Annotated in this window: 45 protein-coding genes; 24 read left to right on the top strand and 21 right to left on the bottom strand. The window is 70.5% G+C overall.

Annotation, left to right across the window (positions count from 1 at the left end):
* The 9 genes from pdxS to G567_RS0121675 all read left to right on the top strand — a co-directional run.
* Window positions 1-861, top strand: an 861-nt coding sequence (gene pdxS / locus G567_RS0121715) for a pyridoxal 5'-phosphate synthase lyase subunit PdxS (protein WP_028931480.1), incomplete at its 5' end; no start/stop codon positions are given.
* A 166-nt stretch (window positions 862-1,027) separates the two neighbouring features.
* Window positions 1,028-2,410: an O-acetylhomoserine aminocarboxypropyltransferase/cysteine synthase family protein gene (locus G567_RS30475; protein WP_084796342.1), complete on the top strand. Its 1,383-nt coding sequence runs from the start codon at window positions 1,028-1,030 to the stop codon at window positions 2,408-2,410.
* Between the two features lie 37 nt (window positions 2,411-2,447).
* The gene (locus tag G567_RS0121705; protein WP_211224012.1) at window positions 2,448-2,969 is read left to right on the top strand and encodes a CoA-binding protein; all 522 of its coding nucleotides are present in this window, start codon (window positions 2,448-2,450) and stop codon (window positions 2,967-2,969) included.
* Window positions 2,970-3,087: 118 nt separating this feature from the next.
* Window positions 3,088-6,345, top strand: coding sequence for an ATP-binding protein (locus G567_RS30470; RefSeq protein WP_037057841.1), 3,258 nt, complete (start codon window positions 3,088-3,090; stop codon window positions 6,343-6,345).
* Between the two features lie 406 nt (window positions 6,346-6,751).
* Window positions 6,752-7,903, top strand: coding sequence for a homoserine O-acetyltransferase MetX (metX, locus tag G567_RS0121695; protein ID WP_028931629.1), 1,152 nt, complete (start codon window positions 6,752-6,754; stop codon window positions 7,901-7,903).
* Window positions 7,904-7,983: 80 nt separating this feature from the next.
* Window positions 7,984-9,846 (top strand): homocysteine S-methyltransferase family protein, encoded by a 1,863-nt coding sequence (locus G567_RS30465; RefSeq protein WP_161631740.1) that lies wholly within the window; start codon window positions 7,984-7,986, stop codon window positions 9,844-9,846.
* Window positions 9,843-11,273: a PucR family transcriptional regulator gene (locus G567_RS0121685; protein ID WP_161631739.1), complete on the top strand. Its 1,431-nt coding sequence runs from the start codon at window positions 9,843-9,845 to the stop codon at window positions 11,271-11,273. The genes G567_RS30465 and G567_RS0121685 overlap by 4 nt, the downstream gene beginning before the upstream one ends.
* Window positions 11,274-11,435: 162 nt before the next feature.
* The gene (locus G567_RS0121680) at window positions 11,436-12,299 is read left to right on the top strand and encodes a 3-hydroxybutyryl-CoA dehydrogenase (RefSeq protein WP_028931627.1); all 864 of its coding nucleotides are present in this window, start codon (window positions 11,436-11,438) and stop codon (window positions 12,297-12,299) included.
* Window positions 12,300-12,336: 37 nt separating this feature from the next.
* Window positions 12,337-13,350, top strand: a complete 1,014-nt coding sequence (locus G567_RS0121675) for an alcohol dehydrogenase catalytic domain-containing protein (RefSeq protein WP_028931626.1) — start codon at window positions 12,337-12,339, stop codon at window positions 13,348-13,350.
* 112 nt (window positions 13,351-13,462) lie between these two features.
* Here the strand turns inward: G567_RS0121675 and G567_RS0121670 are convergent, their stop codons facing one another.
* The 3 genes from G567_RS0121670 to G567_RS0121660 form a co-directional block, all read right to left on the bottom strand.
* A complete protein-coding gene (locus G567_RS0121670; RefSeq protein ID WP_028931625.1) occupies window positions 13,463-13,852 on the bottom strand; it encodes a hypothetical protein in 390 nt (129 codons plus the stop codon).
* A 123-nt stretch (window positions 13,853-13,975) separates the two neighbouring features.
* A complete protein-coding gene (locus G567_RS0121665) occupies window positions 13,976-15,133 on the bottom strand; it encodes a thiolase family protein (RefSeq protein WP_028931624.1) in 1,158 nt (385 codons plus the stop codon).
* Between the two features lie 134 nt (window positions 15,134-15,267).
* Window positions 15,268-16,287, bottom strand: coding sequence for a methyltransferase (locus G567_RS0121660; protein ID WP_028931623.1), 1,020 nt, complete (start codon window positions 16,285-16,287; stop codon window positions 15,268-15,270).
* 522 nt (window positions 16,288-16,809) lie between these two features.
* Here G567_RS0121660 and G567_RS34490 point away from each other — a divergent pair.
* The 6 genes from G567_RS34490 (at window position 16,810) to G567_RS0121630 (ending at window position 22,945) form a co-directional block, all read left to right on the top strand.
* Entirely contained in the window at window positions 16,810-16,971 is a 162-nt protein-coding gene (locus G567_RS34490; protein ID WP_154667171.1) for a hypothetical protein, read from the top strand.
* Window positions 16,972-17,261: 290 nt separating this feature from the next.
* Window positions 17,262-18,482: a methionine adenosyltransferase gene (metK, locus tag G567_RS0121650; RefSeq protein ID WP_028931622.1), complete on the top strand. Its 1,221-nt coding sequence runs from the start codon at window positions 17,262-17,264 to the stop codon at window positions 18,480-18,482.
* Between the two features lie 31 nt (window positions 18,483-18,513).
* Window positions 18,514-19,548, top strand: coding sequence for a carbohydrate kinase family protein (locus G567_RS30460; protein WP_051233389.1), 1,035 nt, complete (start codon window positions 18,514-18,516; stop codon window positions 19,546-19,548).
* Between the two features lie 4 nt (window positions 19,549-19,552).
* A complete protein-coding gene (gene ahcY, locus G567_RS0121640) occupies window positions 19,553-21,010 on the top strand; it encodes an adenosylhomocysteinase (RefSeq protein WP_037057837.1) in 1,458 nt (485 codons plus the stop codon).
* Window positions 21,011-21,250: 240 nt separating this feature from the next.
* Window positions 21,251-22,453, top strand: coding sequence for an NAD(P)/FAD-dependent oxidoreductase (locus G567_RS0121635; RefSeq protein ID WP_028931620.1), 1,203 nt, complete (start codon window positions 21,251-21,253; stop codon window positions 22,451-22,453).
* 90 nt (window positions 22,454-22,543) lie between these two features.
* A complete protein-coding gene (locus G567_RS0121630; RefSeq protein WP_028931619.1) occupies window positions 22,544-22,945 on the top strand; it encodes an ectoine synthase in 402 nt (133 codons plus the stop codon).
* On the opposite strand, the gene G567_RS0121625 is transcribed toward G567_RS0121630, so the two are convergent.
* From G567_RS0121625 to G567_RS0121600, 6 genes are read right to left on the bottom strand one after another with little or no spacing between them, the layout of a single operon-like run.
* Window positions 22,920-23,393 (bottom strand): hypothetical protein, encoded by a 474-nt coding sequence (locus tag G567_RS0121625; protein ID WP_028931618.1) that lies wholly within the window; start codon window positions 23,391-23,393, stop codon window positions 22,920-22,922. The two genes, G567_RS0121630 and G567_RS0121625, sit on opposite strands and share 26 nt — an antisense overlap.
* Window positions 23,393-24,256 (bottom strand): cytochrome c biogenesis CcdA family protein, encoded by an 864-nt coding sequence (locus G567_RS30455; RefSeq protein WP_051233388.1) that lies wholly within the window; start codon window positions 24,254-24,256, stop codon window positions 23,393-23,395. Before G567_RS30455 ends, G567_RS0121625 begins: the two co-directional genes overlap by 1 nt.
* Entirely contained in the window at window positions 24,253-24,975 is a 723-nt protein-coding gene (locus G567_RS0121615; protein ID WP_307724174.1) for a DsbA family protein, read from the bottom strand. The genes G567_RS30455 and G567_RS0121615 overlap by 4 nt, the downstream gene beginning before the upstream one ends.
* A gap of 53 nt (window positions 24,976-25,028) precedes the next feature.
* On the bottom strand, window positions 25,029-25,964 hold the full coding sequence (locus G567_RS34485; protein WP_028931616.1) for a M56 family metallopeptidase: 936 nt from the start codon (window positions 25,962-25,964) through the stop codon (window positions 25,029-25,031).
* The gene (locus tag G567_RS0121605; RefSeq protein WP_028931615.1) at window positions 25,961-26,326 is read right to left on the bottom strand and encodes a BlaI/MecI/CopY family transcriptional regulator; all 366 of its coding nucleotides are present in this window, start codon (window positions 26,324-26,326) and stop codon (window positions 25,961-25,963) included. The genes G567_RS34485 and G567_RS0121605 overlap by 4 nt, the downstream gene beginning before the upstream one ends.
* A 39-nt stretch (window positions 26,327-26,365) precedes the next feature.
* Complete coding sequence (locus tag G567_RS0121600) at window positions 26,366-27,223, bottom strand: sulfite exporter TauE/SafE family protein (protein WP_028931614.1); 858 nt, start codon at window positions 27,221-27,223, stop codon at window positions 26,366-26,368.
* Window positions 27,224-27,618: 395 nt separating this feature from the next.
* Here G567_RS0121600 and G567_RS30450 point away from each other — a divergent pair, with 395 nt between their 5' ends.
* Both G567_RS30450 and G567_RS30445 read left to right on the top strand, forming a co-directional pair.
* Window positions 27,619-28,755, top strand: coding sequence for a molybdopterin molybdotransferase MoeA (locus G567_RS30450; RefSeq protein ID WP_051233393.1), 1,137 nt, complete (start codon window positions 27,619-27,621; stop codon window positions 28,753-28,755).
* Window positions 28,756-28,782: 27 nt separating this feature from the next.
* Entirely contained in the window at window positions 28,783-30,366 is a 1,584-nt protein-coding gene (locus G567_RS30445; protein ID WP_051233387.1) for a SulP family inorganic anion transporter, read from the top strand.
* A gap of 192 nt (window positions 30,367-30,558) precedes the next feature.
* Here the strand turns inward: G567_RS30445 and G567_RS36375 are convergent, their stop codons facing one another.
* Window positions 30,559-30,780, bottom strand: a complete 222-nt coding sequence (locus G567_RS36375; protein WP_028931613.1) for a hypothetical protein — start codon at window positions 30,778-30,780, stop codon at window positions 30,559-30,561.
* A 109-nt stretch (window positions 30,781-30,889) separates the two neighbouring features.
* Here G567_RS36375 and G567_RS36370 point away from each other — a divergent pair, with 109 nt between their 5' ends.
* Window positions 30,890-31,270: a hypothetical protein gene (locus G567_RS36370; RefSeq protein ID WP_028931612.1), complete on the top strand. Its 381-nt coding sequence runs from the start codon at window positions 30,890-30,892 to the stop codon at window positions 31,268-31,270.
* Here the strand turns inward: G567_RS36370 and G567_RS35245 are convergent.
* From G567_RS35245 to G567_RS0121565, 3 genes are all read right to left on the bottom strand, one after another.
* On the bottom strand, window positions 31,233-31,484 hold the full coding sequence (locus tag G567_RS35245) for a hypothetical protein (protein ID WP_028931611.1): 252 nt from the start codon (window positions 31,482-31,484) through the stop codon (window positions 31,233-31,235). The genes G567_RS36370 and G567_RS35245 overlap by 38 nt on opposite strands.
* A gap of 216 nt (window positions 31,485-31,700) precedes the next feature.
* Window positions 31,701-32,186 (bottom strand): SRPBCC family protein, encoded by a 486-nt coding sequence (locus tag G567_RS0121570; protein WP_028931610.1) that lies wholly within the window; start codon window positions 32,184-32,186, stop codon window positions 31,701-31,703.
* Entirely contained in the window at window positions 32,177-32,530 is a 354-nt protein-coding gene (locus G567_RS0121565; RefSeq protein WP_028931609.1) for an ArsR/SmtB family transcription factor, read from the bottom strand. The genes G567_RS0121570 and G567_RS0121565 overlap by 10 nt, the downstream gene beginning before the upstream one ends.
* 1,019 nt (window positions 32,531-33,549) lie before the next feature.
* Here G567_RS0121565 and G567_RS36365 point away from each other — a divergent pair.
* Window positions 33,550-33,900, top strand: coding sequence for a zinc ribbon domain-containing protein (locus tag G567_RS36365; protein ID WP_373865925.1), 351 nt, complete (start codon window positions 33,550-33,552; stop codon window positions 33,898-33,900).
* Window positions 33,827-34,246: a zinc ribbon domain-containing protein gene (locus G567_RS0121560; protein WP_084796338.1), complete on the top strand. Its 420-nt coding sequence runs from the start codon at window positions 33,827-33,829 to the stop codon at window positions 34,244-34,246. Before G567_RS36365 ends, G567_RS0121560 begins: the two co-directional genes overlap by 74 nt.
* Before the next feature lie 43 nt (window positions 34,247-34,289).
* Here the strand turns inward: G567_RS0121560 and G567_RS0121555 are convergent, their stop codons facing one another.
* The 7 genes from G567_RS0121555 to G567_RS35690 all read right to left on the bottom strand — a co-directional run bounded on the left by G567_RS0121555 (window position 34,290) and on the right by G567_RS35690 (window position 42,080).
* Window positions 34,290-35,399 (bottom strand): Mrp/NBP35 family ATP-binding protein, encoded by a 1,110-nt coding sequence (locus G567_RS0121555; RefSeq protein ID WP_051233386.1) that lies wholly within the window; start codon window positions 35,397-35,399, stop codon window positions 34,290-34,292.
* Between the two features lie 29 nt (window positions 35,400-35,428).
* A complete protein-coding gene (locus G567_RS0121550) occupies window positions 35,429-38,257 on the bottom strand; it encodes a molybdopterin-dependent oxidoreductase (protein ID WP_028931606.1) in 2,829 nt (942 codons plus the stop codon).
* An 11-nt stretch (window positions 38,258-38,268) separates the two neighbouring features.
* The gene (locus G567_RS0121545) at window positions 38,269-39,816 is read right to left on the bottom strand and encodes a 4Fe-4S dicluster domain-containing protein (RefSeq protein ID WP_245585746.1); all 1,548 of its coding nucleotides are present in this window, start codon (window positions 39,814-39,816) and stop codon (window positions 38,269-38,271) included.
* Window positions 39,817-39,870: 54 nt separating this feature from the next.
* Window positions 39,871-40,191 (bottom strand): DUF202 domain-containing protein, encoded by a 321-nt coding sequence (locus tag G567_RS30440; protein ID WP_161631736.1) that lies wholly within the window; start codon window positions 40,189-40,191, stop codon window positions 39,871-39,873.
* Window positions 40,192-40,216: 25 nt separating this feature from the next.
* Window positions 40,217-40,651, bottom strand: a complete 435-nt coding sequence (locus tag G567_RS30435) for a YidH family protein (protein ID WP_211224006.1) — start codon at window positions 40,649-40,651, stop codon at window positions 40,217-40,219.
* A 356-nt stretch (window positions 40,652-41,007) separates the two neighbouring features.
* Window positions 41,008-41,745, bottom strand: coding sequence for a GntR family transcriptional regulator (locus G567_RS0121530; RefSeq protein ID WP_425414265.1), 738 nt, complete (start codon window positions 41,743-41,745; stop codon window positions 41,008-41,010).
* Window positions 41,746-41,834: 89 nt separating this feature from the next.
* Window positions 41,835-42,080: a hypothetical protein gene (locus G567_RS35690; RefSeq protein WP_028931603.1), complete on the bottom strand. Its 246-nt coding sequence runs from the start codon at window positions 42,078-42,080 to the stop codon at window positions 41,835-41,837.
* 140 nt (window positions 42,081-42,220) lie between these two features.
* Here G567_RS35690 and G567_RS0121520 point away from each other — a divergent pair, with 140 nt between their 5' ends.
* The 3 genes from G567_RS0121520 to G567_RS0121510 all read left to right on the top strand — a co-directional run bounded on the left by G567_RS0121520 (window position 42,221) and on the right by G567_RS0121510 (window position 44,783).
* Window positions 42,221-43,036, top strand: a complete 816-nt coding sequence (locus G567_RS0121520) for a PIG-L family deacetylase (protein WP_028931602.1) — start codon at window positions 42,221-42,223, stop codon at window positions 43,034-43,036.
* A gap of 226 nt (window positions 43,037-43,262) precedes the next feature.
* Window positions 43,263-43,733, top strand: a complete 471-nt coding sequence (locus tag G567_RS37275; protein WP_037057835.1) for a hypothetical protein — start codon at window positions 43,263-43,265, stop codon at window positions 43,731-43,733.
* Window positions 43,734-43,832: 99 nt separating this feature from the next.
* Window positions 43,833-44,783 carry a LysR family transcriptional regulator gene (locus G567_RS0121510; RefSeq protein WP_037057834.1) on the top strand — a complete coding sequence of 317 codons (951 nt, stop codon included), beginning with the start codon at window positions 43,833-43,835 and terminating at the stop codon, window positions 44,781-44,783.
* Here the strand turns inward: G567_RS0121510 and G567_RS32390 are convergent.
* The gene (locus G567_RS32390) at window positions 44,770-45,330 is read right to left on the bottom strand and encodes an SAM-dependent methyltransferase (RefSeq protein WP_051233385.1); all 561 of its coding nucleotides are present in this window, start codon (window positions 45,328-45,330) and stop codon (window positions 44,770-44,772) included. The genes G567_RS0121510 and G567_RS32390 overlap by 14 nt on opposite strands.
* Before the next feature lie 392 nt (window positions 45,331-45,722).
* Here G567_RS32390 and G567_RS0121500 point away from each other — a divergent pair.
* Window positions 45,723-47,174, top strand: a 1,452-nt coding sequence (locus G567_RS0121500; RefSeq protein WP_028931600.1) for a cbb3-type cytochrome c oxidase subunit I, incomplete at its 3' end; no start/stop codon positions are given.

Below are 47,174 nucleotides of genomic sequence, written 5' to 3'. Positions count from 1 at the left end.
GTCAAGCGCGGTATGGCCGAGATGCTCAAGGGTGGGGTGATCATGGATGTGGTCACTCCGGAGCAGGCGAAGATCGCCGAGGATGCCGGGGCGGTCGCGGTGATGGCCTTGGAGCGGGTGCCGGCGGATATCCGGGCGCAGGGTGGGGTGGCCCGGATGAGTGATCCGGACATGATCGCCGGGATCGTGGAGGCGGTGTCGATCCCGGTGATGGCCAAGGCGCGGATCGGGCATTTCGTCGAGGCGCAGGTGCTGCAGGCGCTCGGGGTGGATTACGTGGATGAGTCGGAGGTGTTGACCCCGGCGGACGAGGCGCATCACATCGACAAGTGGGCGTTCACGGTGCCGTTCGTGTGTGGGGCGACGAATCTGGGGGAGGCGTTGCGGCGGATCGCCGAGGGGGCGGCGATGGTCCGGTCGAAGGGGGAGGCCGGGACCGGGAACATCGTGGAGGCGACCCGGCACATGCGGGCGATCCGGGGGGAGATTCGCCGGTTGGGCGGGTTGGACGGGGCGGAGTTGTTCGGGGCGGCCAAGGCGTGGGCCGCGCCGGTGGAGTTGGTGGCCGAGGTGGCCCGGGCGGGGCGGTTGCCGGTGGTGTTGTTCACCGCGGGGGGGATCGCGACGCCGGCGGATGCGGCGATGATGATGCAGTTGGGTGCGGAGGGGGTGTTCGTGGGGTCGGGCATCTTCAAGTCGGGGGATCCGGCGCAGCGGGCGGCGGCGATCGTGAAGGCCACCACGTTCTACGACGATCCGGATGTGTTGGCGAAGGTGTCGCGGGGGTTGGGGGAGGCGATGGTGGGGATCAACATCCCGGATCTGCCGACCGAGCAGCGCTACGCCGATCGCGGCTGGTAGAACGCTCTGCGTGCGGCCACGACGGAGGTTTCAAGAAGGTTCCACCCGTAGTCTCCGGTCCAGGTAGATGATCCCTGCGACGTAGGGCGGCGGCGACCCGATTGCCGCTCCGCCGGGCGGTTCACAGCCCGCCGGCAGCCGGATCGGCGCCCCTGGGAGGTATCCGATGGAAGACAGGCAGTACGGTATGGACACGCTGGCGGTGCACGCCGGCCAGCGTCCCGATCCGGTGACCGGCAGTAGGACGGTGCCGCTCTACCAGACCGGCGCCTACGTGTTCGAGGACACCAACCACGCCGCGAACCTTTTCTCCCTGCAGCGGTTCGGCAACGTCTACAGCCGGATCATGAACCCGACGACGGCGGTGTTCGAGGAGCGGGTCGCGGCGCTGGAGAAGGGCATCGGGGCCGTCGCCACCGCCTCCGGCCAGGCGGGCCAGCACCTCGCATTGTTCACGCTCATGGAAGCGGGTGACGAGTTCGTCTCCTCCCGCACCCTATACGGCGGGAGCTTCCAGCAGTTCGACGTGACCTTCCGCAAGGTCGGGATCAACGCCCGGTTCGTCGACGCTTCGGACCTGCAGCAGTGGAAGGCCGCGGTCACCCCGAACACGAAGGCCTTCTACGCAGAGGTGATGGGCAACCCGACGATCGACCTCGTCGACATCGAGCCGCTCGCCGATCTGGCCCACGAGGTCGGGGTGCCGCTCATCATCGACAACACCTTTGCCTCGCCCTACCTGTGCAACCCGCTGGAGTGGGGTGCGGACATCGTCCTGCACTCGGCCACCAAGTTCATCTGCGGCCACGGCACCGCGCTCGGTGGCGTGATCGTCGACGCCGGTCGCTTCCCCTGGGACAACGGGAAGTTCCCGGGGATGACCGAGCCGGCCAAGGGCTACAACAACCTGAAGTTCTTCGAGTACTTCGGTGACTTCAGCTGGCTGTTGAAGTGCCGCGCGGAGATGCTGCGCGACTACGGCCCGATGATGGCGCCCCAGGTGGCGTGGCTGATGCTTCAGGGCCTGGAGACGTTGCACGTGCGCATGGATCGGCACGTGCAGAACGCGCAGACCGTGGCGGAGTTCCTCGAGCAGCACCCGGACGTGGAGTACGTCAACTTCCCGGGGCTGAAGAACAACCCGTACCACGATCTGTCGAAGAAGTACCTGCCCAAGGGCGCGGGCTCGATCTTCACCTTCGGGATCAAGGGCGGCCGCGAGGCCGGCCGGAAGTTCATCGAGTCCGTCCAGCTGTTCAGCCACCTGGCCAACGTCGGTGACGCCAAGTCGCTGGTCATCCACCCTGCGTCCACGACTCACCAGCAGCTGTCCGACGACGACCTGCGGGCGGCCGGGATCGGGCCGGAGATGATCCGGGTCTCCATCGGCATCGAGGACGTGGACGACATCATCTGGGATCTGGACCAGGCGCTGGCCGCGGCGCAGCGGCCGGGCGAGCTGGCCGCGATGCCCAGAGACGGCAACGCGCAGAACGGCCTGGGGCACTCGATCATGTCGAAGGCCTACGGCGCGCCGTTCCACGGATGACCGTCCCGAACCCCTCGAACCGATTGGAGACCCGGACGTGACCGCAGTCGGAGAACGTAACAACCTGGGCATGTCGCCGTCGGACCGGTATCAGATCCTGATGTCGAACCGGACGATCGCCATGATCGGGCTGAGTTCCAACTACTTCAACGCCAGCTCGTTCGCGGCCATCTACCTGGCCGCGAACGGCTACGACATCGTCCCGATCAACCCGAGCCAGGCCGGCAAGGAGATCCTGGGGCGGCCGGTGTATGCCGACCTGATCGACGCGGCGGCCAAGCACCCGAGGCCGATCGAGATCGTCGACATCTTCCGCCCCTCGCACGAGGTGCTCGAGATCGCCAAGCAGGCGCTCGAGGTCGACGCGAAGGTGCTGTGGTGCCAGCTGGGCGTCATCAACGAGGAGGCCGCGGAGCTGTTCCGCGCCGCCGGGAAGCCGGTGGTCATGGACCGGTGCTGCAAGATCGAACACGCGCGCTTCTTCGGCGGCCTGCGGACGATCGGGCTGAACACCGGCATCGTGACCAGCCGGCTCGCGATGCCGCTGCCCAGGGACTGAGCAAGCGGGCAGGAGTCGCCGGCGTCCGGGCCGACCGGACGCCGGCGACATCGACATTCGGCGGGGAACAGGATTCGATCGCGCTGAGGCAAACTTCCAACGGCGGAGGTCGGAGATCATGGACAGGGAAGTCCGGACGCCGGAGGTGCACGTCGGCCTGCTCGGTGATTTCCGTGTGACGGTCGACGGCTGCTGGGCCGGCGAGCTCACCGAGAACCGCAGGGCGGCCGAGCTGGTCAAGCTGCTCGCCCTCGCGCCGCAGCACCGCAGGCATCGCGAAGAGGTCGTCGAGGTGCTGTGGGACCACCTGGAGCCCGACGCCGCGCTCGCCAACCTGCACAAGGCGGCGTCGTATGCGCGCAAGGCACTGGGCTCCAAGGAGGCCGTGGTGCTGCGCGGCGGCTGGGTGCATCTGTGGCCCGCGGCGAGCCTGTCCACCGACGTGGAGGTCTTCGACCTGCAGGCGCGTCGCGCGATCACCTCCGGCGACCCGCAGCGGTGCGCGCAGGCCGCGGAGCACTACGGCGCCGGGCTGCTGCCGGAGGACCCCTACGCGGAATGGGCCGCCGAGACCCGGGAGCGGCTGCGGCATCGCTACCTGGACCTGCTGCGCCGAGCGAACCGCTGGGAGGACGTGGTCCGCCACGAGCCGGGGGACGAGCAGGCGCACCGGGAGATCATCCGCGACCTCCTGCGCCAGGACCGCCGCCATGCCGCCCTCCGGCAGTGGCAGCAGCTGCGCGCGTCGCTGTCGGAGCTGGGACTGCGTCCCGACCGCGAGTCGCTCGCGCTGTGGCGCGAGCTGGTCGACGCCACCCCTGTCCTCGCGCCGGTGCGGTATGCGCCGCCGCCGATGGTCGGTCGAGATCTCGAGCTGGCGCGGGCGCGGCGGGTACTCGAACAGGCCGGCGCCGGTCGAGGCGGCACCCTGCTCGTGACCGGCGACATCGGGATCGGCAAGACGCGGTTCTGCGAGTCGCTGCTCGGTAAGGCGGGCCGGCTCGGCTGGACGACACTGCGCGGCAGCCCCAGCCAGATCGACGGAGCGGCCCCGTGGGCGCCGATCGTCGAGGCGTTCGACCGGGTGCTGCGTGAGCGGCCGGACCTGGTCGAGGCGCTGTCCGAGCCGGCAAGGGACGGGCTGGCCCGGTTGTTCGGCCGCGGCGCGCCGTCACCGTCGGGGGCCGAGGTGCGTGGTCGGCAGCCGATCCTGCTCGCGGCGAGCCAGTTGCTGGCCGCCGCCGCCACCGAGCGCGGCGTCGTGTTCTGGATCGACGACCTCCACCTGGTGGACGAGGCGACCATCCAGCTCGTGCACTACGTCGCCAGGGCGGCGCGGTACGGGCGGATGCTGATCGTGCTCGCCTACCAGCGCGACATGCTCTCGGCGACGGGGTCGAAGCTGTGCGCGAACCTGCTGGCGGGCGAGGGGGCGACGGAGATCGAGCTGGCGCCGCTCACCCCGGCCGACTCCGCGTCGATCGTCCGGACCGTGTCCGGCACCGAGCTCCCGGCCGCGACGATGTCCGCTGTGTACCAGATGGCCGAGGGCAATCCGTTCTTCACCGAGGAACTCGCCTCGGCGATCGGTCCCGACGGTTCGCTGTCGCTTCCGCGCCGGCTGCGGGAGATCGTCGAGACCCGGCTGGGCGAGCTGGAGCCCGCGCTGCGCTCGGCGCTGCAGCGCGTCGCCGTCGCCGGGGTCCGGTTCTCCGCCGACGAGCTGGCCGCCTTCGCCGGGCTGAACCAGACGGAGCTGTTCGACCTGCTCGACGCCGCCCTGCAGATCGGCGTCGTGATCGAGACCCCCGGCGGGTACCGGTTCCGCAACGCCATCCTGCGCGAGACGCTGCTCGCCTCGCTGCCCGCCCACCGGCGCAGGGCCACCCACCGATGCGCCGCCGAGGCGCTGGCCAGAGCCGGCGCGGCGCCCGGGCGGATCGCGCATCATCTGCTCGGTGCCGAGGCGGGTGCCGAGGCGGTGCCGTGGCTGGAGCGGGCGGCGCTGGACGCGGCCGCGGCCGGAGCGGTGGCCGAGGCCAGGGCCTTCGTCGAGCGGGCGCTCGAACATGCTCCGCGCCGCCCGTCCCTGCTGGAGCTGCGGGCCAACTGCCTGTTCGCGGCGGGCGAACGAACCTCGCTGGCCGCGTTCACCGACGCGATCGAGGCGGCCAGGGGAAAGCGGCGAAGGCGGCTGCGCATCCGGCAGGCCAGGGCCGCGGTCGTGCTCGGTGATGTGACCACCGCGAACCGCGCGCTGGACGGGCTGGTCGCGGCCACCCCGGCCGAGCGGGTCGACCTGCTCGTCGCCCGCGGCTTCGCCGCGTCCGCCCGCGGCGATCTGCGGGTGGCCGAACGGTGCGCCGAGGAGGCCCGGCGGATCGCCATCGACGAGGGTCTGGCGGCGGAGCTGACGAGCGCGGCGACGTTGCGCGCACTGGTCGCGCACAGCAGGGGGGAGTGGCAGCACCAGATCGAGCTCGATTTGCTGGACACCAGCAAGCTTCCGCAGCTCGCGGCGAGCGTGCACGACGGTCACCTCTGCGTCGTCGAGCATTATCTCTACGGCGATCGGCCCTACGACGAGCTCATCGACTTCGCCGTCCGGTTGCGGGAGACCGCCAAGCGCAGCGGCGCCGGGCGCGGCGAGGCGTTCGCGACCGTGATCCTCGGCGAGGCCAAGCTGTTGACCGGCGATCTCGACGCCGCCGAGGAGCATCTTCGGGAGGGGGCCGAGCTGCACCGGCGGGTCGGCTCCTCGGCCGGTCAGTCGCTGGCACTGCAGCGCCGCGCCGAGGCGGTCCTGCTCGGTGGACGGGTGGCCGAGGCCCGCGAGCTGCTGGCCCAGGCGCTGGAGCTGGCCCGCCATTCAACGCTGCTCGGACGGCATCTGCTGCCCCGCATCTACGGCACGATGATCAATGCTGCCACCGAGCCGAAGACCGCGATACACATCGTCGACGAGGCGGAGTCCGCGATCACCGGCCCGGCCGAGATCTGCCGGATGTGTACGGTGACCTTCGCGGTCCCGGCGGCGGTGGCCTGCGTCCGCTCCGAGCGGCTCGACCGCGCCGAGCACTACCTGGAGCTGGCCAAGGACATCGCGCAGCCGATCTGGCTCGGGGGGGCCTGGCACGCGGCGATCGCGGAGGCGGAGGCGTCGCTCGCCGCCGCGATCGGGAAACCGGACCGGGCCGAGCGGCTGCTGCAGACAGCGGGCGAACTGTTCGCGGCAGCCGGACAGCCGCACGATGCGCGACGATGCCGGGCGGGGGCCGGCGGGCAGCGCCGCGACAGCCCCGGCGCGGCCGGACCCCGGCTTGCCGCCTCATGGAGCTGTGTCGGGCCCGCGGCGGTTGTCCCGCAACTGTCGTGAAGGAGCGCGAGGACTGACGGACATTCAGTCATTTGACGGCAGCTGATTCCCAGGTAGACCCCCGTAAAGAGGCGTCTCGCGCAGTCACTCGATAGGTCGAAACGTTCGCTTGTGACACAGGTCATGTTACGATTGTCCGTACAGACATTCGAGCGGTCGCGCACCGATGGGTGGCCGCTCGCAAGGAGGTGTCCATGCCGCACCAGCTATGCCGGGTTCCCGCCCGCGGCGCGGGAACCCCGACGGTGATCTCGACGACCGATGGTGCCTCTGCTGCTGTGCAGGCTGCCGAGTCACAGGGACCAGAGCGATGAGCATTGACGTGAGCTCCGTCGACGACTCGGAGAACATGGACGCCTGGCTGTTCGCAGCCAGCTCGAACACGGAGTTGTTCTTCGCGGGCCCGATGGGCGGGACGCGGCACCGGCTGCTCGCTCCCCCGGCGAGCGGCGCGTGGCGGATCGGGGACCCGGTCGGCCGCAGGCAGTGGATCTCGATTCCCGGGCCCTTCCCGCTCGAGGCTGGCGGTGTGCTGCCCAGCGTCCAGCTCGCCTACGAGACGTGGGGGCAGCTGGCGCCCGACCGCAGCAACGCGGTGCTGGTGCTGCACGCGCTGACCGGCGACAGCCATGTCGCGGGCGGCGTCGCGCCGGGACACCCCACGCCCGGCTGGTGGGACGGGCTGATCGGCCCGGGGCGCGCGCTGGACCCCGAGCGTTGGTTCGTGGTGGCCCCGAACGTGCTCGGGGGATGTCAGGGAAGCACCGGCCCCAGTTCCCCCGCCGGCGACGGCCGGGCCTGGGGGAGCAGGTTCCCGGTCCTCACGGTGCGGGACTCGGTGGCCGCCGAGGCCGTGCTCGCCGACCGGCTCGGCATCGACCGCTGGGCCGGGGTCATCGGCGGGTCGATGGGCGGAATGCGGGCGCTGGAGTGGGCGGTCAGCGAGCCCGACCGGGTCGACGGGCTGTTCCTGCTGGCGAGCCCGGCGGCGTCGAGCGCGGACCAGATCGCCTGGTGCGCACCGCAGCTCGCCGCGATCGAGGGCGACCCCTACTGGCGGGACGGGGACTACCACCACGCCCCGCCCGGTCGCGGGCCGCATACGGGTCTGGGAACGGCGCGGCGGATCGCACATCTGAGCTACCGCAGCGCGGCGGAGCTGGGTACCCGGTTCGGCCGCCAGCACCAGGTCGGCGAGCATCCGTGGCGGGGCGGCCGCTATGCGGTGGAGTCCTACCTGGACCACCAGGCGCAGAAGCTGATCTGGCGGTTCGACGCGGGCTCCTACGTCACTCTCACCCGGATGATGAACGCGCACGATGTCGGGCGGGATCGCGGTGGGGTGGCGGCGGCGCTGCGCGGGGTGCGAGCCAGGACGATCGTCGCGGGCGTCGATTCCGATCGGCTCTATCCGCTGGCTCAGCAGGCCGAGCTGGCCGCGGGGATCCCGGGCAGCGACGAGGTGCGCGTCATCAACTCCCCGTACGGGCACGACGGTTTCCTCATCGAGACCGCCCAGGTGAACGCGCTGCTGAAGGAGTTGCTCGAAGGAGACTGAACCTGCAGGGCAAGATGGAGGTGGTGCGATTTGCCCATCGCCGGGATGGGATTCGTTGGGCACAGGGTGGTGTACGGCTGATGAGCGATCGACAGGGAGCGTCCGGGCGCTCGGGTCTGACGGTGTTCCCCGCCGGTGAGGTGGTCGTCGCCGACGGGGCCGTCGGGACGATGCTGCACGCCGCGGGCATCCCGCTCGACCAGTCGCTGTCCGAGCTCAACGTCGGACGCCCGAAGCTGGTCCGCGACCTGCATGCCGCCTATGTCGGCGCGGGCGCCCGCATCCTGCAGACCAATACGTTCGACGCCAACCGGCTGCGGCTGGCCTCGGCCGGGCTGGCGGACCGCGTCACCGAGATCAATATCGCCGGTGCGCGGCTGGCGCGGGAGGCGGCCGAGGACGCCCCCTGGGTGAAGATCGCCGGAAGCGTCGGGCCCGCGATGAGCGCCGCGCTGGTGACCCGCATTCCCGACGCCGAACGCGCGTCGATCCTGCGGGAGCAGATCGCGGCGCTCGCCGACTGGGTGGATCTGATCATCCTGGAGACGTTCGGCGAGATCGAGTCGCTGGTCCAGGGCGTGCAGGTGGCGCTCGACGAATGCGACGTCCCGGTCATCGCGCAGCTGACCTTCGGCGACGACGGGCGCACCCTGCGCGGGGAGGAACCGGCCGAGGTCGCTGCCGTGCTCTCCGAGTATGATCTCGCCGCCATCGGCGCGAACTGCACGGTCGGGCCCGCGGTGCTGCAGGAGGTCGTCGCCGAGCTCGCCGCGGCCACGTCCCTGCCGGTGTCGGTGCAACCCAACGCCGGCACCCCCCGCCGGCTGGGGCGGGCACTGCGCTACGCGCACAACGTCGACTACTTCGCCGAGGCGGCGGCGCAGCTCGTCGCGAAGGGGGCGACCGTCGTCGGCGGCTGCTGCGGGACGACACCCGCGCACACCCGGGCGATGGTGAAGTCCGTCGCTGGGCTGGCGCCGCTGCGCCAGGCCCGGGAGCAGGTCACCGACCGGGCATCGCTGCGCGTCGCCGCGCCGGTCGCGGATCCCGAGCCACCCCGGGTGGCCTGGCGGTTCCCCGGCGAGTTCGTGGTGCTCAGCGGCACCAGCGCGCCCCACGGCGAGCAGGTCGCGCAGTTCGTGACGCAGGGCAAGGAGCTGATCCGGGCCGGTGCCCGGCTGCTGGCGGTCATCGACCCCGACCCGCCGGCCACCCGGGTCAACCCGCTGGCGGCGGCGGTGCTGCTGCGCGAGCGGGTGGAGGCCGACGTCATCCTGCAGATCGAGACCGCGGGCCGGAGCCTCTCGGCGCTGCAGGCGGATCTGCTCGGTGCGCATGCGCTCGGGCTGCGGATGCTGCTCTGCCGGACCGGTGCACCGCGGGTCGTCGGAGACTACCCGGACCCGGGCTCGCTGTGGGACGTCGACTCGGTTCGGCTGATCGGCGCGTTGTCGGCGCTCAACGACGGCGTCGACTGGCGCGGTGTCTCGACCTCCGTCCGTACCCGGTTCGTCATCGGTGCGTCGCTGCGGACCGCGGCGGTGGACAAGCGGTGGGAGCTGGACCGCGCGGTCGAGAAGGTGCGCGCCGGCGCGCACTTCTTCGTCACCGAGGTGATCTACGACGTCGACGAGGCGCTGAACGCCATCAGCGAGCTGCGCGAACGAGGGGTGGACGTGCCGGTGATCGCTGCCATCGCCCCGTTCGGCGACGTCGCCACGATCGCGCGCCGGACCCACGAGAACGCCAACGCCGCGGTTCCCTCGGCGCTGCTGCCGCGGCTGCGGGAGCGCGACCCGGTCGAGAGTATCGACCTGGCCTTCGAGGCGGCGGAGAAGCTGGCCGGGCACGCGGCCGGGATCCTGGTGCACGGGCCGAGCCATGCCGACTCGCGCGTCGTCGGGCTGGTCAGCCAGCTGAGCCGGATGGGAGCGGCGCGATGAGGGCATCGAACGTGCGGCATGGCAGAACCCGGTACCGGGTGGAGGCTGAGGAGGAGACGCCCCTGATCGACGACGTGCAGATGTACCCCGATGTGATCAGCGGGCTGTCCCGGCAGAACTCGGTCTACCGGCGCGTCATAGCGCTGTGCGACGAGATCGCCGATGCCGCGCTGCAGGGGGCGAATGCGCACGAGCTGGCCCAGGTGTGCGCGGGCCTGCTGGCGAAGACGGTGGTGCTGCTCGACGCCTCGTTCGAGCTGCGCGCCTACTGCAGCGGTGGCGGCGGCGACATCGCCGCGGCGACCTGGAACCCGGACGATCCGAGCATCCGGCGGCTGCTCGGCGCGCTGGCCGCCGAGAATCGGCCGCTGCGGGTCCCCGCGGTGCCGGACTCGGTGCTGCCGCACGGCTGCCTGGCCACGCCGATCGCGATCGGCCAGCAGAAGCTCGGCTACCTGCTCCTTCTCGAGGACGCCGCCGGCGGCGAGACCGACGACACCGATCTGCTGGTCGTGAGCCAGGCCGCGACGCTGTTCGCGCTCACGCTGGCCAAGGAACAGACCACCATCGATCTGGGCAGACGTTACCAGGGCGCCATCGTCGACGCGCTGATCTCCGGGCACTTCCTCGACCGGGAGGACGCGAGTCGCAAGCTCACCTCGCTGGGTCTTGCCGAGGGACAGCCGTTCCGGGTCGGGGTGATCCGGACGGATACCGACGGCACCGAGGGAGTCGGTGTCTTCGTCGCCTCGCCGGAGATACAGCGGCTGCTCGGCGAGCTCGCCGCGGCGATCCCCGAGGCGGTCCCCGGCGCCGCCATGACCGTTCGGGGTGCCGAGGCGGTCATGGTTCTCCCGGAGGAGGCCGAGGCCGGTGGGCAGGGCCGCGGCCGCGAGACCGAGGCCCTGCGCAAGCTCGCCGCCACGCTGTCCGAGCGCGCCCCGGGAGCGAAGGTGACCTGCGGGATCAGCGAGCCGACCCGGCGGCCCGAGCTCGCGCCTCGGCGAATGCGCCAAGCCGAGTACGCCGCCGACATCGGGATCCGAATCGGGCGAGCCGGCCAGGTGGTCAGGTACGACGAGCTGGGTATCTATCGGCTCCTGCTCCAGATCGGGGACCTGCGCCAGCTGGGTCAGTTCGCCGACGAGGTGCTCGGCGTTGTGCTGCGGTACGACGCCACGCACAAGACCGATCTGGTGCGTACCCTGTCGGTCTTCCTCAACCAGCACGCCAGCCTCAAACAGGCGGCCCGCCAGTTGGGGGTGCATGCCAACACCATCTCTTACCGACTCCAGCGGATCGAGCAGCTGACCCCGCTCAACCTGGCCAACCCGGACGACCGGCTCGCCGCGCATGTGGCGGTCAAGATCATCGACTCGCAGCGGGCCGACGGCCAGCCGCTCGGGACCCCGCTCCGGCGCGGCTGATCCGAAGGCGATCGCCGCTTCGGCTACTCCGCGCTGCCCGGATTCGGTTCTTGTGGTGAGAACACAAAGGGGTGTGCCGGCAATTTGTCGACGGTAGTGACTATCGGCTCGGCACCGACTCGGCGACGATGATGTCGCGGGATCGGAAAGGAGGAGGGCCAGTTGAGCGAGATCAGCAGGGTTGGCGTCGTCGGGGCCGGGCTCATGGGATCCGGAATTGCCGAGGTGTGCGCCCGGGCAGGTTTGGACGTCCAGGTCAGCGAGGTCACCAAGCAGGCGGCCGACGCAGGCCGCGCGCGGATCGAAAAGTCGATCGCTCGGGCACAGAAGTCCGGGAAGCTGTCGGCCGACGAGGGCGCGGAAACGCTCGCTCGGATCAGGTTCACCACCGATCTGGACGACATGTCCGACCGGGACTTCGTCGTCGAGGCGATCGCCGAGAACGAGGCCCTCAAGGTCGATGTGTTCAGCACCCTCGACAAGGTGTTGGAGAACCCCGATGCGGTGCTCGCCTCCAACACCTCGTCGATTCCGATCATGAAGCTCGCAATGGCGACGCAACGGCCGCATCGAGTGCTCGGCGTGCACTTCTTCAACCCGGCGCCGGTGCTGCGGCTCGTCGAGGTGATTCCTTCTCTTCTGACCGATGAGCAGACCCGCAGCTTCATCGAGGAATTCGTTTCCAAGCGCCTCGGAAAGACGGTCGTGCGGTCGACCGACCGCGCCGGGTTCGTGGTGAACGCGCTGCTCATCCCCTACATTCTCTCCGCCATTCGCATGCTCGAGTCCGGGTTTGCCTCCGCCGAGGACATCGATAACGGGATGGTGCTCGGTTGCGCTCACCCGATGGGTCCGCTGGCGCTCGCCGACCTCATCGGCCTGGACACCACCATGGCGGTTGCGGAGTCGATGTATGCGGAGTTCAAGGAGCCGCTGTACTCGCCGCCGCCCATGCTGCTGCGAATGGTCGACGCCGGGCTGCTGGGCAAGAAGGCCGGACGCGGGTTCCACGAATACCCGCGCTGACGGCGCCGGGTAGGCCGGCGTGAAGGGGCGCGAATAGATGGCACAGCTGGTCCGCGGGGTTGTCGGGTCGGCTGCCGGCGGGCCTTGCTGGGTCGAGGAGATCCTCGTTCCGGACCCAGGACCCGGCGAGGTCGTGGTGCGGGTGCTGGCCTGCGGGATCTGCCGGATGGACCTGCAGCCCCCGGACCTCGGCTCCGGGCATCCGATCCTGCTCGGGCACGAGGCCGCCGGCGTCGTCGAGTCGGTCGGCCCGGATGTCGATGCCACCGAACCCGGCGACGTCGTCGTCCTCGGCCGCAGCGGCGAGGTCCCGCCCCGAACCCGGTCGATGCTGCTGGACGGGCGCACGCTCACCCCCGCGCTGGGGGTTGGGGCCTTCGCGGAGAAGGTGCTCGTGCACGTCGGGCAGTGCCGCGTTCTCGAGCCCGCGGCCGGCCCCCGGATCGCCGCGCTGCTGGACGACGGTGTGCCTGGGGCGACCGGGCGATCGCTGGGCACCGCGGGCCAGGTCGGCGGTCCCGGACTGGTGGCCGAGCGGTATCGGGCCGCGGGCGCGACCCGGACGGTCCCCGCCGCTGCCGTCGTCGCGGTGGACGTCGACCCGCTGAAGCTGGGATGGGCCAGGCAGCTCGGGGCGACCCATGTGATCAACGCGCGGGAGCGCGACCCGGACCGCGCCATCATGGAGATCACCGACGGGTTCGGCGCGGATCTGATCGTCAACGCGGTGGGCTGTCCGGAGATCTGGGAGCAGCCGTTCCTCGTTGCCGATCCGAGCCACACGCTGGTGCTGGTCGGAGCGCCGGAGGCGGGGCTGATCGAGTGCGGCGACGGCGCGTCCCTGCCGTCCCTGTCGTCTCCGTCGTCCCTGCCGGTCCTAGACCTCGGCCTGCTCCTGGACATGTTGCTGGCGGGGGAGCTGCCGACACAGCGGTTCGTCGCGGGCGCGGCCGGACCGGACGCGGTGGCGGAGGCGTTCACCCGGATGCAGAAGGGCGAGCTGCCTCGCCCGGTCGTGGCGATGTCCTCGACGCTTGAGCCGCTCACGTAGTGCCCAGCGGCGCTCGAGCCGCTCGAGTGGCGGGGCGCCCCCGCTCACGTGGCGCTCCGGCGGTGGGCGCCCCGCACATCTCGCGGCTTCACTACGGTTCGGGCGGTGGGGCTCAGTCGGTGGGGTGCCGCAGGCCGGTGGCGTGCAGCAGCGTCTGCGGACCGTCCAGCAGGGTGAAGAACGCCCGGACGCCGAGATCGTCCGCGGTGTGCAGCGGGGCGAGCTCCAACGGGGGTCCCGCGACGAGGCTCAGCTGGACGACGGCGACCTCAAGTCCGCCGAGGGCGAAGAACAGCCTGCGGCCCAACGTCGACCCGCAGGTCGTGCTCGTGAGCTGATCGCCGGTCGGGATGGGTCCGGCGATCTCGGCGAACCCGCCCTGCAGGTGGCGGAGGTGGAACTGGGCGTGACACTCGGCTCGGGTGCCCCCAATGCGCAACGTCCAGGAGGCACCGTTCGCGAGCGCGCCGCTTGCGACGACCGGGGCGGGAATGTCGAGCATCGGCTACATCCTTGGGGCGCGGCCGCCGGCGGCGGCGGATGGGTGGATGACCATTCAGGTGCGAAGGCGACCCGGCGCGCTGCGCCGGGTCGCCTTGACGGATCGGTGCACCACCGGTGGTGCTCAGCTCCGTTCGAACAGGTGGATGACGCTCGCCACGTTGTCGTTCCCGTGCCAGCCGCCGGCGTTCTGGGCCATTGCGATCCGCGCGTTCTCCACCTGGCGGCCGTCGGCCGTCCCGCGCAGCTGGAGCACGGCCTCGGCGATCTGAGCCAGCCCGGTGGCGCCGATCGGGTGCCCGCGGGACAGCAGACCGCCGCTGGTGTTCACCGGGATCCGCCCGCCCAGGTCTGTCTGCCCGGTACGGATCATCTCCTTGGCCCCGCCCAGCTCGGTGAGCCCGAGCTGCTCGTAGGCCATGAGCTCGGCCGAGGCCGCGGCGTCGTGGACCTCGATGCAGTCGATGTCGTCCGGGCCGAGACCGGCGACCTCGTAGGCGGCCTGGCTGGCCAGTTTGATGACCTTGGTGGCGCCGTCCACGGGGGCGGAGCGCACGACGGAGGCCAGCACCCGGATCTGTGGCGACGCCGCGTACTCCGGGCTGACCAGCAGCGCCGCCGCGGCGCCATCGGTGATCGGCGAGCACATCTGCAGCGTGAACGGTTCGACGATCAGGCGGGCGTTGAGGACCTCCTCGATCGTCAGCTCCCCGCCGTACTGGGCCACCGGGTTCAGGGCCCCGTTGTGCTGGTTCTTGATCACGACGCGGGCCAGGTCCTCGGCTGTGGTGCCACTCTCGGCCATGTAGTCCAGCGCGGCGGCACCGTAGAGGTCCATCAGGAAGGACCGGCCCGCGGGCAGGTCCGGTGGGACGGTCTCGACGTCCACCGAGCCCCCGATCGCGGCGAACGAGCGGGCCTTGTCCGGGTGGGTCAGCTTCTCGGCTGCGACCGCGAGCACGATGTCGTGCGCGCCGGTGGCCACGGCCTGCCAGGCCAGGTGGAACGCCGTCGAGGCCGAGGCGCAGGCGTTCTCGGTGTTGATGACGGGAATCCCGCCGATACCCAGCGGCCGCAACCCCACCTGACCGAGCACCATCTCCTGGCCGGTGATGGTGCCCGCGGCCGCGTTGCCGACGTAGGCCGCCTGCACGTCTGCGGTGCCGCGTCCGGCGTCCTTCAGCGTGCTGGTGACCGCCTCCGCGAGCAGGTCCTTGATGGAACGATCGGGCTGCTTGGCGAACCTCGTCATCCCGATCCCGGCCACGTACACGTCACGCATCGTCTGACACTCCCGAGCAGTTGTTCGATCAGGCAAGGGGAGCGGCCGCCGTTACGCCGGCCACTCGCAGGTGTGCCGGGCCACGCGGAGTCTGCGGTGGCCCGGCACCCGGTTCGAATCGTGCAGGAGTTCGGTCAGCTCAGGCGCGCGGTGAGGTACGTCCAGGTCGCCGGGAACTCGGTGACGTTCGAGAACAGCTTCTCGAGGCTGTAGCGGATCAGGAAGCGGCGGTCGCGCAGCGCGTCCTCGGTGGGCTCGGTGCCCTCCACCTTGGGCGAACCGCCCACCCAGCTCATCACGCCGTCGTGGTAGGTGAACAGCAGCTGCAGCCACTCCTCGACCTGCGCGAAGATCGTCGAGTCGTAGGTGTGCATGACCTCGTAGCCCTCGGAGCGGAAGGTCTCGACGTAGTAGTCGAGGTCACGGACCGGGACGAACACCTTCTCGCGCAGCTTCTTGTGCGCCGCGAACGTCGCGCTGTCCTCCAGCGCGCCCCGGTACTTCTCGAAGGCCGGCTCCCGCAGGACCAGCTCGGCGGCGATCTCGTTGACCTTCTCGACGGTCTCGTCGATGATCCAGTCGCCAGCGTGGGCGTTGGGGTTGTGCATGTTCGCCGAGCAGACGAACACCAGCCCGCCCGGGCGGAGGATCCGGGTCCAGGACTGCAGGGTCTCCGGGAGGTCGTAGTAGAGGTGGATCGCGTTCGTCGCGGTGATGACGTCGGCGCCGACGTCGAGCAGCGGCTGCTCGACGACCTCGTCGATGAGCTGAAGGCGCTTCTCGTCCTTCAAGTACTTGATCAGGCGGAAGGCCGCGCGCTCGTCGTCGGCGAGGTTCTCCACCGCGACCCGCAGGAACTTCGCCGAGGCGTCGACGTTGAGGATCCCGACCCGGTGCTTGATGTTGGACAGCAGCCGCTTGGCCAGGATTCCGGTGCCGGCCGAGAAGTCGACCATGATCTTGTCCTCGCCCAGCGCGGCGAGGATCTGGGCGATCGTCGGCTCCAGGTTCTTGTACCAACCGTGGTTACCGACATCGTCGTAGTTGAGGCCGAACTCATCGACACTCTGCCGAGCCCAGGGCTCGTCCGGAATACGGTTGAAGCCAACAGGCCAGGCGAAGCCCGGTCCGGCCTGGACGGGAGCTGTCGTCATTATGAGTCTCCACTTCTGGGTTCGTGCGGTCGGGGACGAGCATGTAAGAATCTGCGCGCTAGGAGCAGGTCCTCGTCCGTCCGGCAGCGGATGGCGAGAGCGGGCGACTCGGCGCTCTTCCGGGGGTCGGGTTAGCGGCTGCGCGCCCAATCACATCGTCCACCAGTCCCGCCGCGCGGGGAAGTCGGTACGCAACACAAATCGCCCATCTCCGCGTTTGTGTTCGCTCCACAAGCAGCGGAACGCCGCACGCTGTGGGCTTCCCGGGCGCTCGGCCGGCGGGTGCGGCCGGTCCGGCGGGCTGTTGTGTCGTGGGCACAAGACCATCGCGCCTCAATTTGTTCCCGAACGCGTCTACTCACGGGGTGTGATCTGCGTCAGACTTTGTACCGAGCGCGGCGATCGACTGCGGCGCGACGACGAGGGCCGCGGTCCCGCGGAAACCCGTTCAGCTCACTCGGACGCATGAGGAGTGACACTGACATGTATGGACAGACCCGGTGTCCGTGCTGTGGCTACGGCATGAGCGTGCCGTCGACACCCTATTCGGACTCCAGTGTCGAGCTCATCGACTCGCTCACCCGCGAGGTCAACTACCTGCGGTCGGTGGTCGCTCGCATGTGGAAGTCCGACTGGAGCACGGGAACGCTTCCGGAACAGGTCACGGCGTCCAGTTCACTGTGATCCGGAATCCCTCGGAGACAACCTCGTCCGGGTCGGGATACGAATCTTCAATTGACCCGGAAACGTGACTTGTCGCGACGAGCTCGATCCGCTTTCAGCGGTCGGTGCCGCGCTGGGAATGGCGGTATCGATCGTCACGCGGGTTTTGCCCGCTCACCACGGACGCCCCGTCGCGGACTGGCTTGGGCGCGGGCTGGTCCGCGCGTGGCCCCGGGCCGACCGGACCGTGGTCGGGCGGGCGGCCTAGGTTCCTTTCTGGCTGTACCGGCGCAATTCGAGAAGGAGACATCATGATCCCGTTGGCGGAGAACGAGCACCTGTTCACCTCCGAGTCGGTGACGGAGGGGCACCCGGACAAGATCTCGGACGCGATCTCGGACGCGGTCCTGGACGCCGCGCTGGCCGGCGACCCGAACTCGCGCGTGGCCTGCGAGACGCTCTGCACCACCGGCGTCGTCGTGATCGCCGGCGAGATCACCACCGCGGCGACGATCGACTTCACCGACGTCGTCCGCAAGACGGTCTGCGAGATCGGCTACGACAAGGGCGAGTACGGCTTCGACGGCAACCACTGCGCGGTGATGGTGGCGCTGGACAAGCAGTCGCCGGACATCGCGCAGGGCGTGGACATGGCCCAGGAGCGCCGCGAGACCCTGTCCGAGGACGAGCTCGACTCCGCGGGCGCCGGCGACCAGGGCATGATGTTCGGCTTCGCGTGCAACGAGACCGACGAGCTCATGCCGATGCCGATCGCGCTGGCCCACCGGCTCTCGGCCCGCCTCACCGAGGTGCGTAAGAACGGGACGCTCCCCTACCTCCGCCCCGACGGCAAGACCCAGGTGACGGTGCGGTACCGGGACGACAAGCCGGTCTCGGTGGAGAAGGTGCTGATCTCGACCCAGCACGCCGAGGAGGTCAGCACCGAGCAGATCCGCGAGGACCTCTGGTCGCACGTGGTGCTCCCGGTGCTGCCGAAGGAGCTGTACTCGGTCGAGGAGCTCAAGCAGGAGTACTACGTCAACCCGACCGGCCGGTTCGTGATCGGTGGTCCGGTGGGTGACGCAGGCCTGACCGGACGCAAGATCATCGTCGACACCTACGGTGGCTTCGCCCGCCACGGTGGCGGCGCCTTCTCCGGCAAGGACCCGTCGAAGGTCGACCGTTCCGCCGCCTACGCCGCGCGGTACGTGGCGAAGAACATCGTGGCCGCCGGGCTGGCCGACAAGACCGAGGTCCAGGTCGCGTACGCGATCGGTGTCGCCCGTCCGCTGTCGGTCCTCGTCGAGACCTTCGGCACCGAGAAGATCTCGGTGGACATCATCCGCAAGCTGGTCGACGAGCACTTCGACCTGCGCCCCGCGGCGTTCCGGGCCCACCTCAAGCTGCACCGCCCGATCTACTCGAAGACGTCCGCCTACGGCCACTTCGGCCGCAACGACCCGGACTTCACCTGGGAGGCCACGGACAAGGCCGCCGCCCTGCGCGCGGCCGCGGGCCTGGGTTCCCAGTGACCGGGTCGTCGAGCTCGAGCACGGAGGAATCGTGAGCATTCTGGTAACCGGGTCGATCGCCAACGACCACCTGATGGCGTTCCCCGGCCGCTTCCGTGAGCAGTTCGTCGACGGCAGGCTCGACGAGATCTCGTTGTCGTTTCTCGTCGACGAACTGGAGATTCGCCGCGGCGGCGTCGCCGCGAACATCGCCTTCGGGATGGGCCGCCTCGGCCTCTCCCCGGTGCTGGTCGGGGCGGTGGGCAGCGACTTCGCCGAGTATCGGCAGTGGCTGGAGCGGCACGGTGTGGACTGCTCGGGGGTGCGGGTCTCCACGACCGCGCACACCGCGCGGTTCCAGTGCACCACCGATGCCGACCAGAACCAGATCGCCTCGTTCTACGCGGGTGCGATGACCGAGGCCAGGGAGATCGAGCTGGCCCCGATCGTCGAGGCGCTGCCGGGCGGGTCGAGCAGTCTGGGAATGGTACTGATCAGCCCGAACGACCCGGAGGCGATGATCCGGCACTCCGAGGAGTGCCGGTCGAGGGGCTACCCGTTCGCGTCCGACGTGTCCCAGCAGGTGGCGCGGATGGACGGCGAGCAGATCCGGTCCCTCGTCGAAGGCGCGTCCTTGCTGTTCACGAACGCCTACGAGCGGTCCGTGCTGGAGCAGAAGACGGGCTGGTCGAAGGAGGACGTGCTGGCTCGGGTCGGCATCTCGCTCACCACGCAGGGTGAGAAGGGTGTGATCATCGAGCGGGCCGGGGAGGAGCCGATCGCGGTGCCTGCCGGCATCGCCCGCTCGATCGCGGAGCCGACCGGTGTCGGCGACGCCTTCCGGGCCGGATTCCTGGCCGGCACCACCTGGCAGCTCAGCCTGGAGCGCGCCGCACAGTTCGGCGCGGTGCTGGCGACGCTGGTGATCGAGACGGTCGGCACCCAGGAGTACGCACTCGACCCGACCGACTTCTGCACCCGGTTCAAGGAGGCGTACGGCGAGGAGGCCGTCGCCGAGATCGAATCGGTGTGGTTGCCTGTGCTGGACGCGCGTGACGCCGCGATGACGACTGCTGAGGAGAAGTAGGAGTATGGACTTCAAGGTTGCCGACCTCGGACTTGCGCGCTACGGCCGCAAGTCGATCGAGATGGCCGAGCACGAGATGCCCGGGCTGATGGCCACCCGGCGGGAGTACGCGGAGAGCAAGCCGCTGCGCGGCGCCCGGATCGCCGGCTCCCTGCACATGACCATCCAGACCGCGGTCCTGATCGAGACCCTGGTCGAGTTGGGCGCCGATGTCCGCTGGGTGAGCTGCAACATCTTCTCCACCCAGGACGAGGCGGCCGCCGCGGTTGTGGTGGGTCCCAACGGCACCCCCGACAACCCCCAGGGCTCCCCGGTCTTCGCCTGGAAGGGCGAGACGATGGAGGACTACTGGTGGTGCATGGACCAGCTCTGGCAGTTCACCGACGAGAACGGCAAGCCGGCCGGCCCGAACCTGATCCTCGACGACGGCAGCGACGCCACGTTGATGGTGCACAAGGGCGCCGAGTTCGAGACCGCCGGTGTCGTCCCGTCCACCGACGAGAACGACCCGGAGGAGTACCGCGTCCTGCTGGACGTGCTGCGCCGCAGCATGGAGCGTGACCCGAAGCGGTTCACCACCATCGCGCAGAACATCCTCGGCGTGTCCGAGGAGACCACCACCGGCGTGCACCGGCTCTACGAGATGGAGAAGGCCGGCCAGCTGCTCTTCCCGGCGATCAACGTCAACGACTCGGTCACCAAGAGCAAGTTCGACAACAAGTACGGCTGCCGGCACTCGCTGGTCGACGGGCTCAACCGGGCGACCGACGTGCTCATCGGTGGCAAGGTCGCGATCGTCTGCGGCTACGGCGACGTCGGCAAGGGCTCGGCCGAGTCGCTGCGTGGCCAGGGTGCGCGGGTCATCGTCACCGAGATCGACCCGATCTGCGCGCTGCAGGCGGCGATGGACGGCTACCAGGTCGCCACGATGGAGGACTTCGTCGCGACGGCGGACATCTTCGTCACCACGACCGGTAACAAGGACGTCATCACCGTCGACCACATGGCGGCGATGAAGCACCAGGCGATCGTGTGCAACATCGGCCACTTCGACAACGAGATCGACATGGCCGGGCTCGAGCGCTACCCGGGGATCGTCAAGACGGAGATCAAGCCGCAGGTCCACGAGTTCCTGTTCCCGGCGAAGGGCGACGTGCCGGGGCACGCGATCATCGTGCTGTCCGAGGGCCGGCTGATGAACCTCGGCAACGCCACCGGGCACCCGAGCTTCGTCATGTCGAACTCCTTCACCAACCAGACGATCGCGCAGATCGAGCTGTACACCAAGCACGACGAGTACGAGAACAAGGTGTACATGCTGCCCAAGGCTCTGGACGAGAAGGTGGCTCGCCTGCACCTCGACGCCCTGGGCGTGAAGCTGACCAAGCTCAGCAAGGAGCAGGCCGAGTACATCGGCGTGGACGTGGAGGGCCCGTTCAAGGTCAACCACTACCGGTACTGACCGGTACCAACCGGCACCGATAGGAGCCATGGCCTCCCCGGCCGGCGTGCGTCTGCCCCGCACGCCGGCCGGGGCACTCATTCTTTTTCGTCGTCGTTCACCCGGATGACGGGGAGTTGTCCTTATTCCGGGCGACCGGGCTACCGGAGGGTGCCACTTTCGGGGCTTGTGTGTGCTACGCCACGGCTCTAAGTTGGATGTTCGGACATTGTTGTCCCATCATGAAGGAGGTGCGTCCGAGTGGCGGCGCGGAGACATCACAAGATCGTCATTGTGGGTGGTGGTAGCGCGGGTATCTCGGTTGCCGCCCGGTTGGTACGCCAGAACGTGGCGGACGTGGCCGTGGTCGACCCGGCTACTACGCACTACTACCAGCCGCTGTGGACGCTGGTCGGTGGTGGCCGGGCACCGGTGGAGGAGAGCGCGCGACCGCAGGCCTCGGTCATGCCCAAGGGTGTGACCTGGATCCAGCAGGCGGCCGCCGAGATCGATCCGGACAACCGTGAGGTCACGCTCGACGACGGCAGCGTCGTCGGCTACGACTTCCTCGTCGTGTGTCCCGGTATCCAGCTGGACTGGGAGAAGATCAAGGGGTTGTCGCCGACCCTCGGCCGGGACGGCGTCTCGAGCAACTACCTGTACGAGCTCGCCCCGGCGACCTGGAACTTCATCCGCAATACGAAGTCGGGCACCGCCGTGTTCGGCATGCCGGCCGGCCCGATCAAGTGCGCGGGCGCACCGCAGAAGATCGCCTACCTCGCCGCGGACTACTGGCGGCAGCAGGGCGTGCTTCACAACATCGACGTCCACCTGGTCCTGCCGACGCCGGGCATGTTCGGGGTCAAGGAGTTCTCGGACGTGCTGGTGGGTGTGGCCCGCCGCTACGGCATCACCGTGCATTTCGAGAGCGAGGTGACGGAGGTTCGCTCGGACGTCCGCGAGGTGACCGTCACGGACAAGAAGAACGACACCACGCACACCCTGCCCTACTCGGTCATGCACCTGGTGCCGCCGCAGAGTGCCCCGGACTGGATCAAGAAGGGGCCGCTGGCGGATCCGAACAACCCGGCGGGCTATGTCGAGATCGACAAGCACACGATGCAGCACACCCGGTACCCGAACGTCTTCTCCCTGGGTGATGCCGGCTCGTCGCCGAACTCCAAGACCGGGGCCGCGATCCGCAAGCAGGCGCCGGTGGTGGTGGAGAACCTGGTCGCCGCGATGGCCGGGAGGCCGCTGACGGCGTCCTACGGCGGCTATGCCTCGTGCCCGTTGACCACCGCGCGGCGCAAGATGCTGCTCGCCGAGTTCGACTACTCGATGAAGCCGACGCCGTCGATCCCGGTGATCAACACCGTCAAGGAACGGACGGACATGTGGTACCTCAAGCGGTACGGCCTGCCGTTCCTGTACTGGAACCTGATGCTCAAGGGCCGCGCGTAGGACGCGCGCCCGCATAGGCGAACAACAGCACGGCGGACCCGACCAACCCGGTCGGGCCCGCCGTTGCGTTGTGGAAGAGAGGGAGGGTAGATGATCGTCCGGACGCTTGCGGAGATCACCGACACCGAGCGCGACGTCAAGACGCCGAACTGGCGTAGCAAACGGATCGTGCTGGCCGGCGATGGGGTGGGTTTCTCGGTGCACGAGACGGTGCTCGACGCCGGCTCGGTCAACGACTTCTGGTACGCCAACCACATCGAGGCCGTCTTCATCGTGGAGGGCGAGGGCGAGCTCTACGACAAGGACAACGACGTCACCTACGAGCTCGGGCCGGGTTCGATCTACGTGCTCGACGGGAACGAACACCACCAGCTGCGGCCGCGCACCCAGCTGCGGACCATCTGCGTGTTCAATCCGCCGGTGACCGGGCGTGAGGTGCACGACGAGAACGGGGTGTACCCGCTGATCATCGAGGGGGCGCAGGCGAGCTGACGTCGGTGGTGCCGGCGCGCCGCGGCGCCGGGCAGGACCGCGCCGCGCGCAGCCGCGCCCACAGCGCCCAGGACAGCAGCCCCACGGACGTCACCGCGAGCAGCGGTTGCAGCGGAGCGAACCAGGTGATCGCGCCGGTGTAGCCGAGGGCGAGCAGCGCGAGCTTGTTGCAGACCGGACAGCCCACGGCGAACCATGACAGCGCAGCACCGATCCAGGCCCGCCGCTGTGGGCGGGCCGCGGGCCCGGGTTCGGCCCGGTAGCTGGCCAGCAGCAGGCCGCTGAGAATCGCGGTCAGCGCCAGCGTGGGGTAGCTCCACCAGGTGACCGGGAGGTCACGGCCGAACCATGGCGTCGGCAGCACCGCCGTCGGGACGGCGATCAGCAGCGCCGCGACGATCGTCCCGCCCGCGGCAACCGCCCAGCGCCGAGCCGGCCAGTGGCGCATCACGGCTCCTCCTGGCGCACGGCGGTGTCCGCCGCCGGCTCGTGGCTGGTCCGCCGCCGCACCAGCCGCCACACCAGCAGCACCAGCGCGGCCAGTACCACCGTCAGCAATACCGTGACGTCGGAGAGGCCGGAGACGGCGCGCTGCACCCACACCTGCAGGTTGAACTGGCTGTCCACGCCCGCGAGGCCGCCGAGGTTCGCGGTGCCGTCGGTGACCAGGAACAGGATCCCGATGCTCACGAAGAGCAGGCCCGAGACGAGGCTGGTGCTGTGGGTGTGCAGCGGTCCGATCCGCAGCGGCCTGCCCCGCAGCCAGGACCGCGTGCCGAGCCGGAAGCGGTCCCAGAGCATTGCGAGCGCGAACAGCGGGACCGTCATGCCCAGACCGTAGGCTGCCAGCAGCAGCGCGCCATACGCCGGCGCCCCGCCGACCGCCGCCACGGTCAGCACGCTGCCCAGCAACGGGCCGGAGCAGAACCCGGCGAGGCCGTAGACCGTGCCGAGCGCGAACACCGAGGCCGGCGAGGAGATGCGCAGCCTGCCGGAGACCCGGGCCGCGGCCGTGGAGCCGAAGCCCTTGCCCAGGATGCTCAACACGCCGAAGCCGATCAGCAGCACGCCGCCGGCCGTGGTGACCACGCTCCGGTACTGGGTGAGGAGGGCACCGACTAGCGCGACACCCGCGCCGAGCGGCACGAGCATCGTGGCCAGGCCGGCGAAGAACACCGCGGTGCGGGCGACGAGCGTGCCCAGCCGCTCGAAGGCGTACGCGAAGAAGGACGGGAGCAGCAGCGCGGAACAGGGGCTCAGCAGCGACAGCAGGCCGCCGAGGAACGCGCCGAGCAGGCCGATCTCGGTCACGATGCACCCCCGGCGGCCCGCTCGATCGCGGCGACGAAGGTGTCCAGCGGGTGGGCCCCGAGCATCGGCGTCCCGTTGATCACGAAGGCCGGCGTCGCCGGCACGCCCAGCGCCGCCGCCATGGCGCTGTCGGCCTGCACGGCCTGGACGTTCTCCGGCGCTCGCATCTCCGCGCGGAAGCGGTCGAGGTCGGGGACTCCGGCCTGGCGGGCGAACTCCACCAGCGCGTCGTCGGTGAGGTCGGCATGCCCGGTTTCCGGGGCCACCGCGTAGATCGCCCGGTTGAACTCCCAGAACCGGCCCTGGGCGGCCGCCGCCCGACCGGCCTGCGCGGCCGTCGTCGACTGCGGTCCGAACATCGCGAGGTCGCGCCACTCAAGGCGGACGGTGCCGGACTCGACGTAGCGCCTCACCAGCTCGGGTTCGGTGTCGCGGCTGAACTTGGCGCAGAACGGGCATCGGTAGTCGTTGAACATGACGATGGCCACCGGAGCGTCGACCGGGCCGAGCGCCATCGGGTCGTCGGGGATGCGCTGGGCGAGATCGCCGAGCGGGCCGAGCGGCGCGGGGTCTCCGGACTGTGCGGCCGCCGTCTGCGGATTCTCTTCCGTTCCTCCGGGCGGACGCGCGACCAGCGCGCCGACCAGGGCCAGCGCGATCACGACGAGCGCGACGAGCAGCCACCGCTCCCGGCGCGAGATGCCACTGCTGGTGTTCACCACAATCCTCCGAACCACTACTACTATGTAGCATAGTAGTAGTGGTTCGGGGATCAGAACGTGGGGCAGGTGAGCAGGACGAGCCCTGCGACGCAGCTGACCGAGGCCGCCAGCGGCCCGGTCGAGGCGGTGGCGGCCAGCGCCAGTCCGGTGCGGGAACGGGCCCATCGGCTCACCCCGCGCTGCCGGCGCAGCCACGCCCGCCGATCCGCGACGGACTCGTTCGTGGCGCCCAGCGCTCCCATCGGGGCGTCACCGCCGGCCACATCGGCCAGCGCGTCGCTCACCGTCTCGGCGCCGCATTCCCGCGCGGCTGCGGCGTCCGCGGCCACCTCCACCAGTACGCGGACGACTGCGGGCAGCTGCCGGCACAGCGGCGCGATGGGCAGCGCTCGATGGGTGGCATCGGCCAGCAGCACCAGCACATGATGCCTGCCCCGCAGATGCGCGCGCTCGTGCGCGACGATGGCTGCCCGGTGCGGTCCGGTCAGCCGGGCCACCGCGGTCGTGGCGACGACGACGCCCGCTCGTCCGCCGATGCTGAACGCCATCGGTGCGTCCTCGTCGAGCCAGAACACGGAGTCCTCGCGGCGGCACACGAGCCGCAGCAGGGACAGCTGCTCGGCTCGCCTGCGCCGGTCCCGTCGCACCAGCCGGACGGTGATCACGGCCCAGCGCAGGACCGCGATCCCGGTGGTCGCCGCGAGGACGATCGCGACGACCTGCGCCCAGGGGACCGGTTCGCCGGTGGTGGCCGCGTTGAGGCAGTTGCGGGCCATCCCGAAGAGGCCGTCGACCTCGGTGCCGCCAGGGATGGCCAGGATCGCCGCGCCGGCCAGCGCACTCGCCCACATCGCGACCGTGGACCCGATCCACGCGGCGAGCGCCAGACCCGGCTGCACCGCAGGGGTGAGCAGCCTGCACAGATATCGTGGTCCGAGGGTGGCGATGAGGGGCGCGCCGAGGATCAGTCCGATGCCGAGGGTCACGAGCCCTCCGGTCGCTCGCCGAGGGCCCGGCGCAGCAGGGCGGACTCCCGCCGGCTGATGGTGCGGGCGAAATGCAGCAGCACGCGCTCGGGATCGCCGCTGGCGTCGAGCACCTCGCGCAGCACCTGGGCCCCGGCCTCCGCGCGGCTGTGCGCGGGCCGGTAGGCCCACGCCCGGCCAACGCGCTCGCGGCGCACCCAGTCCTTGCCGTGGAGCTTGTCGAGGACGGTCATCACCGTGGTGTAGGCAAGCGGTCGGCCGTGCGCCTCGAGAGTCTCGCGCACCTCGCGAACCAGTAATGGCCGGTCGGTGGCCCACAACAGGTCCATGACCGTCGCCTCGAGTTCGCCGAGACCTCGCATCCGTCACCTCCGCCGCCGGCGATCGACCATATCCGCGGGTCAGCTCAGGCGGGAGAGCAGGCTCTGCGCGCCGACGAAGACCCCGACGAGCAGAAGCAGCACCGCGAACGCCTGGCCGAGCGCGCGCCCGGGCAGACGTTCGGCGATCCGTTTCCCGGCAAAGCAGGCGACGATCGCGGCGATCAGGAACGGTGCGACGACCTCCCAGTCGAGCGTGAGGCTGTCGGCCCGGGCGCCGAGCGAGGCCACAGAGTTGATCACAATGATCAGGAACGAGGTCCCGATGGCCGGTGCGATCGGCATCCGGAGCGCGAAGACCAGGGCGGGGACGACGAGGAAACCGCCGCCGACGCCGAGCAACCCGGTGAGGAACCCGACGGTGAGGCCGGCGAGGAGGGCCTTCGCCGCCGTCCCGAGCCGGGAGCTGTGCGCGGTGGCCGGGGCGCGGGTCGCGACGGCGGTGGCCGATCGGGTCGTCTCCGATCCTCCCGCAGGCCCCGTCGGCTCTGGCGGCTCCGGTGGCTCGGCGCCGCCGTCCGCGGGGGTCTTGACCAGCATCGCGGTCGCGCACACCAGGATCAGGGCGGCGAAGGCGAGCAGCAGGACCGGCTGGGACAGCCGCGCGTTGAGCATCGTGCCGAGGTAGGCGGTGCCGACTCCGACCAGTCCGAACCCCAGGCCGGTTCGCCACTGCACCAGTCCCGCCCTGGTGCGGGCCAGCGCGCCGACCAGTGCGGTGATTCCGACGATCACCAGGCTGCTGGTGGTGGCCTCCAGGGCGGTCTGCCCGAGGAGGTAGACCAGCACCGGAACCGCGAGGACGCCGCCACCGCCGCCGAGTGCCCCGATCACGATCCCGACGACGAGGCCGAGACCTACCGCCGCCCCGACGATCACCTGCCCTGCCCTGCCCAGCGCTGCGGGCGTCCTGGTGCACGTCGGTCATGCGCTGGTCTCCCTGGTTACCCGGTCGGCGCCTTCAAGCCCGGTCCTAATGTACGGTCTTTTGGGAGATCCGCTCAATGAGACGGTGAGCATCCGGGCGGGGTCGGCCGGATCGTTGCTTCGCCGACGATTCGGCGCGGTCGACGTCGCGAACCGGGGCCTGCGCATGGTTCAATGTCCGGGCAATGGACGCGACGGGCAGAGGTGGAAACATGCAGGTCAGCACGGCCATGATCCAGCCGCCAGGCCGCTGAGCCGCGCCCGATATGGCTGCCATCGCGCGCGTTCCGGCAGATTCGGACGCCGATTCCCCGACCTCGTCTTCCGTTGGGCGCCGGGTCGGCGCGGTGTCCTGGGACGACGCCCGGGCCCGTGCCCACGCCGCCGCCCGGCCGCTCCCGGCGGTACACGTGGAGCTGGCCGCAGCATCGGGTGCCACGCTGGCCGAGCCGTTGACCTCGCTGGTCGACCTGCCCTCCTTCGACCGCTCGGCGATGGACGGCTACGCGGTGTGCGGCGAGGGCCCGTGGACGGTGGTGGGGGAGGTGCTGGCCGGGTCGTCCTCGGCGCCGCGGCTGACCCGCGGCCAGGCCTGTGAGGTGGCCACCGGCGCACTGCTGCCGGAGGCCACCACCGCGGTACTGCCGTATGAGAACGCGGTGCGCGAGGGACGGCAGCTCACCGGGCCCGTCTCGCCGGGCGGCCATATCCGCCGCGCGGGCGAGGAATGCGGCACGGGTGAGCCGCTCGCACCCAGCGGCGCCGTCGTCAGCCCGCAGCTGCTCGGGCTGGCCGCCGCCGCCGGCCACGACCGGCTTCGGGTGCACCCGAAGCCCCGGGTGCGTGCCCTGGTCACCGGCGACGAGGTCTGCGTCGCGGGGATCCCGCCGATCGGCCAGGTGCGCGACGCGATCGGTCCGATGCTGCCCGGCCTTGTCGACTGGGCCGGCGGCACGCTGACCGCCACGACCTACCTTCCCGACTCGACGACGGCGCTCGCCGAGGGGCTGGCCCAGGCCGAGGCGGATGTGATCCTTGTCTCCGGCTCGTCCTCGATCGGGCCCGCCGATCACCTTCGCGACTGTATCGACCGGCTCGGTGGGCAGCTGTGGGTGGATGGGGTCCGGTGTCGTCCGGGGCACCCGCAGGCGCTCGCCGCGCTGCCCGACGGGCGCCTCCTGATCGGCCTGCCGGGAAACCCGCTGGCCGCGCTGGTCGGATTCCTCACCCTCGTGGTCCCCGCGATCACCGGACTGCGCGGTGCGGCGCTGGACGACCTGCCCGCGGTCTCCGACAGCTCGCTGCCCCGGCATCCCACATCGACCAGATTGCTGCCGATCCGGACCGAGAACAACGGACGCCTCGCGGCGGTCAACCATCACGCGAGTGCGATGCTGCGCGGGGTGGCGATGGCCGAGGCGCTCGCCGTCGTTCCGCCGGAGGGCTCCGATTGTCCGGTTCGGCTCCACGGACTGCCGGGCTGACCGGGCTGAACTGCGGGGAGCGAGAATATGACGATGACGGCCGACGGTGACGCGCGACGCGACCCGCCCACCACCCTCACCACCACCGCCCGCCGCTCATGGCGTTCGACGCTGCCCCGGGACATCGTCGCCGGGGTCAGCGTGGCGATGGTCGGAATTCCGCAGTCGCTCGCTTACGCCGAGCTCGCCGGGATGCCCCCGGTGGTCGGGCTGTACTCGGGTGCCCTCCCGCCGATACTCGCCGCGCTGTTCGCGTCCTCGCCCTATCTGCAGACGGGCCCGGTGGCCATCACGGCCCTGCTCACCTTCGGGGCGTTGAGCACGATGGCCACGCCGGGCAGCCCGGAATACCTGAGCCTCGGGCTCGGCCTCGCCCTCGTCGTCGGTCTGGTCCGGGTGCTGCTCGGGTTCCTGCGAGCGGGCTGGCTGGCCTACCTCATGTCGCAACCGATGCTGCTGGGATTCATCCCGGCCGCGGCCCTGCTCATCGCCGGTTCCCAGACCGCGAAGGCACTCGGGGTCGAGGCCTCCGGGCACGGCAACGTGCTCGCCGAGGCGGTATGGGCGTTACTGCACCCGAACCTGTGGAACCTCGCCGCCATCGCCATGACCGCAATGACGATCCTGTTCGTCCTGGGCGGTCGGCGGCTGCATGCGCTGTTTCCCGGAGTGCTGATCGCAGTGATCATCGGCACGGTGATCTCGGCGCTGGGCGGGTACGCCGGGACCACCGTCGAGCACATCCCGGTCGGCTTCCCACCGCTCACCGTGGACAACCTGCCCTGGGGCCGGATGCCCGAGCTGGTGCTGAGCGGGGTGCTGATCGCCTTGATCGGGTTCACCGAGGCGGCGTCGATCTCCCGGCGGTTCGCGTCGGAGGAGCGCAGCCGGTGGAGCGCCGACCGGGAGTTCATCAGCCAGGGCGTGGCGAACGTGACCGCGGCATGCACCGGCGGGATGCCCTGCGGTGGGTCGTTCTCCCGCAGCTCGGTGAACCGGCTGTCGGGGGCCCGGACCCGGCTGGCTGGCGGGTTCACCGGCCTGACCGTGCTGGCGTTCCTGCCGATCGCCTGGGTTCTCGAGCCGCTGCCGCTCGCGGTGCTGGGCGCCATCGTGATCTCGGCGGTGCTCGGCCTGATGAAGTTCCGACCGTTGGTACGGCTGTGGCGCTACTCCGTGCCGCAGGCGGTCGTCGCGTGGGGGACGTTCCTGGCCACCGTGCTGCTGACCCCGCGGCTGGACTGGGCGGTACTCATCGGGATCGGTCTGTCCCTCGCCGTGTTCCTCTGGCGCGAGCTGCAGCTGGCCATCGACGTGTCTGAGGCCGACGGGCTGATCGAGTTCACCCCACGCGGCGTGCTGTGGTTCGGCACCGCGCATCGGTTGGACAGCGCGCTGCTCGACGCGCTGGTGGCGCATCCCGACGCGGACCGGCTGCGGCTGCACCTGAGCCGGTTGGGCCGGATCGACACCAGCGGCGCGCTGGCCTTGCGCGCGCTGTTGGATCAGGCGCGCACGGCGGGTCTGGACGCCGAGATCACCGACGTTCCACCGCAGTCACGGCAGCTCATCGATCGGATCCTCACCCCGGAGCGGGATCCGCTCGGCTGATCGAGGATCTCGCCACCAAGATGGTCCGCAGTGCGCCGGGCTTCGGCCCGGCGCACGACACAGATTCGGATCGTCGAACCGCACCGACACCACGCGACGGGCATGAGATGGTCGCATCCAACGGATGCCCCCGTGTGGGTTGATGTGGCCTTCAGCAGGCCACATCGTCCCAGCTCAGAAGGGCTCCGTGCGTTACGCCCGATGCAGCGCCAGGCACGGGCCGACGCCGTTCCACAGCTCGTCGACGTCGACGTCGAACAGCACCCGGCCCTGGTGATCAGCGGTCCGCTGCCGTCGGATGCGGACGGCGCGGTCGGCCACCTGGTCCCCGAGACCCAGGATGCCGAGCGCGCGAGCGGCGGCGACGCCGGCGACGCCGGCGCCGACGAGCACCCGAACGCCGCCACCCCGCATGGTCCACCTCAGCCGGCAATAGGATGTGAGCATGGCCGGGTGGTGAAGCGGGCGTTCAGGTACCGCTTCTACCCGTCTGCCCAGCAGGCGGCCGAGTTGTCGCGGACCTTTGCAGCAGAGCCTGCGGCACCTGCAGGCGGGGTTCGCGGCGTTCTGGGCCAAGCGCGCCCGCTACCCGCGGGTCAAATCCCGCAAGCGGTCCCGCCAGTCCGCGGAGTACACCCGCTCGGCGTTGCGCCACCGGGACGGGCGGCTGACCCTGGCGAAGCTGGCCCAGCCGCTGGACATCGGTGTCGTGGTCGCGGTCGGGCCACAGCCGGGCCGGACCGGTGACCGCGCCGGCGCCGGCCCGCCCGACGAGCTGGACCTGGCTCAGCCCGGCCGCGATCCGCCGCTGCTCGACCAGCGCCAGTCGAGGACCAGCCGCCGGGCCGGCCGTCCGGTGCGGCCGCTCACGGCCCGATCCGGGGCAGACCGCGCAGGTCGGTGATAGAGCCGTTGCCGAACGAGCGGCCCGGCAGGGCGATCCCGGCGCGGGCCGCGCCCCGCGCGCACCGCCGCTCGAGTCCGCGCTCGGGCAGCGGGGCGCCGTCGGGGTCGGTGAACACCCGCCGGTCGCGCTGGTCGCGGCCGTGCTGGTCGGCTCGCCCGCGGTCGCGGGCGGCTGCAGCACGGCGCGGAGGGCCGGAGGTCGGCGGGCTCATGCCCGAGGCCGTCGTCCGACTGATCTCGGCGGTGGCCGCTGATGTTGACCTCGTCGGGCTGGGTATCGCGGAGTACGTCCCTCGCGACGCGCAGACCCTGCAGTCGATCAACGCCGCCTGGGTGCACGGCCTGCGCGCCGACGTCGGCACCGACGCCACCGCGCGCGGGGCGGCCGGCCCGCCCCGATGTCCGAGAGGGCCGGCCACGGCGCACCCTCAGGAACCGACCAGGTCGTCGATCTGGTTGATCGCCGACGTGGCGCCCTCGACCACACCCATGTCCAGCACCTGCTGCAGCGCCTCGGCGGACTCGTAGGTGCTCACGTAGATCGCGCGAGTGCCGCCGTCGTGCTCGGTGAAGGTGTAGACGTTCGTGGAGACCGGCATCCCCGGGTTCGCGTTGAAGTCCAAGTCGGCGAAGCCGTCGACGAAGGAGAAGCTCGTCGGCTCCTCGACGGCCGTGATCTGCCAGTACCCGGCGTGCTTGTCGCCCTCCGGGCCGGTCATCACGTAGGTCACGCGGCCGCCGGGGCTCAGGTCGTGCTCGACCACGGTCGCCGGGTAGGTCGGTGGCCCCCACACCTTCTCCAGCTGACGCGGATCGGCGTAGACCTGCCAGATCCGCGCCACCGGGGCGGCGAAGTCGGCGGTGATGGTCAGGGTCAGGTTGTCCAGGTCCTGCCGGACATCGGTCACGGGCATGGTTCGGTCCTCCGGTCGGGGTCGGCTGCGATCAGTTCGTCGATGCGCGCGATGCGGCCACGCCAGAGCTGTTCCAGCTCGGTGAGCATGGACGCCACCGACCGCACCGCCTCCACGTCACCGCTGGCCAGCTGCTCGCGGCCGCTGCGTCGCTTGGTGAGCAGACCGGCCTTCTCCAGCACGGCGACGTGCTTTTGCACCGCGGCGAAGCTCATGTCGTACTTCGCCGCGAGCGCGGAGACCGAGTGCTCCCCGGCCAGTACGCGGCGCATGATGTCGCGCCGGGTCCGGTCGGCGAGCGCGTGGAACAGGGCGTCCGCCCGCTCCTCGTCCTCCTCGGTCACCGTCCAAACATACAACCGAATAGTTGTATGTTGTCAAGGGTCGACCTCCGGCGGGAGCGGCAGCAGAGCTGTCCGCGTGTGGGCACATCCGGGCAGATCGGTGGTGGCTGCGACACGACCCGACAGGTGTCGGCTTGTGGCTGCGGCGACGGCAGGCACTGCCATTCTCGTGGCGCCGGACCACTGTCATTCTCCTGTCGCCTCACATCGGCCGCGATCGCCCGGTTGGTCTTTCCGACCGCCACCAGGCCCAGCACCTGCGCCTCCCGTGCGGTCAGCCCGCCGCCTCGCTGATCTGCCTCCGCGAGAGCGCCGCGACGCGGGCCAGGTCGGGCCCGGGCCCAGGTGCTGGAACACCCACCGGGCGGCGTCGAGCTCCATCTCCGCCGACTCGTCGTCCCCGAGCTCCCGGCGGGCCAGGCCCATGAGGGCCCGGGCGCGGGCGGCCTCGTAGGGGGCGCTGAGTTCCTGCCACGCCGCCCACGCACCGCGCAGGATGCCCAGCGCTTCCTGCCCGGCGCCCTCGCCGAGCAGCACGGCCCCGACCGCGTGCGCCGCCGCCGCGCGCAGCAGCGGAGCCCGACGTACTCGGCCATCTTCCCCAGTTCCTCGGCGGCACTGCGGGCCGCGCCGACATCGCCGGCGGTCAGCACGCAGTCGAGCCGGTTGTCATCGAGCAACCGGCTCGCGCGGGCGAGCCACCCGCTGCTGCGCGCCACCTCGCCCCTGAGCAGCAGCTGGAGGCCCAGCCAGAACGCACACCGGTCGCTCGTGCGGGCTCGCCCCGGCACCCCCACTCGCGATACGCGCGCGCCGACAAGTCGTCCCCGAGCGCGTCCCGACCGGCCAGATACGCAGCCGTCACGAGCAGCTCAAGGTCCCTCGGTTCCAGGTGGGACTCACGGTCCGCCGCCACCGCCGCAATGCCGACCTGCTGCGATCTTGAGTGCTCCACGGGCGCGGTCCGACTGTCACGGCGAGTGTGAGGCGCGGCGTTGCCACGCCGTCGGAGCCGATCGGTGATCTCCGTCACGGGGTCGGCCTCGGTCGCCGGGGCTCGGGAAGGTGGACCGCTTTCTCCCCCCTCCCACCTGTGCTCGGAGTGCGGGTCGATCAACGGACCGGAACCGTTGTCGGTACGGACCTGGGAATGCTCGTGCGGCGTCCATGACCGGGACCTGAACGCGGCGAAGAACATCCTCGCGGCGGGACGCGCCGAGAGGCGAAACCGTGGACCCGACGGACCGGTGCCACGCTTCGTTCGTCGTCGAAGTGTCCGACCAGCCGCTCCCGCCGATGGGAACCGAGGTGGGTATCGACCTCGGACTGGAGCCCTTCGCCGTCCTCCCCGACGGCCGGAAGATCGGTAACCCGAGGGGTGCGGAAGGCGCACCGCAAGCTCCGCCGAGCCCAGCAGGAACTCGCCCGCCGCCGGAAGGGGTCCGGAGCCGGGCGCAGTCGGTCCGCACGGTCGACCGCTGGTTCCCGTCCACTCGCCTGTGCTCGGACTGCCAGGCCCTCGGCGACGCCACGCCGCTGGACGTGCGGGAGTGGGCCTGCCCGTGCGGGGCGATACATGACCGGGACGTCAACGCCGCGATCAACATTCTGACCGCCGGGCGGGCGGACAGATCAACACCTGTGGCGGCGCCGCCAGACTCCGGGAGACCGGAGCAGGGGCCGGTGAAGCAGGAACCCGCCGGGAGCGCGGGGTGAACCGCGCAGACCGGAATCTCCTGCCTTCAGTCGGGGGAGGACGTCAGGAGACGCTCAGCGGGAGCGAGCGGCGCAGCAGACTGCGCCGCACCGCGGGCAGCGCGGTGGCGATCCGGGTGAGCTCGACGGCCGACGCGGCGGCGGGGGAGTCGAGCACGACCGGACGGCCGCGGTCCCCGGCCGCGCGCAGCTCGATGTCCAGGGGAACCTGGCCGAGCAGCGGGGCGTCGACCTCCGCGGCGAGCTGGTCGCCGCCGCCGGAGCCGAACACCGCGGTGTGCTCGCCGCACCCCGCGCACACCGACGCGCTCATGTTCTCCACGACCCCGGCGATGGGCATGCCCGCTTCGCGGGCCATCCGGCCGACCCGGGTGGCCACCGTGCGGGCCGCGGCCTGCGGGGTGGTGACCGCGAGCAGGGCGGCGTCGGGCACGAGCTCCAGCAGCGACATCGTGATGTCGCCGGTGCCCGGTGGCAGGTCGAGTAGCAGCACGTCCAGCCCGCCCCAGGCCACGTCGGTGAGGAACTGCTGCAGTGCCTTGTGCAGCATCGGGCCGCGCCACACGACCGGCGTGCCGTCGGCGACGAAGAACCCGGTCGAGATGAGCGCGACGCCGTGGGCCTGCACCGGCAGCATGACGCCGCCGAGGGCGACGGGCGTGCGGTGCACGCCGAACAGCTGCGGGATCGAGTAGCCCCACACGTCGGCGTCGAGCACCCCGACGCGCTGGCCGCTCGCGGCCAGCGCGACGGCGAGGTTGGCGGTGACGGTGGACTTGCCGACCCCGCCCTTCCCGCTGGCCACCGCGTAGATGCGGGGGGTGGCGGTGGCCGGCGGGGCAGCGGCGCGCAGCCGCTCCCCCAGCTCGACCCGGTCGCGCTGGCCCATCGGGGCGAACTCGACGACCGCCTCGCGGACGCCGGCGACGCCGGTGGCGGCCGCCACCACGGCTGCCCGCAGTTCGTCGGCCAGCGGATAGTCGGTGGCCAGCAGCGCCACCGGCACCCGGACCCGGCCGCCACGGTCGTGCACGGTGCCGACCGCGGCGAGCCGGTCCAGGCTCAGCCCGGATTCGGGTTCGATGACCTCACCGACCGCCGCCGCGACCCGTTGCGGGTCCGGCGACGTCCTGGCGGCGATCCTGGGGAACACCTCGACCTCCCTGATCCGGCCTGGTCCGGTCAGTCCCCGGAGCCGGACGCCCGGAACGCGCGGCGGCGGGGCTTCACCGGGCGCATGAGGAACTCGGGACGGCGCTGTCCGCCGGGCCCCAGGGTGGCCCGGGTCTTGGTCAGCCATTCCTGGTAGACCTCGCGGGAGCGGCGGGTGTCGACGTAGACGTCGCCGTAGCGGTCGCCCGCGTGGGCCTTCTCCATGCGGACCTTCTGCAGCCAGCAGTGCATGCCCGACCAGGGATCGGCCTGCACCCCGAACGCGAGGTTCTGGTGCACCCCGGGGTCGTCCCACCAGATGCGGGAGCTGTCCGGGTCGTCCGAGGCGAAGGCGCCGACCCCCTTGCGGTAGCGCAGCAGCCAGGTGTCCTCGCCGTCGGGGTGGGTGATGTCGACCAGCCCGGAGACCCAGCGGCTGCCGGTGTGCTCGTGCAGCCGCCAGCGGCCCATGTGGTGGCTCAGCGCGCACACCCCGGGGCGGATGGCCTCGGTGGCCCACACCCGGGCGACCAGGTAGCCGATGGAGGTGTTGAGCCGGACCAGGTCGCCGGTGGCCACGCCGTGGCGGGCCGCGTCGGCGGCGTTGAGCCACAGCGGGTGGGTGTTGGAGATCTCGCTGAGGTACTTGGTGTTGTTGGAGCGGGTGTGGATGAGGGTGGGCAGCCGGAAGGTGGGCACCAGGACCAGGTCGCCGGCGTCGAGGTCGAGCTCGGTGTGGGCGACGTGGGAGGGGATGTAGCCGGGGGTGGCGTACTCCTCCCAGCCCCAGTCGCGCATGGTGGGGGAGTAGACCTCCAGCTTGCGCGAGGGGGACAGCCAGCCGGCCGTGACGGTGCCATCGGCGTGCTGGACGCCCACCGCGCCGGCCTCGCCGATCAGCGGCGGGATCGAGTCGTCGGTGGTGGGCTTGCGCAGCACCCCGTTCTCGTCCGGCACCGCGCCGTCGAGCTCGGCGGCGGTCAGCGGGCGCTCGTCGGCGCGGTAGATGTCGGAGTCGACCTCGACCACGCCGTAGCGGCGCATGTAGGCCAGCGGGGTCAGCCCCTCCTTGGCGGCCTTCTCCGGCAACCCGGGCACCCGGTTCTCGAACACCCACCGGTAGTACTCGTCCACGGTGATCTTCTCACCGGGTTGGTAGGGGGATTCGAAGTGCTTGCGGATGCCCAGGGAGCCGTCCGGGTCGATCCGCCAGGACAGCTCGAACCAGAACTCGTTCTCCTCCCACACCTCGCCCGGGTTGACGTCGCGGGTGTCGGTGAACGGACGGCCCTGCTTCTCCATCGCGACCCGGCGCACCGGCTGGCGGAAGCCCAGCCACTTGGCCGCGTGGGTTTCATACGAGTGGGTGTCATGCCGTTCGGTGGAATGCCCCATCGGCAACACGTAGTCGGCGAACTCGGCGGTCTCCGACCAGGTCGGGGTGAGCGCCACGTGCAGGCCGACCTTGTCCGGGTCCGACAGCGCCTGGAGCCAGGTGAACCCGTCGGGGTAGGTCCAGATCGGGTTGAACACCCGGGAGAAGTACACCTCGACCCGGCCGCGGCCCTCGTTGAGGAAGTGCGGCAGCAGGATCGACATCTCGTTGCAGGTCAGCGGGTACTCCGCCGGCCAGGCCAGCTCGTTCCAGTGGTCGTGCGCGCCCACGTCGGGACCGTGCGGGATGAACTTGTTCCACCCGTTCGGGCTGGTGCCGCCCTCGGTGCCGATCGACCCGGTCAGCCCCAGCACGAACCACAGCGCCCGGGCGACCTGCCAGCCCCCGTAGTTCCCGGCCGCGGCCGAGCGCCAGATGTGCGCGGCCAACCGTCCGTCGCACCGGGAGACCAGCTCGGCCAGCTGCGCGATCTGGGCCTCGGGCACCTTCGCCTCGGCCGCGGCGAAGGCGAAGGTGTAGCCGGCGTAGTCGGCCTCCAACCGGTCCAGGAACGCCTCGAAGCTGCGCGGCGCGTCGGGGTGCCGGTTGTCCAGGTAGGTCTCCCAGTTGAACCAGCGCCGCAGATACGACTCGTCGATCCGCCTCGTGCGCAGCAGGTAGGAGGCCACCGACAGCAGGATCGCGGCCTCGCTGCCCGGCCACGGCGCCACCCACACATCCGCGTGCCCGGCGGTGTTGGACAGCCGCGGGTCCAGCACGATCAGCTTCGCTCCGGACTGCTTGGCCTCCATGATCCGCTGGGCGTGCGGGTTGAAGTAGTGCCCGGTCTCCAGGTGGCTCGACAGCAGCAGCAGCACCTTGGCGTTGGCGTGGTCCGGGGAGGGGCGGTCGTACCCGCCCCACAGGGTCTGCCCGAACCGGGCCCCCGAGGAGCACACGTTGGTGTGGGAGTTGTGCCCGTCCACCCCCCAGGCCTGCAGCACCCGCTCCACGAAGCCGTCCTCGCCGGGCCGGCCCACGTGGTACATGACCTCCTCATGGCGGCCCGCGGTGATCGAGGCCCGGATCCGGCCGGCGATATCGTCCAGCGCCGCATCCCAGGACACCTGCTCCCACTGCCCGCTGCCGCGGGCCCCGGTGCGTCGCAACGGGTACAGGATCCGCTCCGGATCGTGGATCTGGTTGATCGTGGCCGGGCCCTTGGCGCAGTTGCGCCCCCGCGACCCGGGATGCGCCGGGTTGCCCTCCACCTTCTTCACCGACAGGTCGTCCTTGTCGACATAGGCCAGCAGCCCACACGCCGACTCGCAGTTGAAGCACGTGGTCGGGATCAGCATGTAGTGGTGGGGCACCTTGCGTGGGTGCGCCTTGGCGTCGTACTCGACGTGGTCGTCCCAGGTCTCCGGCGGCGGGAAGTTGCGCAAACCCTCATGCCGGCGAGCACCAGGCAGCAGGTCGGTCATCGGGAGCTCCTCTAGGACAGGGGGACGTCTTGCGCGGCCCGGACGAACACGGACTCATATGCCAGCAGCGCGACCTGCACGACGAGCCCACCGGCCACCGCAGCCAGCAGCGGGCCGGTCCAGCCCAGCCCGGCGAGCACGGCGCCGACCAGGGCCAGCCCGATCCCGCCGAGCCAGAACGTGCGGGCGTAGCGGCCACGGGTCACCAGATGGGCGGCCGCGCCCGCGTTGCGCGTGGAGTGCCGGCCCAGGTACTCCAGCAGCACCATCACCAGATGCGCGACGGTGGCCACGGCCAGCGTGCCGACCAGCAGGTTGCGGCCTGCGTCATCGACCCCACCGAGCACCGCGGCGGCCAGTACCAGCGGCGCGGAGCCGACCATGAGCGCCTGCACCAGCAGATGCCAGAACAGCAGCGGCGACTGCCACAGGTCGCGGCCCTCGGCCTGGCCGAACAGGAAGGCCGTATACCCGGCGGTGAGCGCCGCGGCGATCGCGGTGGGCACCGCCAGGCCGGTCAGCACCGCATCCATGCCCAACAGCGCGAACACCAGCCAGGCGAAGAACAGCCCGGAGGCGATGGCCAGTACCGCCGCGCCCCAGAACAGCCAGGACGTCGGGTTGGGCTTGAGGAAGATGAACAGGAACCGCTCGGGGCGCTTGAGGTCCCACACCAGCAGCACCCCGGTCACCGCGGCGCCGGCCAGGCCGACGACCGGGGCGACCACATCGCCGACGGCGCCCAGCTCCACGCCCAGTAGGTGGGCCAGCGCGGCGAGCATCATCGCGCCCGCGGCCACCGCCTTGGTCCACAGGTAGGTGGTCACCCGCCACCCCCACGGCCGCGGATGCGCGGTGTTCAGCGTGGTCCGGGCCCCGCTCACCGGGTCGGTGGGCAGCTGCGCGGACACCTCGGCGCGATGCGCATCCGGCCGGGAGAAGATGTAGGACTCGTCCACCGGGGCGGCCAGCGGATCGAGCACTGCCCGGTCCGCGCCCAGGTAGAACACGTTCGGCCCGGTCTGCTGCTCGGGCGCCCGCACCGTCACCGGGTTGGTGTTGACCAGCCGCGAGATCCCCGACTCCGGATCGTCGAGGTCACCGACCCAGATCGAATGCGTCGGGCACACCACGACGCACGCCGGCTCCAGCCCGGCGTCGACCCGGTGGGCGCAGAAGTTGCACTTGGCCGCGGTGTGCGTGTCCTCGTCGATGTAGATCGCGTCGTACGGGCAGCCCTGCATGCAGCTCTTGCAGCCGATGCACCGGCTGTTGTCGAAATCCACGATCCCGTCGTCGCGGACGAACAACGCCTTGGTGGGGCAGATCTTGACACAAGGGGCGTCGGTGCAGTGATTGCACCGCATCACCCCGAAATCACGCGTGCTGTTGGGGAAGGTGCCCTGATCGACATACTTCACCCAGGTGCGGAATTGACCGACCGGCACTTCGTGCTCGGTCTTGCAGGCGACCGTGCACGCGTGGCAACCGATGCACGTGCGCTGGTCGATCGCGAAGCCGTAACGCATGGAGCCTCCGTCGCCCGTGGTGGTGGCCACACCCTATTGGTGTCCGAACATCCACACAAGTCACCCGGACATTTCAGCAGTTCGTCAGCGTAGGAGCAGCACTATCGCGGCACATCCGAGCGCCGCGATCGAGGCGCTGGTGAGTAGTGCGGGCCCCAGCAGGCCGATCGGCCGGCCACTGGCCAGGCGGCGGATGGAGCGGCGGTAGCGAACCCGGAGGCCGATGATCGTCGCGGCCCCCAGCGCCAGTGCCAGCGAGGCGATCACCACGGCCGCGATCGAGGAGTGGTGCAGCGCGAGCCGGATCGTGCCGAGCGCGGTGACGATGGACGCGAGCGCGGTTCGCTGCCACGCGAGGGCGGTGCGCTCGGGTTGCAGCCCGGCGTCCCACACCTGGTCGTTCACCACAGGGTCGTTCCCTGCGGGGCGGTCACAGGGCATCCCAGACCAGCGTCACGACGCCGGCTGCGGCCAGCACCACCAGGGCCACGACGAGCAGCCCCGCGACCCGCGGGTCGGGCAGCGGGCGCTGCAGGCGCAGCGACAGCTCGATCCGCTGCCATCGGCCGTATGCCGCGATCGCGGCGATCGTCCCGGTGAGGCAGGCACCACCCGCCACGATGCCGATGAACGCCGGACGGGCCACATGGTCCTGCAGCGCGGTGGCGGCGATCCCGGTGACGACGAACGCCAGCGCGGTGCGCAGCCAGGCCAGCAGAGTCCGTTCGTTGGCCATGGTGAACCGGGGGTCCGGCTCGCTGCCCACCTCGTAGATGCGGCTGGGTCTGCGCCGATCCGCGGGCTCGCCGTCGTCGGTCGCTCCGGCGCTCTTGCGCCGCCGGCGGGATCCAAGGTTATGCTCCACCTCACACACCTTCGCCAGGCTAAAGGTACGGGCATGCGAATAGTCGGATGGCCGGCCGCCGCGCGGGTTCACCAGGAACGTGTTCCGGTGAGATTCTGAGGCATCGGAGGAGCGGTGGCACACACCCGTCAGCAGCGTTGCGACGGCGGTCCGAAGCATTCGACGACCGCAGCCGCCGAACCCGGATCGCGAGGTCCGGATCCGGTCAGCCATGAGCGGGACGAGTCCGGTGGCCGCCAGGTCCGGCGGATGGCCGCTCGTTTCGCCGCGGTAGTGGCCGCCGCGCACCGGGCCGGCGTGCCGTTCTGAGCTCGTTCCCGTAGCGAGCCCTGCGGTACGGCCCCGGGATCACCGGATCACGCGAGGCGCCGGGCGTCGACGCCCAGCTGATAGCCGTCGCGCGCCGAGAACTGGGCACTGACGCCGAACCGGTCGCCGCGGACCAGGGTGTTGCGCCACTCGACCGGACGGTCGCGGGCACATCCCAGGCGGTCGATGGCGAAGGCCGCCGTACCCTGCCCGATTCCCAGCAGCTTCCGCTCGGCGGCGGTCGGGATCACCGCCCTGATGTGCTCCTCGCCCCCGGTCAGGCGCACCCCGCAGCGGCGGGCGTACTCGTCGTAGAGCGCCGTACGGGTGAAGTCGACGTCGAGCAGAGGCCGGGCGAGCTGCGCGGGCAGCCACACCCGATCCAGAGCCAGCGGTTCCTCGTCGGCCAGCCGCAGCCGCTCCAGGTACACCAGCGGAACCGACTCCTCGAGCCCCAGCCTGGTCGCCATGACGCCGTCGGCCCGTACGTCCAGGCGCCGGATGACGCTGCGCTGGATGTGCCCGGTCGCCTCGACGGCGGAGAACAGGCTGTACACCGCCCCCAACGGTTGTTCGATCTCGACCGGACCGGCCAGCCGCGGGGTCATTCCCCGGCCTGCGACGACCGTTCCGTCCTCGCGCAGCCTGCGCAGTGCCTCGCGCACCGTGTGCCTGCTGACACCGTACTCGGCGACGAGTGCGAGCTCACCCGGGAACGCGTCGGTGAACTCACCGGCATCGAGCCGCCGCCGAAGATCGGCCAGGATCTGCGCCCACAGGGGCAATGGATGATCCCGATCCACCGGGCGAGGGCCTCGCTGCGTCGCCTTCCTCGTCATCTACACCGTCCCCCGCACCGTCGACCGTATCCCTGTTAATGTACGGTCGTTCGATCGATACCGGCAAGTTTCGACACGGCGTAGTCGTGGACGATTTCACTGTCAGGCAAGGAATCGGACGATCTCGCATATCTCGCGAACCAGGCCAGCATCTCCGGATGGGTGATCGCCCCGTCGGCGGCCACCTCGGCGGGCCGGGCGCCCTGCAAGATCCGCTCGACGGGCACCTCGAGCTTCTTTCCGGTCAGCGTGCGGGGTACGGCCGGCACCGCGACGATCATGTCCGGGACGTGCCGGAGGGAGAGTCCATCGTCGACGCAAACACGTCGGCGCCACGCCCGGCGAGCACCGGCGGCGGAGCTGACCGGCCGCGCCCGCCGATGGCCGGTGCTCGGGCCCCGCAGCCGGATAGGCTCGTGGCGTGGGGACCATCGTCAGCTTCCACGCCCATCCCGACGACGAGTCGATCGGCTCCGCCGGCACGTTGGCCCGCGCCGCGGCGGCGGGGCATCGCGTCGTGCTCGTTTTCGCCACCCGCGGCGAGCTGGGGGAACCGGTTCCTGATGTGCTGGGCGACGGCGAGCAGCTGGCCGTGCGGCGTTCGGCGGAATGCTTCGCCTCGGCGAAGGCGATCGGCGCCCACCGCGTGGAGTTCCTCGGCTACGTCGATTCCGGGATGATGGGCGAGCCGAGCAACGATGCGCCGTACTGTTTCTGGCAGGCCGACGTCGAGCACGCCGCGCGACGGCTTGCGGTGATCCTCGACGAGGAGGAGCCCGACGTCCTCACCGTCTACGACGACAACGGCGGCTACGGGCATCCCGATCACATCCAGGTGTACCGCGTCGGACTGCGGGCCGCCGATCTGAGCGCCGTCCCGGTCGTCGCCCAGGGGACGATCAACCGCGACTGGGTTCTCCGCGGGATGGAGCAGATGGCGAAGGAACGCGCGCTGCCCAACGGCTGGGAGCCACCGCGGATCGATGCCCCCAACTTCGGCAAGCCGGAGTCGGAGATCACCCACCGCGTCGATGCCGTGGATTTCGTCGAGGCCAAACGCGCCTCGATGCTGGCGCACGCCAGTCAGATGGGCCCCGACCACTTCATGTTGACGATGCCCGAGCCGATGTTCGCGATGGGGCTGGGAACGGAGTTCTACATCGTCGATCCGGAGCCCAGCCCGGTCGCGGCCCCCGCTCTGTTCCGGGAGCTGTTCATCCCGCTGCACGAGCGGTAGCCCGGATCGACCAGGTCCCGAGTAAACCTGCCCGATCGCCAGATGGATGGACAGCGCCGCCGATGGAATGAGCCGTCGGCTCCATCCCGGCATCCCGGTCGAACAAGCCGATCCCGATTCAGTTCTCTTCTCGTCGAGGAAAAGCGCCATCGGCCATTGAAGTGATCCCAACGAGGTCAGTAGCGCTTGCGGCGTGACACACCCATAACGGGCAATCCGGGCGGTCGTGGCCGAGAATGGGGTCCGCGACCAGGACGATGTCGCCGTCGTCGGCGCCGGGTTCAGGGTGTCGCGGGCGATGGCCCACCGCTACCGCGACGAGGTCCTCACCGTGCTGGCCACGCAAGCCCCCGACCTGCACGAGGCGCTCCGACGGCTGCCGATCTGGGTCTCCCACGTCGTTCCGGGCACCGGCACGACATCACCGCCGCCCGCGCCCTCGGCGCGCTGCACTGGGCAGCGTCCCAACTCGGGCCCGATCAGCCTCGCCGACGGCGGCTACGTCGGCGCCGGGCAGGCCTTTGAGCGGGCCGTGGCGGCCCGCGGAGAAGCCCGAAAGAATGCCGTACCCAGGCGCAGATATGCGGTGCGTCGCGACTGTCCGGCCACGGTCGACAGAATGGTGGTGCACGCCACGTCGGCCGGGCAAGCCGTCGGTCAGCGAAAGCTCCGATTGCCTGATAGCGCGGTTCTATGACCGGTACCTACCCGAACGACCGTGGCTGGTAACGTGCGTGCCCGGGCCGGTTAGGCTCCCGCGGATGTGCATGCCCGTCGGCCGTCACTGCCTGGCCCGGTGACGTGTCGCGCGCGCAGTGACGTGCTGATCCGTCAGCTGGAGTATCTCGTCGCGCTCGGCCGGGAACAGCATTTCGGACGGGCGGCAGCAGTCTGCTACGTCAGCCAGCCGGCGTTGTCCGCGGCGATCCGAAAGCTCGAGAACGAGCTCGACGTCACGATAGTGTTGCGCGGGCGGCGGTTCGAGGGGTTCACCGATGAAGGGCGCCGCGTCGTCGGCTGGGCACACCGGATCCTCGCCGAACGCGACGCGCTGCTCGCCGACCTCGATCGGATGCGCAACGGGCTCAGGGCCACCGTCCGGATCGGTGCGATCCCGACGGCGGTCCCGGCGACACCCTTGATGTCCAGCCTGTTCTCGACGCGGTACCCGCTGGCGCGGGTCCGGATCGAATCCCTCTCGTCCCGAGAGATCAGCAGGCGGCTCGCCGAGTTCGAGCTCGACGCCGGAGTCACCTACCTCGACAACGACACCCCGCCCGGCACCCGCAGCGTCGAGCTGTACCGCGAGCGCTACCGGCTGCTCGTCCCGGCCGACGACGAGCTTGCCCGCGAATCGGTCGTGGAATGGGCGGCCGCGGCCGCCTTGCCGCACTGCGCCCTCATGTCCACGATGCGCAACCGCCGCGTCCTCGACGCGAACATGGCCGCGGCCGGTGCGACCCTCGTCCCGGTCGTCGAGACCGATACCGTCGGCGCGCTGTACGCCCACATCGCCACGCGGCGGCTGGCGAGCATCGTCGCGCACACCTGGTTGCACGCCTTCGGCGTGCCCGAGGGCATGTGTGTCCGGCCGCTCGCCGAGGTGCGGCCCCGCCCCGCCGTCGGGTTGATCGTCTCCGACCGCGAACCCACCTCGATCGTCGTGGACGCGCTCGTGGATGCCCTCAGCGGCGCCGATCTGTCCGAGGCGCTGGAGCGGTCGCTCCCGCCGGTCATTCCCGGATAGTCGGATCGGCAGCGATCCGGCCGATGAACGTCGAGTCTCCCGCGCGTGCGGAAACGCCCATGCCGTGACCGCCGCCGTCACGCACCCTGACGTCGTCGAAGTGCCGGTCGCGGAGCGCCGCGACCACGGCGGAAATCACCCGTTCGCCCGACGTCGGGGCCGCATCGTAGAGGATGTGCAGCGCACCGCCCGGGGCCAGCGCCGAGCAGAGCCGGTCGAGTTCGGCCGGTGCGGCCCGCGTCCAGAACAGGTTGACGTTCACGCAGAACGCGGCGTCGAGACTGCCCGGCGGGACGTCGACCGCGGCAAGGGCGCACTGCCGTATCTCCAGCCGTCCCGCCGCGAGGTGGGCGGCGTTGCGCCGGGCGGCGCGCTCGACCGCCACGGCGGACCGGTCGATGGCGAGCAGGTGTCCGCCGTGTAGCCGGGCGCAGACGAGCGCGGCCGCGACGCCGTTCCCGCAACCGATCTCGAGAAGCCGATCCGCGGGTTGCGGATCGAGCACGTCCACTGCCCACCGCAGCCGCAGCGGGACCCGCTCAACCATTGCTGCACGCCGCGGGGGTCTCGCCCGGCCGCCGCCGTAGGCGGGCATCGTCCCGCAAACACGTCACGCGACGAGACGATAGTCACAGGGGCGTCGGCGGTGCGGTGCCGAGGCGGGGCGCCACGGGCGGCGCCGCCGGGCCGGTCGCCGCAGGTCGCCCGGGCTGGTCGGCAGCCGTGGTGGACGCGGCACCGGCGGGCCGCGGTGCCCGCCCGTAAAGACCCCGGCGGGGCCGGGGCCGGACCCACCGTTGGGTGTTCTACTTCCGGTAGAGCACAATGTCCGCGCAGGAGGCCGCCCCCGGGCCCCGACCATCACCCGGGAGCGTCTGCGTACGTCTGCGGAGATAGAGTCCGGGCCTGCTCCACCAAGAGGCCAGTGCAGGAGGAACAGTGACAGCCGTCGCGCCCAAGCCGATCACGACGCGCCCGTATCCGGCGCGCCGGTCGGTCAAGGGATCCATGCTGCTCAAGATGATGCGGACGACGGATCCCAAGGACATCGCGATCCTGTACATGATCACCTCGTTCGCGTTCTTCATGGCCGGCGGGGCGATGGCGCTGCTGATGCGCGCCGAGCTCGCGGTGCCCGGGCTGCAGTTCCTGTCGAACGAGCAGTTCAACCAGATGTTCACCATGCACGGCACGATCATGCTGCTGCTGTACGCGACGCCGATCGTCTTCGGGTTCGCGAACTACATCGTGCCGCTGCAGATCGGCGCCCCGGACGTGGCCTTCCCCCGGCTCAACGCGTTCTCCTACTGGCTGTTCCTGTTCGGCGGGCTCACCGTCATGGCCGGGTTCCTCACCCCGGGCGGGGCCGCGGACTTCGGGTGGTTCGCCTACGCCCCGCTCTCGGGCCCGATCTACTCGCCCGGCGCCGGCGGCGACCTGTGGATCATGGGGCTGGTCGTCGCGGGCCTGGGCACCATCCTCGGGGGCGTCAACTTCGTCACCACGATCGTGTGTATGCGCGCCCCGGGCATGACGATGTTCCGGATGCCGATCTTCACCTGGAACATCTTCGTGACGACGGTCCTGGTCCTGATCGTGTTCCCGCCGCTGACCGTCGCCCTGCTCGGCATCGAGATCGACCGGCAGCTGGGCGGGCACGTGTTCGACCCGGCCAACGGCGGGGCCATCCTCTACCAGCACCTGTTCTGGTACTTCGGCCATCCCGAGGTCTACATCGTGGCGCTGCCGTTCTTCGGCATCGTCTCGGAGATCTTCCCGGTGTTCGCCCGCAAACCGATCTTCGGCTACAAGGGTCTGATCTTCGCCACGCTGTCCATCGCCGCGCTCTCACTCGCGGTGTGGGCGCACCACATGTACGCCACCGGCGCGGTGGTGCTGACCTTCTTCGCCCTGATGACGTTCCTGATCGCGGTGCCGACCGGGATCAAGTTCGTCAACTGGATCGGCACCCTCTGGCGCGGGAGAATGACCTTCGAGACCCCGATGCTGTTCTCGCTCGGGTTTCTCGCCACGTTCCTGTTCGGCGGGGTGACCGGGGTGCTTTTGGCCTCCCCGCCGCTGGACTGGCACGTCTCCGACACCTACTTCGTGGTCGCCCACTTCCACTACGTGCTGTTCGGCACCATCGTGTTCGCCACCTACGCCGGCATCTACTTCTGGTTCCCCAAGATGACCGGCCGGCTGCTCGACGAGGGCCTCGGCAAAATCCATTTCTGGCTGACCTTCCTCGGGTTCCACACCACGTTTCTGGTCCAGCACTGGCTGGGCAACGAGGGCATGCCCCGCCGCTACGCCGACTACCTGCCCACCGACGGGTTCACCACCCTGAACACGATCTCCTCGATCGGCGCGTTCGTCCTGGGCGCCTCG

Source organism: Pseudonocardia asaccharolytica DSM 44247 = NBRC 16224 (genome assembly GCF_000423625.1).
Lineage (GTDB): Bacteria > Actinomycetota > Actinomycetes > Mycobacteriales > Pseudonocardiaceae > Pseudonocardia > Pseudonocardia asaccharolytica.
Note: the sequence above shows the minus strand (reverse complement) of the source record. Positions and strands in the feature narration are given on the sequence as shown.

Bases quoted from the DNA above. Each gene is read 5' to 3' on its own strand.
- G567_RS35245 (WP_028931611.1), bottom strand. From the start codon at position 31,484: ATGAGCCCGCCGACCTCCGGCCCTCCGCGCCGTGCTGCAGCCGCCCGC.
- metK (WP_028931622.1), top strand. From the start codon at position 17,262: ATGATCCCGTTGGCGGAGAACGAGCACCTGTTCACCTCCGAGTCGGTG.
- G567_RS0121665 (WP_028931624.1), bottom strand. From the start codon at position 15,133: ATGCGTGACGTGTACGTGGCCGGGATCGGGATGACGAGGTTCGCCAAG.
- G567_RS0121605 (WP_028931615.1), bottom strand. From the start codon at position 26,326: ATGCGAGGTCTCGGCGAACTCGAGGCGACGGTCATGGACCTGTTGTGG.
- G567_RS30475 (WP_084796342.1), top strand. From the start codon at position 1,028: ATGGAAGACAGGCAGTACGGTATGGACACGCTGGCGGTGCACGCCGGC.
- G567_RS36375 (WP_028931613.1), bottom strand. From the start codon at position 30,780: ATGCGGGGTGGCGGCGTTCGGGTGCTCGTCGGCGCCGGCGTCGCCGGC.
- G567_RS35690 (WP_028931603.1), bottom strand. From the start codon at position 42,080: ATGATCGTCGCGGTGCCGGCCGTACCCCGCACGCTGACCGGAAAGAAG.
- G567_RS0121570 (WP_028931610.1), bottom strand. From the start codon at position 32,186: ATGCCCGTGACCGATGTCCGGCAGGACCTGGACAACCTGACCCTGACC.
- metX (WP_028931629.1), top strand. From the start codon at position 6,752: ATGGGCGGGACGCGGCACCGGCTGCTCGCTCCCCCGGCGAGCGGCGCG.
- G567_RS0121550 (WP_028931606.1), bottom strand. From the start codon at position 38,257: ATGACCGACCTGCTGCCTGGTGCTCGCCGGCATGAGGGTTTGCGCAAC.
- G567_RS0121630 (WP_028931619.1), top strand. From the start codon at position 22,544: ATGATCGTCCGGACGCTTGCGGAGATCACCGACACCGAGCGCGACGTC.
- G567_RS34490 (WP_154667171.1), top strand. From the start codon at position 16,810: ATGAGCGTGCCGTCGACACCCTATTCGGACTCCAGTGTCGAGCTCATC.
- G567_RS0121660 (WP_028931623.1), bottom strand. From the start codon at position 16,287: ATGACGACAGCTCCCGTCCAGGCCGGACCGGGCTTCGCCTGGCCTGTT.
- G567_RS30445 (WP_051233387.1), top strand. From the start codon at position 28,783: ATGACGATGACGGCCGACGGTGACGCGCGACGCGACCCGCCCACCACC.
- G567_RS0121670 (WP_028931625.1), bottom strand. From the start codon at position 13,852: ATGCTCGACATTCCCGCCCCGGTCGTCGCAAGCGGCGCGCTCGCGAAC.
- G567_RS32390 (WP_051233385.1), bottom strand. From the start codon at position 45,330: ATGGTTGAGCGGGTCCCGCTGCGGCTGCGGTGGGCAGTGGACGTGCTC.
- G567_RS30470 (WP_037057841.1), top strand. From the start codon at position 3,088: ATGGACAGGGAAGTCCGGACGCCGGAGGTGCACGTCGGCCTGCTCGGT.
- G567_RS0121675 (WP_028931626.1), top strand. From the start codon at position 12,337: ATGGCACAGCTGGTCCGCGGGGTTGTCGGGTCGGCTGCCGGCGGGCCT.
- G567_RS30465 (WP_161631740.1), top strand. From the start codon at position 7,984: ATGAGCGATCGACAGGGAGCGTCCGGGCGCTCGGGTCTGACGGTGTTC.
- G567_RS0121560 (WP_084796338.1), top strand. From the start codon at position 33,827: ATGGGAACCGAGGTGGGTATCGACCTCGGACTGGAGCCCTTCGCCGTC.
- ahcY (WP_037057837.1), top strand. From the start codon at position 19,553: ATGGACTTCAAGGTTGCCGACCTCGGACTTGCGCGCTACGGCCGCAAG.
- G567_RS0121685 (WP_161631739.1), top strand. From the start codon at position 9,843: ATGAGGGCATCGAACGTGCGGCATGGCAGAACCCGGTACCGGGTGGAG.
- G567_RS0121625 (WP_028931618.1), bottom strand. From the start codon at position 23,393: ATGCGCCACTGGCCGGCTCGGCGCTGGGCGGTTGCCGCGGGCGGGACG.